Here is a 53,219-nt window from a genome sequence, read left to right as displayed (position 1 = left end):
CTGCAGCTACGTAGGCGGTGGTTTCGCTGCCGTTGGTGCCGCCGAGGAGGGTGTCTCCGAGATTTACGTCGGCTGCTGCGGCGAGGTCAGTGGTGGTGCTGTCGGTGCCTAGGCCGTTGGTGCCGCCGAGGTTGGCGTCGACCACTGCAGCTACGTAGGCGGTGGTTTCGCTGCCGTTGGTGCCGCCGAGGAGGGTGTCCCCGAGATTAACGTCGGCTGCCGCGGCGACGTCAGCGGTAGTCGTGTCGGTTCCGCTGCCGTCAGTGCTGCCAAGAAGGCCGTCGCTGAGTCCAAGATTGGCGTCGACTGCAGCAGCGACATCCGCTGTACCCGACTGCGTTGGGCCACCCAGCAGACCCAACGACGTCGTGTCAACGGAGGCCGCCGCTGAGACCAGGGCGGATGCGGAAAGGTCCGGTCCGTTCGTTGTGTCCGCGGCGCTGGCTGCGGTGGCGCCGAAGGCCAGTAGCCCGCCGGCAAAGAGGGTGCTGAGCAGCCCCCTGCGAAGGTTGCAATTCATGATGTTCTCTCCTGAGAAGTTGATGTGGGGCGCTGGTCAGCGCCTTGAGGCCGTGTTCTGCCCATGAAGAAGGGCAGGAGGGCTCAACTAGTCAGGAGAGGAACCGGGGTCGAATGACACCGGTGACGGGGCATGGTCTGGTGATCCGCTGATGGGGAAGACCCCTAAGAGCGGCACGTTGAAACTGGCTTCGTCCAGCGAGGCGGCAGAGCCTGAGGCGCCGGAGGGCGAAGCGCCGCTCCCTGCGCCCGAAACAGGTCCTGCCGGGGCCGGAGCCGCAGGCGTGGAAGGATCCGTGGTCCAAGGGCTTTCCGCCGGGACTGAGTGCATGTCTGCGCTGGCGGGAACCGGCAGCGACGACGTTCCCGTGACGGCAAGCAAGTTGGCGGCAGAGCCGGGGGAGTTCGTGGCATCAGGTGTGACGTGCCCTGCTGCTGCTGCGGCGGCGTCCGTGACCGCCGAGATCTCGCCGGCAACGGCAATCTCTTCAAGCGGCAGCACCCCGGGCAGCGCTACCGGTGTGGACGGAACGGTCGCATCTACCAGGTCCACTACGGGCTTCAGAACAGGCTCAAGAACCGTTGCAGCGTCGGTGTGGGGCGGGGCGACTGTCTCAACCAGGTCATCTGCAGCGGCATCCACCAGTGCAGCAATCGGGACAGCCACGGCCGTGGCGGTGCCCGCCGGAACCACGCCATTGACCACAGGGACCGCGGCAATAAGCTGATCCGCTGTGCCAGCTACAGGCTGCAGGAGTCCGGTGGGTGAAGGAGACGGCGAGGGGGCCTCGAGAATGGGAGAGACGGCACCGGTCAACGGCGCGGTCAGGGTCGAAACCGCTGAGTTGAGGCCGCCCAGAACGGACCCGGAATCCTCCGAAGAGTCTGCCGTTGCGGCAGAGACGGAGAGTGTCAGCCAGGCAGCGGTTACCGCACCGGCGAGGAGCAGCGGCCGGAGCGCACGCCACGGCGAGAGGACATTAGCCATGCGTACCACCCCCAGTGCCGATAAGACCTACGCCTTGATAAGCGTAAGACTCCTGCGTGGAGCAAGTCTAGGAAAATGGCAAAATAAAACCAGCACACTTACTAATTTGTCACTCGCCCATCGATAACAGACTGGCGAGCGTCAAACATGTTTACAAAAGAAGTCACAGCCCTGAAGCGGGAAGAATCCGGTACTTCAGTGGGCATCGTTCGGGTAGCTGACGCCCAGTTGCCCGCGCACTCCGTCAAAGAGCCGCATCGTTTTGATGGAATCCTCCAACGGCATAACGGGACTCTCCGTGAGCCCCTGCTGGATGCAACGGGTCACCTCGCGCAGTTCGTAGGTATAGCCGATGCCAACCACGTCGAACGTTTCCGTGCGCAGCCCTTCCCGGCCGATGCCGATCACCAGCTCCCGCGGATTGTTGATTGAACCCACACTCTGGAGGTAGCCCAGGCTGCCCGCCACGGTGGCCGTCCGCGGACCGTAGGCCAGGAGCGAGGACGTCAGCTGGGCCTGGGCCCCATGGTTGTAGCCGAGCGTCAGAGCATTCTGGGCGTCCACGCCGTCGTCATTAATGAAGCCGGTGGCACTGACCGTCTGCGGGAAGCCCAGCGTACCCACCGCCCACAGCAGCGGGTAGACCGAGATGTCCAGGAGGGCGCCGCCACCGTCCTGCCTGGCCCACAGCCTGGACGTCGGGGAATACGGCGCTGGAAAGCCCAGGTCAGCGGTCACCCAGTGCACGTCCCCGAGGTCCCCGGACGCGGCAATCTCGAACGCCCGCTGCATGCCCGGGAGGAAGCGGGACCACACCGCCTCCATGAGGAAGAGCTTCCGTTCCCGGGCAAGCGCGACGAGCTCACTCGCTTCCCTGGCATTGATGGTGAACGCCTTTTCGCACAGGACGTGCTTGCCCGCGTTGAGCGCAGCGAGCACAATCTCGTGGTGCTGGGCGTGCGGTGTGGCGACGTAGACGACGTCCACCGACTCATCGGCGAGCAGCCGCTGGTAGCCGGGTACGCCGTCGTCGTCCCCGTACGCTTTGGCGAAACCGTAGTCCATGGCGAATTTCTCCGCCGTGCCCTGTGAGCGGGAACTGACGGCGCAGAGCTCGGCGTCAGAAAGCAGTGCCAGGTCCTGCGCGACTGAGCGCGCGATCCCGCCGGTGGCTATGACGCCCCACCGTAGGCGTTTTCCGGTGGCAGACCGGGGATCCGGATCGGACTGGCTGGACAGCCACGGTGTGGCAATGGGCGCGCTCATGGTGCCCATCCTCTCATTCAGACCAGTCCGGGCGTCAGACCAAGGCGCGCCCCGGTTCTTCCGTCAGCCTGCCCTGCTGGAGCCTGAAGCGGCGGTCCGTCTTGTTGGCCAACGCCTTGTCGTGCGTGACCACAAGGATGGTGGTGTTGTGCTCACGCCTGAGCGAGCTGAGCAGTTCGATGATGTGGTCACCGGTCTGCTCGTCCAGGTTGCCGGTGGGCTCGTCAGCGAGGATCAGCTTGGGTTCGTCCGGCATCCCGGCCAGGCTCACGCCGTTGACGACGACGTCTCCGCTGGTCGGTTTGTCCAACGCACCCAGGAGGGACAACAGGGTGCTCTTGCCGCTGCCGCTCTTGCCGACAATGGACGCCAGCGTGCCCTGCTCCAGAACAAAACTGACGTCGTTGACCGGCTTGATGGTGCGGTCACCGGCGTTAAAGTGCGGACCAGGTTCTTGACTTCAATCATGGCTATTCTCCTCGCAGGACTTCGATGGGACGGATGCGTGCCGTGAGCAGTGCAGGGACCAGCGTGCCGATGATGGCAACGCCGACCACCGCTACGATCCCGGCGGCGCTCGCGGACCAGCATGACCAGGATCAGCAGGATGATCAGTCCAGCGGTGCCCAGGGCTGCGACGAAGGCGATGAAGGAGGTGTTCTTGACGCTGCCGAGCGAGCTGACGGCCGACTCCAGGTTCTGGCCCTGGGTGACGTCGGCCTTGTCGGTGCCAAGGGCAGACTCAAGCGCGGTCTTGGCGGTTTGGAGGTTTTCCATGCTGTCCACCGTGACGATCATCGATGACAGCTCGCCCGGCAGTTCCGTTACAGTCTGGGCCGTGGGGAGGGTCAGGTACAGGGTGTTGTTGCCGAACGTGGTGCCGGAATCGAGCAGGCCGGCCACGGTGAACGTCTGGTCGTTGATGGTGAACGTGGAACCGACGGCCAGGTTGTTCTTCTCGGCCAGAGTGGTTCCCAGGAGGGCGTTGGCGGATTCAGCCGTGTAGTCGCCGAGCCCGGTGCCTTCGGTGATGGTCAGGGCCTTGCCCGTGCTGTCCACTTCGGCGCCGATACCGGTTGCGGTGATGGGAAGCGAGCGTACAGGTAGGACCTGGGCCGGGGGAAGGCCGGCATCTGCTCATACCATCGCGGCCGGGCCTGTGCAGGAAGACGGCCGAAGCTGTGTTTGGGCTGTGAAAGGCGCCGGGCAGTGAGAGAGCGTTAGTGAAAAGCGTGCATTAAGTGAGAGAGCGTTGGGACGCGGAATGCCCCGGCTCCCTGTGGGGGAGCCGGGGCATTCCATGTATTCCTGTGGTGACCGGTGGACCGCTTTACTTACCGCGTTACTTGGTCAGCGGGCCAAGTACCGGATCGTCCACGTAGGCCGTCTTCACGTTGGCGGCGGTCACGATGACCGGCGGCAGCAGGAAGGCAGGGACGGTCTTCACCGTGTTGTTGTAGGACTTGGTGTCGTTGACCTCAGGCGTCTTGCCTGCCTGCAGGTCCTTAACCATGGTGATCGCGTGCTCAACGAGCTTGCGGGTGTCCTTGTTGATGGTGGAGTACTGCTCGCCGGCAAGGATGGACTTGACGGATTCAACTTCCGAGTCCTGGCCGGTGATGATCGGCAACGGCTTGCCGGCGGCCTTGACGGAGGTCAGGACTGCGCGGGCCAGGGTGTCGTTCGGGGACAGGACGCCGTCCAGGCTTGCGGTGGTGTAGCTGCCCGTCAGCAGGGTGTCAGCGCGGCGCTGGGCGTTCTCTGCCTTCCAGCCCTGGGTGACGGCCTGTTCAAAGGTTGTCTGGCCCGAAACCACTTTGAGGGTGCCGTCGTCGATCTTGGGCTTGAGGATGCTCATGGCACCGTCGAAGAAGACCTTCGCGTTGGCATCATCCGGGGAACCGGCGAAGAGCTCGATGTTGTACGGGCCCGTGGGCTTTTTAGCCTTCATTCCGTCCAGCAGCGCCTGGCCCTGCAGCACACCCACCTTGAAGTTGTCGTAGGCCACGTAGTAGTCCACGTTCGCGGTGTTGAGCAAGAGCCGGTCATAGGCAATGATCGTGGCGCCGGAGTCCTTGGCCTGCTGCAGCTGGGTACCCAGCTGGGCGCCGTCGATGGCACCGACAATGATGACCTTGGCGCCCTTGGTGATCATGGCACTGATCTGGTTCTGCTGTTCAGATACGCCACCGTTGGCGAACTGCACGTCCGCCTTGAAGCCGGCACTGGAGAGTCCGTCATTGAACAGTTTTTCCGCCAGGACCCAGTTTTCGCTGGTTTTCTGCGGGAGCGCCACGCCGATCGAGGAGTCCTGCGGGAATCCTGCTGCGCCTGAGGCGCCGCCGGGGGTGGTGGGTTCGGTGCGGCCGCAGGCCGTCAGCGCCAGTGCTGCGATGGCGGCGATCGCCGCTACCTTTCCTGCTTTACCAATCATTTGCATTGCTTGGTTCTCTTTCTATAGATGGTGTGGGGGGAAACGTGGGGGAGCCGATCAGGCTTCGCGGTGGATGACGTCTTTGGTCCGTGTCGTCTCGTCGGGCTTGATCTCGTTGTTCCGGCCGAAGTTCTTCATCATCAGGCCGATGATGGACTTCTTGCCCTGGGACTTGTTGTAGACATCGAAGGCCACAGCGATCAGCAGGACGAGGCCCTTGATGATCTGGGTCAGGTCGGCGCCGATGCCGAGCAACTGCAGGCCGTTGTTCAGGACGGCCATCACCAGGCCACCGACTATCGAGCCGATCACGGTGCCGACGCCGCCGGTGACTGCCGCGCCGCCGATGAACACTGCCGCGATGGCGTCCAGTTCCCAGCCGACGCCGTCGAAAGGCCCGGAAGCGGTGGAGCGGCCAACGAAGATCATGCCTGCAAGGCCGGCGAGGACTGACATGTTCATCATGACCAGGAAGTTGATCTTCTTGGACTGCACGCCGGACAATTCGGCCGCATGGCGGTTGCCACCGACTGCATAGACGTGGCGTCCGACGATCGTCTTGGAGGAGACGAAACCGTAAATCAACACTAGGAGCGCCAGGATGAGCCCCGGGATGGGGAACGACGTGCCGGGACGGCCGGTAGCGAACAAGTACGTGGCGAAAAGGATGGCGCCGCACACCAGGACCAGCTTTGTGATTACGACCCAGGCTTCGGGGACGTGGGCGCCGATGGCCTTGGCATGGGAGCGGGAGCGCACGGCACTGAAGATGACGAACGCAACTCCGGCGAGGCCAAGCAACAGAGTGAGATTGTTGAAGCCGGTGTCCGGCCCCACCTCCGGGAGGTAGCCGGAGCCCAGATACTGGAAATCGCGGGGGACCGGGATGGTATTGGACTTGCCGATGAACTGGTTCAAGCCGCGGAACAGCAGCATGCCTGCCAGCGTCACGATGAAGGCGGGGATCCCGACGTAGGCCGTCCAGAAGCCTTGCCACATCCCGATCAGCGCGCCCAGGGCCAGGCCCAGCAGTACACCGGCGTACCAAGGAATTCCCCAGTCCCGCATGGCCATGGCCACGGAAACGCCCACGACGGCGGCGACGGAACCGACGGACAGATCGATGTGTCCGGCGATGATCACCAGCACCATGCCGATGGCCAGGATCAGGATGTAAGAGTTGCCGTTGAAGAGGTTGATGACGTTGCCTGAGGTGAGCGTATTGCCGCCGGTGGCCACCTGGAAGAAGATGATCAGTGCCACGAGGGCAAAGATCATGCCGAATTGGCGGGTGTTGCCGCCAAAGAGCTTCTTTAACGCGTTCATTGTGTCAGTCCTTGTGTCTGGAAGGGTCTGGAATGTTCCAGAAAGTCAGGCGGCCTTGCGGGCGGAGGTCATCAGTTTCATCAGGCTTTCCTGGCTGGCTTCCTCCTTGTTGAGGACACCGGTGATGGCGCCCTCAAAGATGGTGTAAATGCGGTCCGAGAGGCCCAGCAGCTCCGGCAGCTCGGAGGAAATGACAATGATGCCCTTTCCTTGGTTCGCCAGCTGCTGGATGATGCCGTAAATCTCGTACTTTGCGCCGACGTCGATCCCCCGGGTCGGTTCGTCAAGGATCAGCAGGTCCGGATCGGTGAACATCCATTTCGCCAGCACCACCTTCTGCTGGTTGCCGCCCGAGAGCTTCGCGACGCCTTCCTCCACAGACGGAGTCTTGGTGCGCAGAGACTTCCGGTAATCCTCGGCAACGGCAAATTCCTGGTTGTCATCGACGACCGAGCGCTTGCTGATCTTTTCCAGGTTGGCGGACACGGTCGTGGTCTTGATGTCGTCGAGCAGGTTCAGCCCGAGCGACTTCCGGTCTTCGGTGACGTAACCCAGGCCGGCGTCGATGGCCTGCCGGACGCTCTTCAGGGTGATTTCCTTGCCCTCTTTGTAGAGGTGGCCGGAAATGAAACGTCCGTAGGACCGGCCGAAGATTGACCTGGCAAGCTCGGTCCGGCCGGCACCCATCAGGCCGGCAAAACCGACGATCTCACCGCTGCGGACGTGGAAGTTCGAGCCCTTGCAGACCAGGCGGTCCTCGATCTGCGGATGGCCCACGGTCCAGTTTTTGACTTCGAAGAGCACGTCGCCGATTTTCGGTTCATGTTCCGGGAAGCGTGACTCCAGGGTCCGGCCGACCATGCCCTTAATGATCCTGTCCTCGTCGACACCGTCGGCTTTGACATCAAGGGTCTCGATCGTCTTGCCGTCGCGGATGATGGTGATGGAGTCCGCGATCTGTTCGATCTCGTTGAGCTTGTGCGAGATGATGATTGAGGTGATCCCCTTGCCCTTCAGGCCCAGAATCAGGTCCAGCAGGTGCTGGGAGTCGGACTCGTTCAGGGCCGCCGTGGGCTCGTCAAGGATCAGGATCTTCACGGACTTGTTGAGCGCCTTCGCGATTTCCACGAGTTGCTGCTTACCGACGCCGATTTCTTTGATCGGGGTGTCCGGATTCTCGCGGAGCCCGACGCGGGCCAAGAGCTCGATGGAGCGGCTGCGGGCCTCATCCCAATTGATGACGCCACGCTTGGTGGGCTCGTTGCCGAGGAAGATGTTCTCCATGATGGAGAGCTCCGGGATCAGGGCGAGCTCCTGGTGGATGATCGCAATTCCGGCGTGTTCGCTTGCCCTGATGTCCTTGAATTGCTGGACTTCGTTCTGGTAGACGATGTCGCCGTTGTAGGTGCCGTGGGGGTACACGCCGGAGAGGACCTTCATGAGGGTCGACTTGCCTGCGCCGTTTTCGCCGCAGATGGCGTGGACTTCTCCGGCCTTGACCCGGAGGCTGACCCGGTCGAGCGCCTTGACTCCGGGGAATTCCTTGGTGATGGAACGCATCTCGAGAATGATCGGATCGCTGTGTGTGGTGTGGGACGTCATATGCCCTTACGCCTCCCATGGTGACTTCTTTGTCCGCCCAGCAAAGCGCAAGGTGGTCTGATGGAAAAGTAAACTGGATCACACCGGTTATCGTCAAGTCTTTAACGCAACTTCGGGGATAACGAAACGGCTACGTACGCCGGATGCCGGCGTACTGGAACACCAGCGCGGCTGCTCCCAAAGCCTCCGCGCGGTCCCCGAGGGAAGACATCGTCAGTGTGGTAGTCTCGCCGATCACCGGTACCGCATGCCGGATCAGCCCCCGTCGAATGGGGGCGAGCAGCAGCTCACCCAGGCCCGCGAGCGGGCCTCCCACCACGATGACTTCAGGGTTGATCAGGTTCGCCACATTGCCCAGGGCGCGCCCAACTGCCAGGCCTGCATCGTCCACCACGCGCAGTGTTGCGGAGTCGCGCGCCAGGGCCTTCCGGACGATGTCCGCAGGCGTGAGGGGTGGGTCTTCCCCGCGGCCGAGGAGCTCGATCATAGTGGTAGTGGAGGCAATGGTTTCCAGGCAACCGCGGTTGCCGCAGCGGCACACGAGGCCTTGTTCATGAATGGTGGCATGGCCGATTTCCCCGGTGATGCCCACTGTGCCGTAGTAGGGGGCACCGTTGAGGATCAGGCCGGCCCCAATGCCGGAGCCGATCTTGAGGAACATCAGGTTGCTGACCCCCGTATGCGGCCCCCACGTGACCTCCGACCATGCGCCGAGATTGGCGTCATTGTCGACAAAGATGGGGATTTTGAGGGTGTCCTCCAGATGTTGGAGGATGTTAATGCCCACCCATTCCGGGAGGATGGCGCCCTGTGCGACGGTGCCGGTCCGGCGGTCGATGGGTCCCGGGATTCCGACGCCGGCACCTACCACCAGGCTCCGGTCCACGCCGCCTTGCTGGAGCAGTTTATCCAGCAGTGCAACAGCCGCCTGGATGCCTTCCTCGGCCTGGTGGCCCAAAGGGAGCAGGACGGATTCTTCGGCGATCACGTGGTAGCTCAGGGACGCCAGGACGACACGGAGATGCCGCCTGCCGAAGTCGATACCCACTGCCACCGCGCCGTTGCTGTTGAGTCTCACGTTGAGCGCCCGCCGGCCGGAGCTGGTGATCGGTTCGGTTGACGCCAGGCCCGCATCCTGCATGATTTTGACGATGTTGGACACCGTTGCGGTGGACAGCCCGGTCTGGCGCGCCAGCTCGGCCTGCGTGGACGGGCCGCTCATGAGGGTCTCGATGATCCGTTGCTGGTTCAGTTGCCGGAGGGCTGACTGGGATCCCGGATTGTTTGGCTTGCTCCTCGTCGAGCGCGGTGTGGCGGACATGAAAAGAAGACTGCCCTACATTGACCGTTGTAGTCAAGAAGTTAACGCAATATGCCTGCCGGATGAGTCAACAAGATAGGACGATCCGTCCCTGCTGTGGCTTCGGCCGGTGCAATTGGCCCCCGATGTCGTTCACGGCCGGAGGTTAGGCTGGACAAAGCGGACGCATCCTTCCTGCGGCCGTCCCGACTCATGTGAGGTGGTAACGGTGCTGCTGGCCCTGATGCAGGCAAACGCCCGCGTACTCGACGTCGATGCTAACTGCGCTGCCCTGGATGCGGCGGCCCGGACGGCCGCCGCGGCAGGCGCAGCAATCCTCGTCACGCCTGAACTGTTCCCCGTGGGCTACGCCCCGCTGCGGCTCCGCGCGGAACTGGAGCCCTCCCGGCTGCCCGCCATCAGGGAGGCGCTGGCCGGGATCGCGCGCCGCCACGGGATCGGACTGGTCTACAGCCTGCCGTCCGTCACGGACGGGGGCAGCTGGCACATCACCTCCACGCTGGTGGACGGTTCGGGTGCTGAGCTTCTCACCTACGCGAAGGTGCACCTCTTTGGTGATGACGAACGCGCGGCGTTCAGCCCCGCCGAGGCGCGTCCCGCCGTCGTCGATTTCAACGGATTCCGGACGTCGATGGTGATTTGCTACGACGTGGAATTTCCGGAAACGGTCAGGGCGGCGGCACTGGCTGGGGCAGAGCTGCTCCTGGTGCCCACCGCCCTGGCGCACGGCTTCGAGACCGTTCCTCAGGTGTTGCTCCGCGCCCGGGCCCTGGAAAGCCAGGTGACCATCGCCTATGCCAACCACTCCGGAATCGAGGACGGCTGTGAATTCCTGGGCGGTAGCGTCATCGCCGGGCCGGACGGCTCGCTGCTGGCCGCGGCGGGACCGGGAGCCGAACTCCTGTATGCCGAGGTGGATCCGGACTCTGCCCGAAATGCCCGTGACGTGGTGCCCTATCTCCTTGAATGCCGCCCGGAGCTCTACCGGTCCTGGGGTATCTGAGGCCCCCCGCCCTCAAGGCCGTCCACGTACTGCAGCGCTATCCACAGTTCAGCCCGCACTTGGGCGGAGCCCAGGTCCATGGCCAGCAGCTCGGCCAGTGCATTGATCTGGCGCCGCACGCTGTTCCGGTGCATCCCGAGGGCTTTGGCGGTGGCATCCCAGTTGCCGTTTTCGCCCAGCCATGACTTCAGGACGATCAGCTGGGAGTTGCTGCGGTCAGGCTCCTGCGCCAGGACCGGTTCCAGCAGCCGGGCGGCAAGCATGGTGCCGGCGCTGCGGCCCAACAGTCCCGCGACTGACCACGTGACGTCATCCACTCGCACGCTTTCTCCGCTTGCCTGGACGCGGGATCGCAGCGACGCCGCACGCTGATAGGCGGCAGGAAGGCCGGCCATTTCGGTGGGTTCGCCCACCACCAAACGCCAGCCCAGGTCCTCCACCTCGTGCAGCAGCGTGTCGTCCACTTTGAACCGCGTGACGGCGGCAAACCCGTAGTCCGTCAGTTCCACCATCTTCGTGTCGAACAGCCTGCGCCACTGCAGCAGTTCCCGGACCGGACCGTCCGCCGACGCGGTCGGCGCAACATCCGCGCGGACGCCCTGAACCACCCTCAGGGCACCGGACCGGGTTCCGGAAACGCTTTGGGCCAGGAGGTCCCTAAGGACGTTCAGCCGACGGCTTGATCCGGAGGCCAGGCTCTCGGGACGCAGCAGGAGTGCCGTTGCCAGCTGGCTGGGGGCGAGCGAGCCGCTGGTGCGTTGTCGCACCAGCAGTTCCAGCAGCCCCACCACCGAGGACACCACGCTGTTCTGCGCCGGGGTCAGCGGCTTGTCCGTGCCCAGGATGAGAGCCCCGAGGGTGGCGTCCTTGGTGCTCCGGAGGGGATGGCTGAAGACGAAGGCCGAACCGTCCGTCGGAAACGAGTCTGTCTCCACCCGCGGGCCGTTTCCTGCCAGCAGCCGCTTGAGCATCGGTTGCAGGGCAGAAGGCTCGACGGCGGCGGCAGGGCCGGTCCCGCCGGTCCCGGCCGCTGCCGCACGGGCCCGCACGCGTCCGTCCGCCCCGAAAAGCTGGGCCCACACCGGAACCTGCTGTGCCAACGCGGACAGGAGCTCGTGCTCGGGCCTGGCCGACAGCACAGCCCGCATCAGCCGCCGATTGGTCTCCGCCAGCTTGCGGAAGACCCGGGCATTTCCGGATTCCAGGAGCTGGGAGAACTCCAGGCCGACAGCGGCGAAGGGGAGGCTGCTGGGGATCTGCACCAGGGTGAGCTGATGGGTTTGGCAGGCTGACAGCACGTGGTCCGGGACGTCGTCGAAGTAGGGCTCGAGGCCAAATCCCAAGGCGGCGACGCCTGCGCCGACCAGCCGCCGGACGTACGCTTCCGCCCGCTCCTTCGTGCCGCCGTCGTCCAGGAACGGCAGTCCCGCCGTGAGGACGAATTCCCCGTCAAGCAGGTAGGGCGTGGGATCCTCCAGTTCGCTGGGTTCCACCCAGCGCAAGGGAGCGCTGGAGTTACCAGCATCGTGCAGGACCCTGAGGTCCCGGGGGAGTGCTGCCAAAAACTGGCCCAGGGTCACCGCATCCAGATGGTCCGCGGCATCAGGCAGCACGGAAGGAGTCCTGGCCGACGTGTCCGACGCTGGCTACGATTGGTGCATTACGTCTCATGGTTGAAGACTATAGGTCACTTTGCACATCTGAGATGCGGCTCACACCCCTACGCTGGATGAGGGAAACCGACAACTACTCACGAACGGACGTCAACGATGACTGTGCCAACACTCTCCGGACCTGCCACAGGCCGTCCAGCCGGCCGTCCCGGGCTGGGCGCGCAACTGCTTCGCCGGAAGCCCATCGGACAGATGGTCAGCGAAGCGGAAAGCGGCCATGGCGGACCGAAGCTGGTCCGCAGCTTCGGGGTCCTGCAGCTGACCATGATCAGCGTGGGCGCCACCCTGGGGACCGGCATCCTGGTGATCCTCGGCGAATCTGTTCCGCTGGCCGGGCCCGCCATCTGGATCTCGTTCGCCATCGCCGGGTTCGCCGCGCTGCTTTCAGCCGTCTCTTATGCAGAAATGGCTGGCATGGTCCCGGTGTCCGGTTCCAGTTATTCGTACACCTACGCCACGATGGGCGAAGGCATGGCCTGGATCTGCGGCTGGTGCCTGGTCCTCGAGTACGCCGTCTCCGTCGCGGCTGTTGCCGTGGGCGCGGGTCAGTACGTGAACGAGGCCCTGGCAGTGTTCGGGCAGGTCCTGCCTGACGCCGTGTCCCAGCCCCCGGGCGGCGGCGGCCTGGTCAATATCCCTGCCATGGTTATCGTGGTGCTGGCAACCATCCTGCTGGTCCGCGGAGCCAGGGAAAGCGCCTGGATCAACACGTCCATCGTTGTGGTGAAGGTGGGTATCCTCCTCTTCTTCTGCGTCGTGGCCTTCACCGCTTTCAATGCGGGCAACTTCGAACCGCTCCTGCCGATGGGCGCCGCCGGAGTCTCCGCGGCCGCGTCCCGGGTCTTCTTCTCCTACATCGGCTTCGACGCCGCCTCCACCGCCGGCGAGGAAGCCCGCAACCCCAAGCGCGACCTGCCCCGCGCCATCATGCTCTCCATGGTCATCGTCACCACCATCTACGTCCTGGTGGCCGTCGCAGCCATCGGCGCCCGCCCCTGGGGTTGGTTCGACGGCACCGAAGCGGCCCTTGTGAAGATCCTGGAGGAAACCACCGGCCAGCCCTGGATCGCCCTTGTCTTCGCTGTCGGCGCCGTTCTGGCGATCGCGAGCATCGTCCTGACTGTCCTGTACGGCCAGACCCGCATCCTGCTCTCCATGTCCCGCGACGGGCTCATTCCGAAGGTCTTTGGCCGCGTCTCCCGCCGGACCGGCACCCCCGCGGCGGGCACGCTCCTGGTGGGCACCGCCGTCGCCCTCACCGCCGGGCTGGTCCCGCTTGGTGCCCTGGCCGATGCCACGAGCATCGGAACCCTGTTCGCCTTCGCCCTGGTCAACGTGGCCGTGATCTACCTGCGCCGCACCCGGCCCGAGCTGGAGCGTACGTTCCGCGTGCCGTTTTTCCCCCTGACCCCGATCCTCGGCGCCCTGATGTGCGCGTACCTCATGGCCAACCTCGGGGCCGAGACCTGGGTGACCTTCGGAATCTGGATGCTGGTGGGCCTGGCGGCCTACTTCGGCTATGGCCGCCGGAACTCCAGGGTGGCGGCGCTGAGCCTGGAGGAATACCGTGAGCTGAGCAGGCCGGAATCTTCAACGCAGTCCACCCCCGAACGAACGAAGGCAGAGCTTTCATGACCGTCGCCACCGAACTCCCGGCGTCCGACCCGGCCAGCACCCAGGCTGGCCCCATCACTATGCTGAACCCTGATTTTCCGTTCAGCTACGACCACTACCTGGCCCACCCGGCAGGGCTCGGCTCGGTTCCGCCGGAGCTTTACGGCACCGAAGTCGCCGTTGTCGGGGCAGGCCTGTCTGGCCTCGTCACGGCGTACGAACTGATGAAGATGGGCCTGCGTCCTGTTGTCTACGAAGCGGACCAGATCGGCGGCCGCCTGCGGACCGCCAGTTTCACGTCCGCTCCCGGCGTGGTGGCCGATCTTGGCGGGATGCGGTTCCCCGTGTCCGGCAGGGCCTTCTACCACTACGTTGACCTGCTGGAACTGGACACCCAGGATTTCCCCAACCCGCTGGCACCCGTCACCTCCAGTACCGTGATCGAACTGGCCGGCCAGAAGCACTACGCCGAGACCGCCCACGACCTGCCGCCGTTCTTCCGCGAGGTGGCCGATGCCTGGAAGGCCGCGGTGAACGACGGCGCGAAGTTCGTCGAAATGCAGGAGGCCATCCGGGCCCGGGACACGGGCCGGATCAAGAAGCTCTGGAACGAGCTGCTGCCGCTGATGGACGAGCAGACCTTCTACGGGTTCATCGCCGGGAGCGAGTCCTTCAAGGAAGCCGGCTTTGCGCACCGTGAGGCCTTTGGCCAGGTGGGCTTCGGCACCGGCGGCTGGGACACCGACTTCCCCAATTCCATCCTTGAAATTCTCCGCGTGGTCTACACCGACGCCGATGACCAGCACCGGCTCATCAGCGGGGGAGCCCAACGGCTCCCCGAGGCACTGTGGCAGCACGCGCCGTCGGGCATGGCCAACTGGCCGGACGGAACGTCCCTGGCGTCGCTCCACTCCGGCTCGCCCCGCGGGGCTGTGGGCAAGATCAGCCGCGATGCCGACGGCGACCTCCGGATCCGGGAGCGCTGGGGCCGCGAGGCAAGCTACCCTGCCGTGGTGACCACGTGCCAGTCGTGGCTGCTGTCCACGCGAATCCACACCGAGGAGGCACTGTTCCCGGCCGAACTGTGGACCGCGATCGAGCGCTCTCACTACATGCAGTCGTCCAAGACGTTTGTGATGGTGGACCGGCCGTTCTGGAAGGACACCGATCCGGACACCGGCCGTGAAGTCCTGTCCATGACATTGACGGACCGGCTGAACAGGGCCACCTACCTCCTGGATGACGGCCCGGACAAGCCCGCCGTGATCCTGCTGTCCTACACGTGGAACGATGACGCGCTCAAATGGCTGTCGCTGGACGCCGACGAACGCGTTGAGCTGATGCTGCACTCGCTGGAGCAGATCTACCCGGGCGTGGATATTGCCAGCCACATCGTGGGCCAGCCAATTACCGTTTCCTGGGAAGCGGACCCCAACTTCATGGGGGCCTTCAAAGCGAACCTGCCGGGTCATTACCGCTACCAGCAGCGGCTCTTCACGCACTTCAAGCAGGACAAACTGCCCGAATCCCAGCGTGGGATCTTCCTCGCCGGTGACGACGTGTCCTTCACCGCGGGCTGGGCCGAGGGCGCCGTAACCACCGGCCTGAACGCCGTGTGGGGTGTGGTGAACCATTTGGGCGGGTCCTCGGCGCCGGGCAATCCGGGCCCCGGCGAACATCTGGACGCCATCGGGCCTATCCCACTGGATTAAGGGTGGGGACTAGCCGTGCAGCTCCCGGTGCGCCCGCGCCAGTTCGACGTACCGGACGGCGTTCTGCCGCACGCCGTCGAACTCCTCGTCGGTGAGTTCCCGGCGTACCTTGGCGGGGACCCCGGCCACGAGTGACCGGGGCGGCACAACCGTCCCTTCCAGGACCACCGCGCCCGCTGCTACGAGGGAGCCGGTGCCAATCACCGCTCCGTTGAGGACCGTGGCCCCCATGCCGATCAGGCAGTTGTCCTCCACCGTGCAGCCATGGACCACAGCGGCGTGCCCCACGCTGACCCCGGCCCCGACTGTGCAGGGGAAGCCCGGATCTGCGTGGAGGACCACGTTGTCCTGCAGGTTACTGCCGGCGCCGACGCTGATGGCGGCCGTGTCCGCCCGGACCGAAACACCGTAAAAGGCGCTCGAATCCAAAGCGAGCGTGGCCTTGCCGATGATCGACGCCGTCGGGGCGATGAAGGCGGATGCATGAACGGCCGGTGATTCGCCGGCGAAATCGTAAAGGGGAGCCATGGGCCAAGCCTAGGACATCAGCGCAGGGGTGCGGAGTATCAGGAACTGGTAGTGCTGTGTCCAGTTCCCGGCGCCCGGGCCGGATTCTTCGCCCGTTCCCTCCGGCCAGGTGACAAAATCCTCGATCGTGCCGTGCCGTCCGAAAACCCGCCGCACCGTTTCGTCGCGGCGCCGGCTGAAGAAGCGCCGGGGTTCGAGGTCGTCCTCCGGGTTCAGACCTTCTTCGTCGTCACCGGACCAGAGGCCGACGGCGATGGGCGCGTTGGGTGCCGCGACGCGCACAAGTTCACGCAGGACGCCGTCGATATCGGCGGCGGGGATGTGCAGCAGCGTGCTCATTGACCAAACCGCGGGAAACGCGCCATCGGCGAACGGCAGGCTCCGGGCGCTTGCCACCGAGACGTCGAGGCCTTTGGACCGGGCCTGCCGGACGTGTCCCTCGGCGAGGTCAACGCCGGTGTAATGGATCCCGGCCTGGACAAACGTCAGCCCGTCCAGCCCGGTGCCCGTGCCTATTTCCAGGACGCCGTGGCGGGCTTCGGATTTCAGCAGGCTGATGAACAGTCCGCGCTGTTCCACCCGCCGGGGCGACAGGGGATGATCCCAGCCGGACGCGGCGCGGCGGTTGTAGAACTCGGCGAGACGCTGTTCGCTGCCGTGTTCCTTCATCGCCGCATCAGCTGGCTCCATGGCCCAGTCCTTTGGTGAGAGTCCCCTTAATTAAAGACGACTGTCCGGTTGCCGTCCAGCAGCACACGGTGTTCGGCATGCCATTGGACGGCCTGAGTCAGAGTGCGGCCCTCAACGGCCCGGCCCATCTGCACGAACTGCTCCGGGGTGCGGGCGTGGTCCACGCGGATAACTTCCTGCTCGATGATTGGTCCCTCGTCCAGGGCGGCGGTGACGTAGTGGGCGGTGGCGCCGATCAGCTTGACGCCGCGGGCATGGGCCTGGTGGTAGGGTTTGGCGCCCTTAAAGGACGGCAGGAATGAGTGGTGGATGTTGATGGCCTTGCCGGTAAGGTCCGCGCACAGTTCATCCGAAATGATCTGCATGTAGCGGGCCAGGACGGTCAGCTCGATATCGTGCTCGGCCATGAGGGCGCGGAGCTTGTCCTCGGCCTGGGCCTTGGTGTGCGGAGTGACCGGGATGTGGTGGAACGGGATGCCGTAGAACTCGGCCAGCCCGGCCAGGTCACGGTGGTTGGAGACAATGGCGGGGATCTCGATGGGCAGGGTACCGGAACGCTGCTGGAACAGGATGTCGTTGAGGCAGTGCGCGGACGTGCTGGCCATCAGCAGCGTGCGCACCTTCTGGCCCACGGGGTTGAGGCTCCACTGCATGCCGAAGGAGTGGGCCACCGGCCCAAGGGCTGCCTGGACTTCGGCCCGGGAAGCCGTCGTGGTTGCTTCCACCCGCATAAAGAAGTTGCCGGTTGCGGGGCTGCCGTACTGCTGCGAGTCCAAAATATTACAGCCCGCCACCAGCAGCGCTCCGGCCACAGCGTGGACAATTCCGGGGCGGTCCGGGCAGGACAATGTCAATACGTAAGCTCGGTTCAGCTGCTCTTCAGTCACGACTACAAGCCTACCCGCGCGGCGCGTCCGCGTTTGGTAGTCTGGTGGGGTCGCAACTGGCGTTGGGTGGCTAACCACCAGGGAGTGGCAATCACGAAGACCACGGATCGTACGCCTGGGCCGAGGGTCATGTCTTACCGGAGCTGCACCCTTTAAGGATGCAGCTCACTTTCACGCCCTGTCATCAAGGGGCGGTGGGGTGCGCCAGCCGGTAGCCTGACCTTAGCAGTGCCCGTATCCCTAGCCAGGAGTTTTTCGTGACTACTACCGCCACCACAACAGCCGCCGTCAGCAACCAGTCGCTGGCCGAGCTCGATCCCGAAATCGCCGCCGTCAGCAACCAGTCGCTGGCCGAGCTCGATCCCGAAATCGCCGCAGTCCTCAACCAGGAACTTGGCCGACAGCGCGGCACCCTGGAAATGATCGCCTCCGAAAACTTCGCCCCGCGCGCCGTGATGGAAGCCCAGGGCTCGGTCCTGACCAACAAGTACGCCGAGGGTTACCCGGGCCGCCGCTACTACGGCGGCTGCGAATACGTGGACATCGCCGAGCAGCTGGCCATCGACCGCGTCAAGGCACTGTTCGGTGCCGAGTACGCCAACGTCCAGCCGCACTCCGGTGCCCAGGCCAACGCCGCAGCACTGTCCGCCATGATCACCCCCGGTGACAAAATCCTGGGCCTCTCCCTGGCTCACGGCGGCCACCTGACCCACGGCATGAAGCTCAATTTCTCCGGCAAGCTCTACAACGTCGCTGCCTACCAGGTCGAGGAAGACAACTTCCGGATCGACATGGACAAGCTGCGCGAGCAGGCCATCGCCGAGAAGCCCCAGGTCATCATTGCCGGCTGGTCCGCGTACCCGCGCCACCTGGACTTCGCAGCCTTCCGCTCCATCGCCGATGAAGTGGGCGCGCTGCTCTGGACCGACATGGCCCACTTCGCCGGACTGGTGGCAGCCGGCCTGCACCCGAGCCCGGTGCCGTACTCCGACGTCGTCACCTCCACCGTGCACAAGACCCTCGCCGGCCCCCGCTCCGGTGTGATCCTGGCCAAGCAGGAGTGGGCAAAGAAGATCAACTCCAACGTCTTCCCGGGCCAGCAGGGCGGCCCGCTCATGCACGTCATCGCGGCCAAGGCCGTGGCCTTCAAGATCGCCGGCACCGAGGAATTCAAGGAGCGCCAGGATCGTGTCCTCGAAGGCGCCAAGATCATTGCCGAGCGCCTCAACCAAGCCGACGTCGCCGAAGCAGGCGTCTCCGTCCTGACCGGCGGCACGGACGTGCACCTGGTCCTGGTGGACCTGCGCAACTCCCAGCTGGACGGCCAGCAGGCCGAGGACCTCCTGCACTCCGTGGGCATCACCGTGAACCGCAACGCGGTCCCGTTCGACCCGCGCCCGCCGATGGTCACCTCCGGCCTGCGCATCGGCACCCCGGCACTGGCCACCCGCGGCTTCGGCGCCGAGGAGTTCACCGAGGTGGCCGAGATCATCGCAACCGCACTGAAGGCTGGCTCCGCCACGGACGTGGAGGTCCTGCAGTCCCGCGTGGACAAGCTCGCCGCCGATTTCCCGCTGTACCCGCAGCACGAGCAGTGGTAATCCATGACCACTGCGACTGGAACTGCACAGATTCTTGACGGCAAGGCTGCCGCCGCTGCCATCAAGGCCGAACTGACCGAACGAGTGGCCGCGCTCAAGGCCAAGGGCGTTACCCCCGGACTGGGCACCATTTTGGTGGGCTCCGACCCCGGGAGCACTTGGTATGTGGGCGGCAAGCACAAGGACTGCGCCGAGGTGGGCATCACGTCCATCCGTCGCGACCTGCCCGAGGAAACCACGCAGGACGAACTCCTGGCCGTGGTCCATGAGCTGAACGGGAACCCGGAGTGCACCGGCTACATCGTGCAGCTTCCTTTGCCCAAACACATCAACCAGGACGTCATCCTGGAGGCAATGGATCCGGACAAGGACGCCGACGGCCTGCACCCGATGAACCTTGGCCGCCTGGTGGCCAACGTCGGTGGACCCATGACGTCGCCGCTGCCGTGCACGCCCAAGGGCTGCGTGGAGCTGCTCACCCGGCACGGCATCAGCCTCAAGGGCAAGCGCGTCCTGGTGGTGGGCCGCGGTGTGACCATCGGCCGGCCCGTCGGGCTGCTGCTGACCCGCAAGGATGTCAACGCCACGGTCACCCTGGCGCACACGGGGACCGTGGACCTGGCTGCCGAACTCCGCCAGGCCGACGTCGTGATCGCTGCTGCGGGCGTCCCGCACATAATCAAGGCGGCGGACCTGAAACCGGGCGCCATAGTGCTCGACGTCGGCGTGAGCCGAGTGGACGACGGCAACGGCAAGGCGGTGGTTACCGGAGACGTGGACCCCGCGGCTGCTGACGTCGCCGCATGGATCTCCCCGAACCCGGGCGGCGTGGGGCCGATGACCCGCGCCATGCTGCTGGCCAACGTGGTGGAAACTGCGGAACGCCAGGCAGGGCTCGTCTAACAGCAAGAAGAGTACGACGGCGGTCCCGCACCTTCTCGCGAAGGGCGCGGGCCGCCGTCGGGCTTTAACCGCAGGGAGGTGGTGTTCGCCGGGGGAAGAAGGTGCCTTCGTGCGCCACGGCGTTTGAGACAATGGACCCATGCGATCTCTGGGTAACCCTCAAACTCCGTCCGGCCGGTCCAAGGGCGGCTTCTCTATGCTCAGGATCAGTGGCCCGGGAATGATGGTTTTTGTCATCGCTTTCCTCGTTGCCGTGATCTTTGCGGCCAACCAGAACGATGTCGTGGGCTGGGTTGTCGCCGTCATCGCCGCGTTCTGGCTGGCCCTGGCAGCCTTTGTCGTGTTCAGCATCCAGAAGGCCGCCAAAAAAGCCGGCGCCAAGCTGACCGAGGCCCAGAACGCCTTCAACACTGCAGCCGGCCGCGCGCCGTCGTCGTCCTCGGCCGACCATGGCGGCACCCGGGTGGTGTACGAACGCACCGAAGCGGACGAGGTCCGCGACCTCAAGCTGGACCACTCGTTCAAGATCGTGCAGGTGCAGGTCCAGGTGGTGGAGAAGGAGCGCGCCAAAGGTGAAGCCGCGGACCAGGACACGATCCGCCGCGCGCTGGAGACCATCGAGATCACCGCCACCAACGCCCGCGACATGATCCGCGCCGGCGGCGGCACCGGCGACCCGGTCAGCGGAACCATCATCGACTAGAGTGGTGCGGGTGATATCGGCATTGAAGAAGGACCACCTTCGCATCGCATCAGTCAACGTCAACGGCCTCCGGGCTGCCTACAAGAACGGTATGGCGGCATGGCTGGAGCCCCGCGAGGTGGACATTCTCTGCCTCCAGGAGGTCCGGGCGCCTGACGCGATCGTGCGCCAGCTGCTCGGTGATGGATGGCACATCCTGCATGCCGAAGCCGAGGCCAAAGGCCGCGCCGGCGTCGCTATTGCGTCCCGTGAAGAGCCGCTGGAAACCCGCAATGGCATCGGCGACGACTACTTCGCCACCGCCGGCCGCTGGGTTGAGGCTGATTTCAGGGTGGCTGACGCCGCGGGGAACCCCGCGCAGCTGACCGTCGCCAGCGCCTACGTGCACTCCGGCGACGTGGGAACCCCGAAGCAGGTGGATAAGTACCGCTTCCTGGACGTCATGACCACCAGATTGCCGGAACTGACCAAGCACAGCGACCACGCCCTCGTGGTTGGCGACCTGAACGTGGGCCACACCGAACGGGACATCAGGAACTGGAAGGGCAACGTCAAGAAGGCCGGCTTCCTGCCTGACGAGCGCGCTTACTTTGACCGCTTCTTCGGCGAGGACATCGGCTGGAAGGATGTCCACCGGGGCCTTGCTGGAGACGTCGACGGCCCCTACACCTGGTGGTCGCAGCGTGGCCAGGCGTTCGACAACGACACCGGATGGCGCATCGACTACCACATGGCAACCCCGGCACTTGCCGCCGCCGCGTTTTCGGCAGTGGTTGACCGGGCGCCCTCGTGGGACACCCGCTTCTCTGACCATGCTCCGCTGGTAGTGGACTACCGGCTCTAAGCCCCGAAGGTTCTTCCCCATGACTAGCCCGACTTCACCGGTGACCAAAAAACGCATCCTCTCAGGTGCCAAGCCCACGGCCGACTCCCTGCACCTGGGCAACTACATTGGCGCTGTCCGCAACTGGGTGGACATGCAAGCCGAATATGATGCCGTCTTCTTCATCCCGGACCTTCACGCCATCACAGTGGACTTCGATCCCGCCGAACTGGCCAAGCGCACCCGTGTGGTTGCCGCGCAGTACATCGCCGCCGGCATCGACCCGGACAAGAGCATCTTCTTTGTGCAGTCCCATGTCCCCGAGCACGCCCAGCTGGCCTGGGCCTTGAACTGCATCACCGGTTTCGGCGAGGCGTCCCGGATGACCCAGTTCAAGGACAAAACGCAGAAGTCGGGCGCGGACGCCGCGACGCTTGGCCTTTTCGCATACCCCACGCTCATGGCAGCCGACATCCTGCTGTACCAGACGGACCTCGTGCCGGTGGGCGAGGACCAGCGGCAGCATCTGGAGCTTACCCGGAACCTGGCCCAGCGCTTCAACACACGCTACGGCCCCACGTTCACTGTGCCGGAAGCCACCATCCTCAAGGCCAGCGCCAAGATCTACGACCTGCAGAACCCCAGCGCCAAGATGTCCAAGACGGGGGAGTCACCCAACGGTTCCATCCAACTGCTGGAGGATCCCAAGCTCGCGGCCAAGCGCATCAAGTCCGCGGTCACCGACACCGGATCCGAGGTCCGGTTCGATGCCGAAGCCAAGCCCGGGATCTCCAACCTCCTCACCATCTACTCCACCCTCACCGGGAAGTCCGTGGCCGAGCTGGAGGCTGTGTACGAGGGCAAGATGTACGGCCACCTGAAAGTGGACCTCGCGGAGGTCATGGTGGACTTCATCACGCCGCTGCGGAACCGCACCAATGAACTGATGGCCGACCCCGCCGAGCTGGACCGGCTCCTGGCCCAGGGTGCTGAGCGGGCCAGGGAGATCGCCGCGGTGACCCTTGGTCAGGTCTATGAGCGTATGGGCTTCCTTCCGTCCCTGAGCCTTGCAGGAGTCCGCTAGCTCGATGTCCGCCGCCAGCAATGTCAGTGAAGGAATGAGCGTAGGCGTCATTCTGGGCTTTCCCCCTGCCATCGCCGAGGAACTTCAACGGTGGCGCGCCTCGTTTGGCGATCCCATGGCCGGGGTGATCCCAGCCCACATCACCCTGGTCACCACCACCCCCGCCAAGGACTGGGAGGCAACGCGGGAGCACGTCCGTGAGGTCGCCAGGGCCCAGGCCCCGTTTATGGTCACGATCGCAGGAACGGGAACCTTCCGGCCGGTGTCCCCGGTGGTCTACATCAACGTTGAGGAGGGTTTCGACTCCTGCGTGGACCTGCACGAAAAGCTCCAGACAGGCCCGCTCCAGCGGGATCTGCCGTTCTCCTATCACCCGCACGTGACGATCGCCCACGATGTTGCGCCCGAAAGCCTCGACGAAGCCGAAACGGTGCTGAAGGACTATAGGGCGACGTTCCCTGTGGTTAGCATGGGACTTTACGAGCACGATGCTGACGGCATCTGGCAGCTACGGGAAGAGTTGGACTTTGGGACCGAAACTGACAACGACGCCGGGACCTGGGCCGCGGACGCGGCCGCCAACTCCGGGGGATCCGCCTCTTCCCACTGAACGTGCGCGGCTGAGGCTGGCCGTCATCCAAAAGCGGATGGAGTGGGGCAAAACCAAGAGGTCCGACGGCGGCCCGGTGGCCGGCATGATGGCAATGTTCCAGTGGCTCCTCGCGCGGCTGAATGCCTTCCGGCCGATGCGGGCCTGGCAGCACTACAACCTCCAGCACGGTCCGCTGATGAGCGCCGGTATCGGTTTCCGGATGTTCTTCTCCATCACCGGCCTGCTGGCCACTGGCTTTTCCATCGCCGGGTTGGTGCTGCGGGGCCAGCCCGCCCTGCTGGACACTATCATCGGCAGCGTGGCGCAGAGTGCTCCCGGGCTGTTGAAGCTTAATGGCGGCGAGGGCCTGGTGGATCCGCAGGACCTGCTGAACCCTGAGGGTCTAGGCTGGACGGCGGTGATCGCGGCAGTGGTCACGATCGTGACGTCGCTGGGCTGGATCGCAGCGTTGCGGGACGGCGTTCGTGGCGTGATGGAGCACCCGCCCCTGAAGATTAACCCGGTTGTCCTGAAACTGCGCGACGCCGGCACGCTGCTCCTCCTGGGCATGGCCCTGGTAGTTAGCGCCGGAGCTTCCCTCGTATTTGGAACCGCCGCAGGCTGGGTCACGGATTTCCTGCAACTAGACGACGCCGTGGCGGGGCCGCTGACCACGCTGATCAAGATAGGCGTCCCGCTGACGCTTAACTGGGTCACCGCGGTGATCATGTTCCGCCTTGCCGGCGGCCTGGAGCTTTCCAGGCGGGCGCTGCTGGAAGGTACCATCCTGGCCGGCGTCGGGACGGCTGCGCTGCAGGTCTTCAGTGCCGAACTTCTCGCCGGCGCCGGGCGGAATCCCATCCTGGCGCCGTTCGCCATTATCATCGGCCTGCTGATCTGGTTCAACCTGGTCAGCCAGGTCTACCTCGTGTGCGCCAGCTGGTCCGCCATCCGGGAAGTGGACCTGCGCAGCGTTTCCGCGGAGCACGAGAAGGCCGGGTGGGGCTCACGGCAGGTCCAGCCGGGCAAGGTGCCGGTGGAGGGGCGCAGGGACGGACAGCGGCCCGGTGCGGGGCACCCAGGCAGCCCGGCGGCTACTTCCCGGCGTCGAGGTACTGGTCGGCCCAGGCAGCGATGATCCTGGCCGCCCGCGCTGCCTGGCCCTTGCCGGTCAGGAGGTGGTCGCTTCCCTCGAGGGACACGAAGTTCCGGGGGTGGCGGGCGGTCTGGAAGATGGAGCTGGCGTTCTCGATGCCCACGGTGTTGTCCGTGGGGGAGTGGAGCACCATCAGCGGCTTGTGCAGCTGCCGGATGCAGTCCGTGAGGTCCGCGTTCTCAAGGTCTTCCACAAAGTGCTTGCGGATCTCCACGCGTTTCCCGCCGAGGTCCACCTCGGCGCTGCCTTCGCTGAGGATCTTGTCCAGGGCGGCGTCGAAGACGTGCGCAACGTGCTTGGGTGAGAAGGGGGCACCGACTGTCGCGACGGCGTCGAGCTCCGGGATCTGGCGGGCGGCGGAAAGCACGGCGGCACCGCCGAACGAGTGCCCACCAGCAGGGAGATGGCCTTGCCCTGGGCGCGCATGAACTCGGCGGCCTTCACCGTGTCGGCCACTTTGTGGCTGAAGGAGCCCTCCGACCAATAGCCTGCGGACTCGCCCAACCCCAGGTTGTCGAACCGGAGCATCCCAATGCCGGTGTCAGCCAGGGTTTTGCACATGCGGGACGCCGCCGGGCTGTCCTTGCCAAGGGTGAAACCGTGGGAGAACACACCCCAGCCCCGCACCGGCCCCTCCGGGATATCGATGATGCCGGACAGGAGCTCGCCGGTGGATCCTTCGAAGCTGACTTTTTCGGAGCGGGACATCGCGAGCTGCTTTCGTTGGTGGCGTCAGGTGTTAAACAACGACGGCGCCCATCCCACCTAAGGTGGGTGACGCCGTCGTAAGCAAGAACCTGAATTAGATCTTACGGGAGAGAATTGCCTGCTTGACCTCGGCAATTGCCTGGGTCACCTGGATGCCACGTGGGCATGCTTCGGAGCAGTTGAAGGTGGTGCGGCAACGCCACACGCCTTCTTTGTCGTTCAGGATTTCCAGACGCATGTCGCCGGCATCATCACGGGAATCGAAGATGAAGCGGTGGGCGTTGACGATCGCGGCCGGGCCGAAGTACTGGCCATCGGTCCAGAACACCGGGCAGGAGGACGTGCACGCAGCGCAGAGGATGCACTTGGTGGTGTCGTCGAAGCGTTCACGGTCCTCGGCGGACTGCAGGCGTTCCTTGGTGGGCTCGTGGCCCTTGTTGATCAGGAACGGCATGACTTCGCGGAACGACTGGAAGAACGGCTCCATGTCCACGATCAGGTCCTTCTCCACCGGCAGGCCCTTGATGGGCTCAACGGTGATGGGCTTGGTGGTGTCCAGGTCCTTCAGGAGCGTCTTGCAGGCAAGGCGGTTACGGCCGTTGATGCGCATGGCATCGGAACCGCAGACACCGTGGGCACAGGAACGGCGGAATGAAACGCTGCCGTCAATTTCCCACTTGACCTTGTGCAGGGCGTCCAGCACGCGGTCGGTGCCGTACATGGTCACCTTAAAGTCGTCCCAGGTGGCGTCCTCGGACACCTCAGGGTTGTAACGGCGGACGCGCAGGGTGACGTCGAACGTGGGGATCTCTCCGCCGCCTCCGATGTGTGCGGGCAGTTCGATCTTGGAGGCTGGCTCAGCAAGTTCAGCGGTCATCTTAGTACTTCCTCACCATCGGCTCGTAGCGGGTAAAGACGACCGGTTTGGTGCCCAGACGGATGCCGGCTGTTGTTTCCGCGGTCCCCGCGGTGCCGTCGGCCGGGGCGTGGTCATCCTTGTACGCCATGGAGTGCTTCATGAATTTTTCGTCGTCGCGTTCCGGGAAGTCCTCGCGGAAGTGTCCGCCGCGGGATTCCTCCCGGTGCAGGGCCGCCACGGTCATGACCTTGGCCAGTTCCAGCAGGAAGCCCAGCTCAACGGCTTCGAGCAGGTCCAGGTTGAAGCGCTTGCCCTTGTCCTGGACGCTGATCTTCTTGTACCGCGCCTCGAAGGACTCGATGTCCCTCAGGACCTGGTTCAGCGTGTCAGCCGTACGGAACACCTGCATGTTGGCGTCCATGGTGTCCTGGAGTTCCTTACGGATCACCGCCACCTTCTCGTCGCCGGTGCCGTTGCGGGCAATATCCAGCAGCTCGATGGTGTAAGCCTCCGGGTCCTCCGGGAGGTCTACGAAGTCAGCAGTCTTGGCGTACTCCGCGGCGGCGATGCCGGCGCGCTTGCCGAACACGTTGATGTCCAGCAGTGAGTTGGTGCCCAGGCGGTTGGAACCGTGGACCGAAACGCAGGCAACCTCGCCGGCGGCGTACAGGCCCGGGATGACGGTGTCGTTGTCCTGCAGGACTTCGGTGGTGATGTTGGTGGGGATGCCGCCCATGGCGTAGTGCGCCGTGGGGAACACCGGAACCGGTTCCGTGTACGGTTCCACACCCAGGTAGGTGCGGGCGAACTCGGTGATGTCCGGGAGCTTGGCATCGATGTGTGCCGGCTCCAGGTGGGTCAGGTCAAGGAGGACGTAGTCCTTGTTCGGGCCGCAGCCGCGGCCTTCACGGACTTCGTTGGCCATGGAGCGGGCCACGATGTCACGCGGTGCGAGGTCCTTGATGGTGGGGGCGTAGCGCTCCATAAATCGCTCACCCTCGGAGTTACGCAGGATGGCGCCCTCGCCGCGTGCGGCTTCGGAAAGCAGGATGCCCAGGCCGGCGAGGCCTGTCGGGTGGAACTGGAAGAACTCCATGTCCTCCAGCGGAATGCCCTTGCGGAATGCGATGCCCATGCCGTCGCCGGTCAGGGTGTGGGCGTTCGAGGTGGTCTTGAAGACCTTGCCCGCGCCGCCGGTAGCGAAGATGACGGATTTGGCCTGGAACACGTGCAGCTCACCGGAGGCGAGGTCATAGGACACGACGCCGGCAACGCGCTTCTGCTTGTACGGCGTGCCGTCCTCACGGACAGCGTCCTCTTCGACCGTCAGGAGGTCCAGGACGTAGTACTCGTTGTAGAACTCCACGTTGTGCTTGACGCAGTTTTGGTACAGCGTCTGCAGGATCATGTGGCCGGTGCGGTCTGCTGCGTAGCAGGCGCGGCGGACGGGGGCCTTGCCGTGGTCGCGGGTGTGGCCGCCGAAGCGGCGCTGGTCGATCCGGCCTTCGGGCGTGCGGTTGAACGGCAGGCCCATCTTTTCCAGGTCCAGCACGGCGTCGATGGCTTCCTTCGCCATGACCTCGGCGGCGTCCTGGTCAACCAGGTAGTCGCCGCCCTTGATGGTGTCAAAGGTGTGCCATTCCCAGTTGTCTTCTTCGACATTGGCAAGGGCCGCACACATGCCACCCTGCGCAGCACCGGTGTGCGAGCGGGTGGGGTAGAGCTTGGTCAGTACTGCTGTTCGCGCGCGCTGACCGGACTCGATCGCGGCGCGCATGCCAGCGCCACCGGCACCGACGATGACTACGTCGTACTTATGGACCTGCATACTTGGGCGCTCTTTCTCTCAAAATTCGCTATAAAACAACGGGCGGGCGTTGCCTGCACCGCAAAAAACAGCCTGCGGCTCACCGCGGGCAGCAGCTGAACTGGCTACGAGGGGCAGAAGCCGCCGGGCAGCGGAACACCGTCAACCACGGGGCACGGGTTGAAAGTGAAGATCACCAGCGTGCCAAGGACGATGATCACGGTGGTGGCCGCGTAGAGGACGATCTTGAGCCAGAGACGGGTGGAATCCTTCTCGGCGTAGTCGTTGATGATGGTGCGTACGCCGTTGGTGCCGTGCAGCATGGCCAGCCACAGCATGGCGAGGTCCCAGACCTGCCAGAACGGGTCAGCCCACTTGCCGGCGACAAAGCCGAAGTCGATGGCTTTGATGCCTTCGCCCACCAGGAGGTTCACGAAGAGGTGGCCGAAAATGAGCACCACCAGCACCACGCCGGACAGGCGCATGAACAGCCAGGCCAACATTTCGAAGTTGCCCCGGCTTGCGCCCGTGCGGCGGTACTGGGGGGAGATCTTGCCGCTGCTGTTTTTCCCGCTGCGTGGGCTGTCGATAGTTGCAGTCATGGCTTAGTGACCTCCGAGCGCGAGGGAAAGGTGGCGGATGGAGAAGCCGACCATAACAACAACCCACAGGGCCAGGACGGTCCACAGCATCTGGCGCTGGTACTTGGCGCCCTTCTTCCAGAAATCGACGGCGATGATCCGCAGGCCGTTAAAGGCGTGGAAGACGATCGCGGCAACCAGGCCCGTTTCACCCAGGGCCATAAGGGGGTTCTTGTAGGCACCGATGACAGCCGTGTAGGCCTCCGGGGACACACGCACCAATGAGGTATCCAGCACATGGACCAACAAGAAGAAAAAGATCACTACACCGGTAATCCGGTGTCCTACCCAGGACCACATGCCTTCACGGCCGCGGTACAAGGTGCCAGCTGGTTTTGTCGGCACTGATAAACCTCCCTGCAACACAGCGGCGCTGGCATGAGATCCACGCGGGGGGAACGCCTGCTGCGAGAGCAACTCGTAGCTCAGGCCTAAATCTAGGCTTCGCTCACAGCTTATTCAATTTAGGAACTCCTTGGTGACCCGCAATGCCTGCGTTTTGCCTGCATATGAGACGAACGCCACACCACGGTGGGCCCGCGGGAGCGGGCGGAGGGTTCTGAAGGGGCAGTTCACGGCTCGTCAGCTAAAGTAGGCCGTGATGAGTACAGACACAGTGACAAGCCCGGATTCACCCTTGAACCGCTTTATTGCGGTGATTCCGGCAGGCGGAGTGGGGACCCGCCTCTGGCCCCTGTCACGAGCAGCCGCTCCCAAATTCCTGCACGACCTCACGGGGTCCGGCAGTACTTTGCTGCGCGCTACCTACGACCGGCTGGAGCCGCTCGCAGGCAGGCGCGTCCTGGTGGTGACCGGCACTGCGCACCGGGCCGCCGTTTGCCGGCAGCTGCCCGAGGTCCAGGAGTCGGACCTGGTCCTGGAGAGTGAGCCCAAGGATTCCGGCGCCGCCATCGGCCTGGCTGCCGCCATCCTGTATCAGCGCGACCCGGACACCATCATGGGTTCCTTCGCCGCGGACCAGGTCATCAGTCCTGACTACCTCTTCCAGGAAGCCGTCCGCGAGGCCATCCACACGGCCGCCGCCGGCAAGATTGTGACCATCGGCATCAAGCCGACGCACCCGTCCACGGGCTTCGGCTACATCCGTGCCGGCGAGGCGCTCCACATCAATGGTGCGCCCAGCGCCCAGGCCGTAGTGGAGTTCGTGGAAAAGCCGGACGAGGAAGTTGCCCAGCAGTATGTGGACAGCGGTGAGTATGTCTGGAACGCAGGAATGTTCGTGGCTCCCGTTGCCTTGATGTTGAGGCACCTTGAGGCCAACCAGCCGGAGCTGTTCAAGGGCCTTCAGGAGATCGCCCAGGCCTGGGACACTCCCGAACGGGATGCCGTCACCGCCCGTGTTTGGCCCACACTGCCCAAGATCGCCATCGACTATGCGGTGGCCGAGCCTGCCGCCGCCGCCGGCGATGTGGCCGTTGTGCCCGGCACTTTCGGATGGGACGACGTCGGGGACTTCGCTTCGGTGGGTCGGCTCAACAGTGCGCGGGAAGTCGATGACGTCACCGTTATCGGTGAAGGCGCCCGGGTTTTCACCGAAAACGCCAGCGGTGTGGTGGTGTCGGACACGAAGCGCGTGATCGCCCTGATCGGCATCAAGGACGTGGTCATCGTTGACACCGGAGATGCACTCCTGGTGACCACCAAGCAGCACGCGCAGCGGGTCAAGGGAGCCGTTGACGCGCTCAAGGCCAGTGGCGACACCGACGTTCTGTAACCCGGTGGGCAGTGTTCAGCCGCGGCACAATCTGTAACGCGCCCGCCCTGATGACGCTATTCCGTGGACGCTCGCTAGAGTAAATGAGTGCGTAATTACACTACTGAAGCCGAGCCCACCGCATTAGTGCGGCCATGGTTGGAACCCCTCCTGCCGGAGCTGATCGACTTCCGCCGGGATCTGCACGCGCACCCCGAGCTTTCCTTCAAGGAATTCCGCACCACCGACAAGCTGGTGGAGCGGCTCGAAGCAGCCGGACTGTCCCCGCGGCGGCTTGAAGGTACCGGCCTCACCGTCGACATCGGCGAGGGCCCGATCGCCGCTGCGCTCCGCGGCGATATTGACGCCCTGCCAATCATCGAGGAAACGGGCCTCCCGTTTGCCTCCAAGAACCATGGCGTCACGCATGCGTGCGGCCACGATGTCCACACTGCCACCATGCTCGGCGTTGCCCTGGTCCTCCAGCGCATGCACCAGGAGTCGCCGCTGGGCGGCACCGTCCGGATCATCTTCCAGCCGGCTGAGGAAACCATGCCGGGCGGCGCGCTTTCCTGCATCGAGCAGGGCGTCCTGGAGGGTGTGCCGCGCATCTTTGCGCTGCACTGCGACCCGAGGATCGACGTCGGACGCATCGGTACGCGCATCGGCGCGATCACGTCCGCTTCGGACACCATCAAGATCGAACTGAGAGGCCGCGGCGGCCACACGTCCCGCCCGCACCTCACCGAGGACCTGGTTTTTGCTCTGGCGCAGATCGCCGTCAATGTCCCTGCCGTACTGTCCCGCCGGGTGGATGTCCGCAGTGGAGTGTCCGTGGTGTGGGGCCAGATCAACGCCGGATCGGCACCCAACGCCATTCCGGGCACGGGTTACATGGCGGGCACCATGCGCTGCCTGGACCGCGACGCCTGGCATGACGCCGGCGAGCTCCTGGACGAGGTAGTGCAGCAGGTGGCCGCTCCTTATGGTGTGGATGTCCATCTGGAACACACCAGGGGAGTGCCACCGGTAGTCAACTCGGAGCACGAGACCGCGCTCATTGAGGCCGCAGCCCGCGCCGAAATTGGTGAGGGCGCCGTTGTGTTGACACCGCAGTCCATGGGTGGCGAGGACTTCGCCTGGTTCCTGGCCGAGCGTCCCGGAGCGATGATGCGCCTGGGCACCAAAACCCCGGGCGGCGAAGAGTATGACCTGCACCGCGGTGATTACATCCTGGACGAACGTGCCCTGGGCCTGGGTATCCAGGTCCTCACCGCGGCAGCCCTCCGGACCATCCGCGACCTTTAGCCCCCGCACCGCCCCTCACCCCTCCCGCGCGAACGAACACTTAAGCCCCCACACAAGCGCGAACGAACACGTGGGGCCCCACTCGGAGGGCCCCAGGTGTACGTTCGCGCTTCTTTCAACTAGGCAAGTTGTGCACAATTGAATTGTAGACTACCGTCTTAGGTATGACTGAAGCCCCCCGCCTCGACCGCCAGGTGTGTTTTGCCCTGTACTCCGCGTCCCGCGCGGCCACAGCGGTCTATCGCCCCGTCCTGGAAGACCTGGGCCTGACGTACCCGCAGTATCTGGTGATGCTGGTCCTATGGGAATCGGAGCCGAAGGGCGTTAAGGAGCTCGGCGAGGAGCTGGGTCTTGACTCCGGCACGCTGTCACCGCTGCTCAAGCGACTCGAGGCCATGGGGCTCGTGGAGCGCCGCCGGTCCGGGGAGGATGAGCGCCGCGTGGCAGTACACCTGACCCCCGCCGGACGCTCGCTCAGCAGCAAAGCCAACGCGATTCCAGGGCACCTGGCGGAAGCCGCCGGTTTGTCGGCCGATGAGCTGGAACAACTTCGCACCACTCTGGAAAGGCTCACCGAAGCCCTTCACCGCGCGCACTGAGCCCGCAAGATTTCCGTGATCCACATCCAACAGGACGGACCGTACATGAAGACTCTCTACACTGCCGAGGCCCTGGCTTCAGGCGAAGGCCGCGAGGGCAGCGCACGCACCAACGATGGAAAGCTGGAGGTCAGTCTTGCCAGTCCCGTGGAGCTAGGCGGTGATGGCCAAGGCACCAACCCGGAGCAGCTGTTTGCCGCCGGTTACGCGGCCTGCTTCCACTCAGCACTCCGCCTCGTGGGGCGCAAGGAGCGCGCAGACCTGACCGACTCGGCCGTGGCGGCCAAGATCCACTTCGGCGCGCTCACCGACGGCGTGGGCTACGGCCTCGCCGCTGAACTGGAGATCGCGGTTCCGGCCCTGGACCTCGCCACGGCCGAGTCCCTGGTGGCCCAAGCGCATCAGATCTGCCCCTATTCCAACGCCACCCGCGGAAACATCACCGTGGACATCAAGATCCTGGAGTTCGCAGCATGAACCTGACAATGGCACTTCCAACATCCACCAGGGAAATCCGCCTGGCCTCACGTCCGGTAGGGCGTCCCGTCAGTGAGAACTTCCGGCTGGCAGGGTCACCGCTGCCGGAGCTTCAGGACGGCCAGATCCTGGTCCGCAACCTCTACATCTCTGTGGACCCCTACATGCGCGGCCGCATGAACGACGTCAAGTCGTACTCCGCGCCGTTCGCGCTGGATACAGCGCTCGACGGCGGCGCCATCGGTGAGGTCATCGCGTCCAGGGCCGAGGGGCGAAAGGTGGGGGACGCCGTCGTACATCAACTGGGCTGGCGGGAATTCGCGGTCCTGGAAGCAGGCGCAACCTCGGTTGCCCGCACGGACCTTGCTCCCGCGTCGGCGTACCTTGGCGCGCTGGGCATGACCGGGCTGACGGCCTATACGGGGCTGCTCAAAGTGGCCGAGTTCAAACCCGGCGATGCCGTATTTGTATCCGGTGCTGCAGGCGCCGTGGGCTCGCTTGTTGGCCAGATTGCCAAGGCGATGGGCGCTTCCAGGGTCATCGGCAGCGCGGGAACCGCGGAGAAGGTGGCCCGGCTCCTGGAACTCGGCTTCGACGCCGCGTTCAACTACAACGACAGGCCGGTGCGCGAACAGCTCGCGGAGGCCGCAGGACCCGCAGGGATTGACGTGTATTTCGATAACGTGGGCGGCGATCATCTGGAGGCTGCCCTGGCGGTCCTGAATGTGGGCGGCCGCGTGGCCATGTGTGGTGCGATAGCCCAGTACAACTCCACCGAACCCACTCCCGCGCCGCGGAACCTCGCGCTTGCCATTGGCAAGCAGCTCACCCTGCGGGGTTTTCTGGTCAGTGGACAGCGCCAGCACAGTGCTGAATTCTTCGGGAGGATGTCAGCCTGGCTTGCGGACGGTTCAGTCCAGTATGACGAGACCGTGGTGGATGGACTGGAGAATGCGCCCCAGGCCTTCATGGATCTGCTCGACGGCGCGAACACCGGCAAGATGCTGGTGCGCCTCTAAGCTCCCCACCAGCGCGAACGGACATTTGGGGCCCCTCCCGGCGGGCCCCAAATGTCCGTTCGCGCTTAAAGTGAGGGGAACGCCAGGACGACTTCTACTGGTTGGTAACAAATTCTCAACAATCTTCAGGATCCGGCTCCAATGTGGTACTGGATGTGTTGCAGCCCACTAGTGTGGCTCGTATCAGTGCGCTTCTGCGCAGTGCTGCGAAGCCGTCAGTGAAAACAGAATTTCAGTGTAGAAACGGACACTCATTGAATTCGAGTCGTAGCGCCACTCTCTCCCTGGAGGAAAATTGAAGAACACCCTGCGCGCTAAGTTCAAGCGCGGTTCAATGGCAGGCATGGCCTCAGTAGGTGCCACAGCGCTCCTGCTGACCGGCTGCGGCGCGGCACCTGACGCCGGAGGCACCGCCACCCAAACAGCGAGCGACTACACCGGCTGTATCGTCTCGGACTCCGGCGGATTCGATGACCAGTCGTTCAACCAGTCCTCTTACGAGGGACTGAAAAAGACTGAGAAGGACCTGGGCATCAAGGTCAACCAGGTCGAGTCCAAGACCAACAACGACTTCGAGCCGAACCTCCGGGCCATGGTTGCCGCCAACTGCGACCTGACCCTGACTGTCGGCTTCCTGCTGGGTGACGCCACCAAGACCCAGGCCGCGGCGAACCCGAACAGCCACTTTGCCATCATCGACTTCGCCTACGACCCACCCATCAGCAACGTTAAGCCCATCATCTACGACACCGCCCAGGCTGCTTTCCTCGCCGGTTACCTCGCCGCAGGCACCACCAAGACCGGAACTGTTGCCACCTTCGGCGGCATCAAGATCCCCACGGTAACCATCTTCATGGACGGCTACGTCGATGGCGTGAAGTACTACAACGAGAAGAAGGGCACCAGCGTTAAGGTCCTTGGCTGGGACAAAGCCGCACAGGACGGCAGCTTCACCGGTGACTTCGAAAAGCAGGACGTCGGCAAGCAGCTCACCCAGAACTTCCTGGACCAGGGCGCGGACATCGTGATGCCCGTAGCCGGTCCCGTGGGCAAGGGCGCCGGCGCAGCCCTGAACGAAGCTAAGGCGGCCGGCAAGGACGTCAGGATGATCTGGGTTGACTCCGATGGCTTCCTCACTGCACCGGAATATAAGGACATCATGCTGTCCTCCGTCATGAAACAGATGGGCGAGGCCGTTGAGACCGTGGTGAAGGAAGACAAGGACGGCAAGTTCACCAACACCCCCTACGTTGGCACACTGGCGAACGACGGCGTCCAGCTGGCACCGTTCCACAGCTACGACTCCCAGGTTTCTGCCGATTTGAAGTCCGAGCTGGACCAGCTCAAGAAGGACATTGTCGGCGGCAAGCTCAAGGTCGAGTCAGCGGCAAGTCCCAAGGTGTAGTCATCCTCGCCAAGCGCCGCCCCCGGATAGTGATTGACTGCCCGGGAGGTGGCGCTTTGCGTTGCATGCACGCCTCCGCGCTACCGCCCACCCCGGGGCTGCAGGCACTAGGCTGGTGCTGCAGCCTCATATCCCGTCCGGTTCATGAACGGACGCTTCGAGATTGGTCAGAGTTTTGAAACTTGAACTCAGAGGGATCACCAAACGCTTCGGCTCCCTGCTCGCCAACGACCATATTGACGTGGTGGTTGAACCCGGACAGATCCACTGTCTGCTGGGCGAGAACGGCGCTGGCAAGTCCACCCTGATGAATGTGCTGTACGGGCTCTACGAGCCCTCCGAGGGCGAGATCCTCATCGACGACAAACCGGTTTCTTTCCGCGGGCCCGGCGACGCCATGGCGGCCGGGATCGGCATGGTGCACCAGCACTTCATGCTCGTCCCCGTCTTCACCGTCGCGGAGAACGTGGCCCTTGGCGCCGAGACCACCAAGGCAGGCGGCTTCCTCAACCTGGAAGACACCCGACAAAAGATCAGGCAGATTTCGGACCGTTACGGGTTCGACGTTGATCCGGACGCGCTCGTGGAGGACCTCCCCGTGGGAGTCCAGCAGCGCGTGGAGATCATCAAGGCGCTGGTCCGTGACGCCAGGGTGCTGATCCTGGATGAGCCCACGGCAGTGCTGACGCCCCAGGAAACGGATGAACTGCTGGATATCATGCGCCAGCTCAAGTCCAGCGGAACCTCGATTGTGTTTATCTCACACAAGCTGCGCGAAGTGAAAGCTGTCTCGGACACCATCACTGTGATCCGGCGCGGCAAGGTTGTGGGTTCCGCCGATCCCGGCGACTCCACCACTGCGCTGGCGTCCATGATGGTGGGACGTGCCGTCAGCCTCACGCTCGACAAAGCCCCCGCCAACCCCAAAGAGAAGACCTTCCAGGTCAAAGACCTCACAGTCATAGCTCCGAATGGCCAGCACACGGTGGACGGCATCAGCTTCGAGATTGCGCGCGGAGAGATTCTGGCCGTCGCGGGCGTCCAGGGCAACGGCCAGACGGAACTGACCGAAGCCATCCTTGGCCTGCAGGAGCGCGTGCAGGGCTCCATTCAGCTGGACAACGTGGAACTCGTTGGCCGCAGCGTGAAGGACGTACTGAACGCCGGCGTCGGCTTCGTCCCGGAAGACCGGTCTGTTGATGGCCTCATCGGCACGTTCTCGATCGCCGAAAACCTGGTCCTTGACCGTTACGATCAGCCGCCCTTTGCCAAGGGCATCAGCATGAGCCCGGCGAAGGTCCAGGAGAACGCTAAATCGCGGATCGATGAGTTCGACGTGCGGACGACGTCGGGCCTCCTGGCCGCCGGCACGCTGTCCGGCGGAAACCAGCAGAAAGTGGTCATGGCTCGGGAGCTGTCCCGGCCGCTGCGCCTCTTCATCGCGTCGCAGCCCACCCGGGGTGTGGACGTGGGGTCCATCGAGTTCCTGCACAAACGGATCGTGGCGGAACGCGACCAAGGCACGCCTGTCATGATCATCTCCACGGAACTGGATGAGGTCATGGAACTGGCTGACCGCATCGCTGTGCTCTACAAGGGCAAACTCGTGGGAATCGTTCCCGCAGGAACCGGACGCGATGTCCTGGGCCTGATGATGGCGGGCATCTCACCGGACGATGCCGCCAGCGCAGACAGGACCGGCTCCGCCGCCGCAGATAGCCGCGGAACCTCCAGCGCCGAAGGAGGCGATCATGCCTGAAGAGCGTCACCCTAAGCATGCGGACCAGCATGCGAAACCGCACCGGACCACCCCGGCGGCGGACGAAACGGCCGCAGAGGTGGCCGTGGACACGGCCGGCGGCGCCATGAGCCCTTCAGCCGTTCCCGCCAGCGCCCAAAGCGGGCAGCTGCCCGGGGGACCGGACACACTGGTCCGGAAGATATTCACCGGCAGCGGTGTGGTCTCAGTCCTGGCGGTGCTGCTGGCCCTCGTCCTCGGCGGCCTGCTGATTGCCGCCACGGACCAACGCGTCAGCGCCACCGCGGGGTACCTTTTCGCCCGGCCCACCGATTTCCTCTCTGCGGTCTGGGATGCTGCCACCCGGTCCTACGTGGCGTTGTTCCAGGGGTCCGTCTTCAACCCCAGAGGTGCAAGCCTGGCCGTTCGCTTCGCGCCGCTGATGGACACCCTCACCATCGCCACACCGCTCATCACGGCTGGGCTGGGCGTTGCGCTCGCATTCCGGGCAGGCCTGTTCAACATCGGTGCCCAAGGGCAGATCATCATTGCCGGCATCCTGGCGGCCTGGGTTGGTTTTGCCCTGCACCTTCCACTGGTCCTGCACCTGTTGCTGGTGCTGGTTGCGGGCATCGTGGGCGGTGCCCTGTGGGGTGGCCTGGTTGGTCTTCTTAAGGCCCGGACAGGTGCCCACGAAGTCATCCTGACCATCATGTTCAACTACATCGCGCTCTACTTCCTGCGGTATCTGCTGAACACGCCGGCATTCCAGCGCCCGGGGGAGTCCAACCCGATTTCGCCCATCCTGGATCCCACCGCGATCTACCCGCAGATTTTCGGCTCCCAGTACCGCCTGCACCTAGGCTTCGTGCTGGCCATCGCGGCCACCATCCTGGTGTGGTGGCTGCTGAACCGCTCCACCGTCGGCTTTGAATTCCGGGCCGTTGGGGCCAACCCGAAGGCCGCGCTGACCGCCGGAATCAACGTCTCGCGGTCCACCATCCTGGTGATGGCAATAGCCGGTGCGCTCGCGGGCATGTCCGGAGTGGCCCAGGTGGCGGGCACGGAAAAGGTCCTGACGGACGGCGTCGCGGCAACCTACGGTTTTGACGCCATCACGGTGGCGCTGCTGGGACGTTCGACGCCGTGGGGCACCTTCGCTGCCGGCCTGCTGTTTGGTGCCTTCCGCGCCGGTGCCGTGCAGATGCAAATCCAGACCGGAACACCCATCGACATTGTCCTGGTGGTCCAGTCGCTGATTGTCCTCTTTATCGCGGCACCGCCGCTGGTCCGGGCAGTCTTCGGGCTGAACCCCCGCCGCAAGAAGCCGGCCAAGGCCGGAAAAACCCCGCAGGCAGCAACCACCGGAGGCGCAGCATGAGCGCAACAGCAACATCGCCCCTGCCGGGTGGCGGCATGCCCGGAACAGTGCCCGAGGCCGAGGCGGCCCAGGCAACATCCGGCAAACCGGTGCTCTGGAAAACCCCGGTCCTGCTCTCGGTACTGGGAATCGTCGCCTTCATTTTCTTTGGCCTGATGGGATCAGCGCAGACCGCACGGTTCGGGATTTCCACCAGCGAGGATTTCTTCCAGCTGCCTGCCCTGGAAATTCCCGCGATGGCTGGCGGCATCGCCCTTTCGATCCTGATGCTCGGGCTGGCGGCCTATGCCGTTTACCTGAAGACTAAGAGCCGGCCGGTCGCGGCCTGGCTGACCATCACCTTTACGGTGCTGTTTGTGGCAGCCTTCCTCCTCTGGGTGGTAGGCGGCGCCCGAACACCCAGCATCTCGCTGGCCGGACTCATCGCCGGATCGGTCACCCTGGCTGTCCCGCTGGTGTTCGGCTCCCTGTCCGGCGTGCTGTGCGAGCGCGTCGGCGTAGTCAATATCGCAATCGAAGGCCAACTCCTGGGCGGCGCCTTCACTGCCGCTATCGTGGCCAGCATCACGCAGAATCCCTTTGTGGGGCTGCTCGCGGCCGCCGTGGCCGGTGCCGCGGTGTCTATGGTGCTCGCGGTGTTCAGCATCAGGTACCTGGTCAACCAGATCATCGTCGGTGTGGTGCTCAACGTCTTGGTTTCGGGTGTCACCGGCTTCCTGTTCAGCACCGTTATGCAGGCGGACAAAGCAACGTTCAACTCACCGCCGGGCCTGGACATCGTCGAGATTCCGATCCTCTCCGGAATCCCTATCCTCGGCCCCATCCTGTTCAAGCAGTCAGTGGTGGGCTACCTGATGTACGTCGCCGTCATCGTTGTGTGGGTTGGCCTGTTCAAGACCAAGTGGGGCCTTCGGGTCCGCGCGGTGGGTGAACACCCGCAGGCCGCCGACACGATGGGCATCAAGGTCAACGCCACTCGATTCTGGAACGTCACGTTGGGTGGCGCCATCGCCGGCATCGGAGGTTCGTTCTTCACGCTCGTGGCCATCGACAGCTTCACGAAGGAGATCTCCGGCGGACGAGGCTTCATCGCGCTCGCCGCGCTGATCTTCGGACGCTGGAACCCCATCGGAGCGTTCTTTGCCGCCCTGCTGTTCGGCTTCGCAGACAACCTGCAGAGCATCGTGACCATCATCGGGACCCCGGTGCCCAGCCAGTTTATGGCCATGCTGCCCTACCTGGTGACCGTGCTGGCCGTGGCCGGGCTGGTGGGCCGGTCCAGGCCGCCGGCGGCCAGCGGCATCCCGTACGTCAAGGGATGATGGTGATGGAACAGGATCGGGCTTCGCCCAGCGTCGATTGGCGGGCACTTGAGGCTGCAGCCGTCGACGCCATGAAAAACGCCTATGCCCCGTATTCAAAGTTCCCGGTGGGGGCTGCGGCCTTCACCGAGGACGGGCGGCTGGTCAGCGGCTGCAACGTGGAGAACGCCAGCTACGGGCTAACCCTGTGTGCTGAATGCGCCCTGGTGGGAAACCTGCAGATGACCGGCGGCGGGTTGCTGCGCGCGTTCTACTGCGTGGACTCCGCCGGCAACGTGCTGATGCCGTGCGGCCGCTGCCGGCAGCTCCTCTATGAATTCCGCGCGCCTGGCATGGAACTCATGACCACCCAAGGAATCCAAACCATGGACCAGGTGCTGCCCGACGCATTCGGTCCCCAAAACCTGGAGGATCCAAGGTGACACAGGCAACTGAGGCGTTCGACGCCGTCGACATCATCTGCACCAAGCGGGACCGGGGCGTCCTGAGCCCGGAGCAGATCGACTGGACCATTGAGGCCTACACCCGCGGGGTCATCGCGGACGAACAGATGGCCGCGTTGAACATGGCCATCCTGCTCAACGGCATGGACCGTGCCGAAATTTCGCGCTGGACGGCCGCCATGATCGCCTCGGGTGAACGGATGGACTTCGGCGGCCTTCGGCGGCCCGACGGCGGCGTGAAGGCTACCAGCGACAAGCACTCCACCGGGGGAGTGGGGGACAAAATCACACTGCCGCTGGCACCCCTGGTGGCAGTGTTCGGCGTGGCCGTGCCCCAGTTGTCCGGCCGGGGACTTGGCCACACCGGCGGCACTCTGGACAAGCTGGAATCGATCCCCGGCTGGCGGGCGGCCCTGAGCAACGACGAAATGATGGCGCAGCTTCAGGACGTCGGCGCCGTGATCTGCGCTGCCGGGGCGGGGCTGGCGCCGGCGGACAAGAAGCTGTACGCACTGCGTGATGTTACCGGCACGGTGGAGGCAATTCCGCTGATCGCCTCCTCGATCATGAGCAAGAAGATCGCCGAAGGCACAGGGTCCCTGGTCCTGGACGTCAAGGTGGGCAGCGGCGCGTTTATGAAGGACGAGGCCCGGGCACGCGAACTGGCCGAAACCATGGTGGCCCTCGGCAAGGATGCGGGGGTCAACACTGTGGCGCTGCTGACTAACATGAGCACCCCGCTCGGCCTTACTGCGGGCAACGCGATCGAAGTGGCGGAATCCGTGGAGGTCCTGGCAGGCGGTGGCCCGGAGGACGTCGTCGAACTCACCGTCCGACTGGCCGAAGAGATGCTGGCCTGCGCGGGCGTCCACGACGCAGATGTGCGCGCCGCCTTGAAGGACGGCCGGGCCATGGACGTCTGGAACCGGATGATCAAAGCCCAAGGCGGAGATCCGCGCGCCAAGCTGCCGGTCGCCAAGGAATCGGAGGTCATTTACGCCCCGGCCGACGGTGTCCTGGTAGGGCTCGATGCCTTGGCAGTGGGTGTTGCGGCGTGGCGCCTTGGGGCAGGTCGTGCCCGCAAGGAGGACGCCGTCCAGGCTGGCGCCGGGATCCGCATGCACGCTAAGCCCGGTGCCATGGTCCGCGCCGGTGAGCCGCTGATGACGCTGCTCACAGACACACCGGAAAAGTTCGCGCGCGCCAAGGAAGCCCTTGAACACGCCGTCACGGTTGCCCCCGAAGGGTCGCGCCCGGCCCAGCGGCTCATCATCGACCGAATAGCATAGGGACAATGCAGGCCATCAATGAATTCATCCTCGCTGCCGCCGCGCAGCCATGGGTGCTCCTCCTTGTGCTGGCCTGCTGCCTGATCGACGGCTTTTTCCCGCCGATCCCCAGCGAATCCGTGGTGGTGGGACTGGCCGCAGTGGCCGCCACCGCGGACGTCCCCAATCCCTGGCTGCTGATGGCGGTCGCGGGCCTGGGCGCTTTCTTAGGCGACAACATCGCCTACTTCATTGGACGACGGGTGGGCACCCGGCGCTGGCACTGGATGCGCGGACCGCGGATGCAAAGCGCCTTCCGCTGGGCAGGGGACGAGCTGAGGAAGCGGCCGGCGTCGCTCATCCTGGTGGCGCGGTTCATTCCCATCGGCAGGGTCGCCGTCAACCTCACCGCGGGCGTGACCCACTATTCGCACGTGCGGTTCGTCGGCCTGACGGTGCTCTCCGCCACGCTATGGGCCTCCTACTCCGTGGGTATCGGGCTGTTCTTCGGCCAGTGGTTCGAAAACAACCATCTGCTCGGCGCGGCCATCGCAATCGTCTGCGCCGTGGGCCTTGGAATCGTGGTGGATCTGATCATTAACCGCATCCGGGGAAAGGTTCCTGTGGTGGAGCGGCTAAAGGATCCGGAAGCCTAGGGTTTACGCCGTCCGTGCGTAGCGGGCGGGGTCCCGGGCATGGGACACTGAAGAGCGATTTACGTCACTTCCGGCTGCATCATTTTGTCTAGGAGCAAGACCCGCGTGGAGTTTATTAATGAGGCCGTGCTCCATGCAGCGGGCCAATGGTGGATCTACCCGGTCCTTCTTGTGTTCTTCTTCATCGACGGCTTCGCCATGGTGGTCCCCAGCGAGACATTGATTGTGGCGCTGGCCGCGTTTTCCCGGCACAGCGGTGAACCGAATCTCTGGATCCTGGGCGCGACTGCGCTGATCGGTGCCATGGCCGGTGACAACATGGCCTTTATGCTTGGCCGCAGGATCGGCCTTGACCGCTGGAAGTGGATGCGCCGACCCAAGGTGCAGAAGGCCTTTGGCTGGGCACGGTATGAACTCGAAAAGCGCGGCGCTGTCCTGATTTTCACGGCGCGCTATATTCCCTGGGGCCGGGTGGCGGTGAATTATGTGGCGGGCAGTACCGGTTTTGCGCACCGCCGGTTCTTCCTGTTGGACGCTTTCGCCTGTTTCACCTGGGTGGGGTATTCCATCGGCATCGGGCTGCTGGCCAGTTCCTTCCCGTGGCTTCACGACAACCCGCTGCTCAGCGCAGGCATTGCCGTGGTATTCGCTATCGTCTTCGGCGTCCTGATCGACCACCTCCTGCGTTGGTGGCACAAGCACCTGGCCCGCAACGACGCCGAAACCGTAGATGAATGGCTCGACGGCGGCCCGGAAGGTTCCGTGCCCGCGCACACCGCGGTTTCGCAACTGCATGCGCCCGCCCCCGCCGAGGCGGAGCAGCCCGGAAAGAACCGGCTGGCATAAGCCGCCTGCCGACCCTAAGGTTGGAAGGTGACTGAGCCTATTGTTGACGCCGCCCCTGCTATCGATTTCGACCTGACGAGCCTGCCTAAGGTTTCGCTCCACGACCACCTGGATGGGGGTCTCCGTCCAGCCACCATCATCGAACTGGCCGAGGCCGTTGGCCACACGTTGCCCTCCACCGACCCGGTGGCCCTGGGCGAGTGGTTCCGTGAGTCCGCGGACTCCGGCTCGCTGGTCCGCTACCTGGAGACGTTCGACCACACAGTCGCCGTGATGCAGACCAAGGAAGGCCTCATCCGCGTCGCCAAGGAATTCGTCGAGGACCTCGCGGACGACGGCGTGGTGTACGGCGAAGTGCGCTGGGCACCGGAGCAGCACCTCCAGAAGGGCCTGTCCCTGGACGACGTTGTTGAAGCGGTGCAGGAAGGCCTCGAAGCCGGCGTGGACGCCGTGACCGAGAGCGGCCGCGAAATCCAGGTGGGTCAGCTGATCACCGCCATGCGCCACGCAGACCGCGGCCAGGAGATCGCCGAACTCGCTGTCCGCCACCGTAACAAGGGCGCTGTGGGCTTTGACATCGCCGGAGCCGAGGACGGCTTCCTCCCGTCCAGGTTCAAGGACGCCTTCACCTACCTCGCCGAGCACAACTTCCCCGCGACGGTGCACGCCGGCGAAGCCGCCGGGCTCGAGAGCATCCAGTCCGCCCTCGTTGACGGCAGGGCACTGCGCCTGGGCCACGGCGTCCGCATCGCCGAGGACATCATGGTGGAGTTCGACGATGAAGACGACGACGCCGCAAGCGACGAGGACAACATCGGCCTGGTCACCCTGGGTGACCTGTCCAGCTGGATCCGCGACCGCGGCATCGCCCTGGAAATCTGCCCGTCGTCGAACCTCCAGACCGGAGCGATCGCCGGCTTCGGCGAGGGCATCGAGAGCCACCCGCTGGACATGCTGTACCAGCTGGGCTTCAACGTCACCATCAACACCGACAACCGGCTGATGAGCGGCGTCACCCTCACGGACGAGTTCGAACTCCTCGTGGAAACCTTCGACTACGACCTCGACGATCTGCTGGAGCTCACGCTTAACGCTGCCGAAGCGTCCTTCCTGCCGCTTGAAGAGAAGGAAGCGTTGGTGGAATACATCAACGACGCCTACGACAACCTTGGCTGAGCAGGCTCCCATCGAACGGCTGCTGGATGGGCCCACGGCGGCAGGGGTCCCCGGGCGAGCTTGCGAGCTGGGGGAGCTGCTGGGGATCGTAGCCCAGCTGCGCGAGCACTGCCCGTGGATGGCCGCCCTCACGCATGCCTCGCTGGTGGAGTACCTCCTCGAGGAGGCCTTCGAGGTTGCCGAGACCATCGAGACCGGCGCGGATGACGCAGAGCTCCGCGGCGAACTGGGCGATGTGCTGCTTCAGGTGGTGCTGCACGCCCGGCTAGCCGAGGAGCGCGGCTCGTTCACGTTCGACGACGTCGCACGCGGGCTGAGTGCCAAAATGGTCCGCCGCAATCCGCATGTCTTCCGGCCCGACGGCACGCTCCGGGACAGCTTCCCGGCCTCGGTGGCGGAGATCGTCCGGAAATGGGACGCCGTGAAGACCGCGGAACGTCCGGAGCGTACGGGGCCCTTTGAGGGGATCCCGGACGCACTGCCGGCCCTGGCGAAGGCGCAGAAGTTCCTTGACCGGGCCGAGCGGGCCGGATTTCGACGGGCTCAATCACCGGTGGTTGAGCCTGTCGAAACCCCGGAGCCATTCGAAACAGAGGAGGAACTCGGCGACCTGCTGCTTGCCGTCGTCGGCTCCGCACGTGCCAAGGGATTCGACGCCGAACGTGCCCTTCGTGGCGCCATCCGGCGGCAGTTCGTGGCTCCATCATGACGTCCGGGTGATGGATAGAGTTCCGTAACCTGCACCACTCTCGACTAGGCTTGGTCCTGACGAGGACGTCCCAGATTTAACGCTTTTTCCAGCTGTTCGTTCCCCCAAAATCGCCCATAAGGAGCACATCCATGGCGCTTATCGATGCCATCCACGCCCGCGAAATCCTCGATTCCCGCGGAAACCCGACCGTAGAAGTTGAAGTACTGCTTTCCGACGGCCAGATCGGCCGCGCGGCAGTACCCTCCGGCGCCTCCACCGGTGAGCACGAGGCTGTTGAGCTCCGTGACGGAGATAAGGGACGTTACCTCGGCAAGGGTGTCCAGAAGGCCGTTGACGCTGTCATTGACCAGATCGCTCCGGCGCTGACCGGCTTCGACGCCACGGACCAGCGCAGCATTGACCAGGCCATGATTGACCTGGACGGCACGCCCAACAAGGCCAAGCTCGGTGCCAACGCCATCCTGGGCGTTTCGCTGGCCGTTGCCAATGCGGCTGCCGCCTCCGCAGACCTGCCGCTGTACAAGTACCTGGGCGGCCCCAACGCGCACGTCCTGCCGGTTCCGCTGATGAACATCCTCAACGGTGGCTCCCACGCCGACTCCGACGTAGACATCCAGGAATTCATGATTGTCCCGATCGGCGCGGAGACCTTCTCCGAGGGCCTTCGCTGGGGCGTTGAGGTCTACCACAACCTCAAGTCCGTCCTGCAGGCAAAGGGCCTGTCCACCGGCCTCGGTGACGAAGGCGGCTTCGCACCGAACCTGCCGTCCAACCGTGCAGCCCTGGACCTGATCCAGGAAGCCATCACCAACGCCGGCTACACCCCGGGCAAGGATATCGCCCTGGCCCTGGACGTAGCCTCCTCCGAGTTCTTCAAGGACGGCGCCTACCAGTTCGAAGGCAAGGCTCTGTCCGCCACCGAGATGAGCGCCTACTACGCCGAGCTCGTGGCAGATTACCCGCTGGTTTCCATCGAGGATCCCCTGGATGAGAACGACTGGGACGGCTGGAAGACCCTCACCGACAGCATCGGTGACAAGGTCCAGCTCGTGGGCGATGACCTCTTCGTCACCAACCCGGCCATCCTGCAGCGCGGCATCGACACCAAGACCGCCAACTCGCTGCTGGTCAAGGTCAACCAGATCGGTTCACTGACCGAAACGCTGGACGCCGTCAGCCTGGCCCAGCGCGCCGGTTACACCACCATCACCTCGCACCGCTCCGGCGAGACCGAGGACACCACCATCGCCGACATCTCGGTGGCCACCAACGCCGGCCAGATCAAGACCGGCGCACCGGCACGCTCCGAGCGCGTTGCCAAGTACAACCAGCTGCTGCGCATCGAAGAGGAACTCGACGACGCCGCACGCTACGCCGGCCGCAGCGCCTTCCCGCGTTTCAAGGGCTAGTAGCCGCGTAAACCTCTGACCGGTGGCTATGGTTGACAGACCATAGCCACCGGTTTTTGTTTTAGCAGGCATTGATTGAGCCGGCATCAAGCGCAGAGATGCGGCCAGAGGCAGGCCGCACGTTTCAGGAGTGTCATGGTTACCCGCCGTCCCAAAGTTCCCAAGGCCGCTTCGAGGCATCAGGCCACCACGGACCCGGCCGCGGAAGCCGCCGGCGTCATCCGCGCCGATTTTGGCGTTGCAGCCGGCAGCGCAAAGGGCGGGACCAAGGGAAAAACCGGCAGGGCATTGAACGTCGGAACGTCCACAACGAACACCCTGCGCCCGGCCGGCAAAGGCAAGGGGAACGGCCACGGCGGTAACACCGCGGGCAGGATGCCGAAGCCCGACACCAAGCACGATGACACCCAGCCCGTCCCTGCCAAGGCGTTCTCCGGGCGCATGCTGGCACTGGCCGTGGTCATGATTGCCATCACGATCATGCTGGCACCCACCGTGAAGATCTTCTTCGACAAACGCGCCGAACTCGCCGCCCTCAGCGCGGATATCGCCGCCCGCCAGGCCGAGCAGGACGGCCTTCGCCAGCAGATCTCACGTTGGCAGGATCCGAACTACGTGAAACAGCAGGCCCGCGACCGCATTAACATGGTTATGCCGGGTGAATCCGGCTACTGGGTCTTCGGCAGCGATCTGCCGGCCGGATCAAGCAGTAGCCTGACCGCCACAGCAGCACAAGACCCCGCCGATCTGCCGTGGGTGGATTCCCTGTGGGAGTCCATCAGGCGTGCGGCCACAGACTGAACAGCTAGAGGAAGGATGGCCCGCGCCAGTGGAAGAAAACACGGCGACTGCGCCGGAGAAGTCCCGCCAGCCATCAGCACACGATCTTGAAGTACTCAGCAGGCAGTTGGGACGGCCGGTGCGCGATGTGGTGGAAATCCCGGCGCGCTGCGTCTGTGGCAACCCCCTCGTCGCCGCCACGGCGCCGCGGCTGAGCAACGGGACACCGTTTCCCACCACGTTCTATCTGACGCACCCCGTCATCACTTCCGCGGTTTCCAGGCTGGAAGCTGCCGGGCTGATGAACGACATGAATGAGCGTCTGAGCGCCGATGAGCCGCTAGCGGCCGCCTACCGTGCAGCGCACGAGGACTATCTCGGAGCCCGCGCGGCCATCGGCGAGCGTTCCGGCATCGGCGCCGTCCCGGAGATTGACGGCATCTCCGCCGGCGGCATGCCCACCCGGGTCAAATGCCTCCACGTCCTGGTGGGCCACTCCCTCGCGGCGGGTCCCGGCGTAAACCCGCTGGGGGATGAGGCCATTGCCGGAATCAGCGAATGGTGGACAACGGACCGCTGCTACTGCGACGGCGCCTGGGACACCGCAGGGGAGGCCCCGTCAAAGGATCTCAGCCGCCATGGACCCCAGGGCCGGCCGGAGATCGTGGGCCGGCCCGCTCCGGTCCGCAAGCCCGCAGTCACTGAGGGGGCTGGGGCATGACCCGCGTCGCCGCCATCGACTGCGGCACGAACTCGCTCCGCCTGCTCATCGCCGACATCGACCGCAGCAACGGCACAACGACGCTCACCGACGTTGTCCGGGAAATGCGGGTTGTCCGGCTGGGCCAGGGCGTAGACGCCACCGGCGAACTCGCCCCTGAAGCGCTGGAGCGGACCTTCGCGGCCACCGCGGATTACGCCGAAATGATCCGCGAACACAGTGCGGAGTCCATCCGTTTTGTTGCAACGTCGGCCAGCCGGGACGCGCGCAACCGCCAGGTTTTTGTCGACGGGATCCGGGACCTGCTGGGCGTTGAGCCTGAGGTTATCTCGGGTGATGAGGAAGCTGCCCTGTCCTTCGCCGGGGCCAGCAGCGTCCTGCCCATCCTCGACGGCGAGCACGTGCTGGTAGTTGACCTCGGCGGCGGAAGTACCGAGTTTGTCCTCGGTACCGCCGGCGGTGTCACGGCCGCGAAGTCCGTGGATGTCGGCTGCGTCCGGCTGACCGAACGGCACCTGCAGGACGATCCGCCCACGGCAGAACAGATCGCCGCCGCGGAAGCCGACGTCGACGCCGCCATCACCCTTGCTGGGCTGGACGTTCCGCTGGAACGCGCCACCGCCGTCGTCGGGGTGGCCGGCTCGATCACCACCATCACCGCCCACGCCCTGCGGCTTCCGGCGTATTCGCCGGCGGCCATCCACGGGACGGAACTGTCCATTGGCACTATTATCGAAGCCGCCACCGACCTCCTGCACATGACCAGGGGAGATCGTGCCGACCTGGCGTACATGCACCCCGGCCGGGTCGACGTGATGGGCGCCGGCGGGCTGGTGTGGCGGCGCATCCTTGAGCGGCTGAATGAACTCACCGCCGGCCGGATCGTGACGGCCACCGCCAGCGAACACGATATTCTTGACGGAATTGCCCTGAGCCTCCACTGACCAGGCAATCAGCCAACCAAGCATGGGAAACCCATATGACCAGAGCAACTGCACGGTTCCGCCGGGCCGCGTCAGCTCTCCTGGCGATAACCCTTGCCGGCGCCAGCCTGGCCGCCGGACTGACTTTTGCGCCTGCGGCCAGGGCCGACGCTGAACGGGACAAGGAGTACTGGCTTGGCGAATCAGGAATTACGAAGGCCTGGGAGGTTTCCAAGGGTGCCGGTGTGAAAATCGCGGTGATCGACAGCGGCGTGGATGCCCAGCACCCGGACCTGAAGGGCGCCGTCACCGGAGGCTTCGACGTGTCCGGGGCAGGCAGCCCTAACGGCCAGAAAAGCCTGGGCGTAAAGCCGGAACACGGGACGCTGGTCGCCACCATACTGGCCGGCCGCGGACACCAGCCGCCAGGCGCCACCTCCTCGCCCAGTCCCGGCCCGGCTGCCACCACCGGGCCGGACGGCATGATTGGGGTGGCTCCTGAAGCTGAGATCCTTTCCGTCTCAACGTGGCTCGGATCGGCCAACCCCGCGGGCAAGAGCGATCAGGACCAGATCCCGGAAGCGGTCCGTTGGGCCGTGGACAACGGGGCCAAAGTCATCAACATTTCGCTGGGCAGCACCACGCCGCAGTGGCCCCAGAGCTGGGATGCTGCCTTCCTCTATGCCGAACAGAAGGATGTGGTCATCGTGGCCGCCGCCGGAAACCGGATAGGCGGCAACCTTCAGGTGGGGGCGCCCGCCACCATCCCCGGCGTCCTCACAGTTGCCGGCCTGGACCGCAAGGGAATGGCGAGCGTCGACTCGTCTTCCCAGGGGATCAGCATCGGCGTGGCGGCCCCGGCCGAGAACCTGCTGGGCGGGCTGCCCGGCGGTGGTTATGCGGAATGGGCGGGAACGTCCGGTGCTGCCCCGATCGTTGCCGGCGTGGCCGCACTCATCCGTTCCAAGTGGCCCGAGATGAGCGCCAAACAGGTCATCAATCGGATCGTCAGCACGGCCAAGGATGCCGGTCCTGCCGGAAAAGACCCGCTGTACGGGTTTGGCGTGTTGAACGCCGAGGCCGCCCTAAAAGACTCCGTACCGGAAGCCGCCACCAACCCGCTCGGCTCCATCTCGGACTGGATCAGGGTACACCGGCGCGGCAACCTGGGTGCGCCCGCGCCGGTGCCCACCGGCGAAGTGGCCAGTGCCGTTCCCACCCTGCCCGAGCCCACTGTGCCCGCGGCGGAGGCGCCCTCACAGCGTGACAGTGCCGTTGGCGCCGCCGTCGTGATCGGTTCAGTGGCACTATTTCTGGCGATCATCGCTGCGGCCCTCATCCAGCTGCGCCGGGCGGCCCGAAACCCAGGAACGGCGCGCGACGAACCGGACACCGGAGCCTTTCAAGCCGTTGATTCAGGCGGCAAACGTAGTTAGTGAAGATTTTCACAAACTGCGGTATCCTTAAATCATGGCAACCACCCCAGAGCTCCAGGACCGTCCCAGGGTACTCGTCGTCGGCGGCGGATACGTCGGCCTGTACGTAGCACTCAAACTGCAGAAGAAGATCGCGAATGCCGGTGGCATCGTCACCCTCGTGGATCCACTGCCCTACATGACTTACCAGCCTTTCCTGCCCGAAGTGGCCGGCGGCAACATCGAGGCCCGCCACGCAGTGGTCTCGCACCGCCAGCACCTGAAGCAGACCGAACTCATCCAGGGCAGCGTCACCTCGATCGACCACGCCAACCGCACCGCCGTCGTGGCGCCCGCGGACGGCGGAGAGCACATTGAGATCCCCTACTTCGACATCGTGGTGGCCGCAGGCGCCATCACCCGCACCTTCCCCATCAAGGGCCTGGCGGATAAGGGCATTGGCCTGAAGACCATCGAAGAAGCTGTGGCCCTTCGTAACAAGGTGTTGGAACGCATCGAGGCCGCGTCCACCATCGCGGATCCGGCTGCCCGCGCCAAGGCATTGACCTTCGTGGTTGTTGGTGGCGGCTTCGCCGGCATCGAGTGCATCACCGAAATGGAAGACCTGGCCCGCGCCGCGGTCAAGAACAACCCCCGTATCCGTCAGGAAGAAGTGCGCTTCGTCCTGGTTGAAGCCATGGGCCGGATCATGCCCGAGGTCACTGCACCGCAGGCCGAATGGGTTGTGGAGCACCTCCGTAGCCGCGGCATCGAGGTCCTGCTGAACACCTCCCTGGACAGCGCTGAGGGCTCCCTGAAGCTCATCAACCTCCCGGACAAGTCCCTGGCCCAGGAATTCGAAGCCGACACACTCGTCTGGACTGCGGGCGTGCAGGCCAACCCGATGATCCGCTCCTCCGATTTCCCGCTGGAACCGCGCGGCCGGGTCCGTGTCCTGCCGGACCTCCGCATCGCTGGCGATGAAGGCATCATCGACAACGCCTGGGCCGCCGGAGACATCGCCGCAGTGCCGGACCTCACGGGTAGCGGCCTGCCGGACGGCACCTGCGTCCCGAACGCCCAGCACGCACTTCGCCAGGCCAAGCGCCTCGCCAAGAACTTGTGGGCTTCGCGCTGGGACAAGCCCCTGAAGGACTACAAGCACAAGAACCTGGGTGCTGTGGCTGGTTTCGGCGAGTGGAAGGGTGTTGCCAACATCAACATCCTGGGCCGTATCGGCCTCAAGGGCCCGCTCGCCTGGCTGGCGCACCGCGGCTACCACGGTATGGCCATGCCCACCATGGAGCGCAAGGTCCGAGTCATCATGGGTTGGATCCTCGCGTTCTTCATGGGCCGCGACACCACCCAGCTGATCGACCTCGACAACCCGCGCGGTGCCTTCGTGGCCGCCGCCACACCGGCTCCCAAGCCGGCTGCCGCTGCTCCCGCCCCGGCGGCCAGCACACTGGAGGCATCCGCGCCGGAGGCATCCGCGCCGGAGGCATCCGCCGGCGCGGCCCAGTCGGGCTCAGCGGCCGTCACCAGCGTGGACGCCAAGCAGTCGGTCACCGCGGACGCCAAGTAGCACTGGCTTCCTGAGGAAGCATTAGCAGTATCGCCCGACGGCGGCTGTCCCCTTAAGGGGGATGGCCGCCGTTTTGTGCATCCCGCCGGGCCTCCCTTCTAGACTGGCACCATGACTGGCGAAAAGAACCTCCAGACCCTGCTGGCAACACTGAAACCGGTACTGCGGGAGGGGGAGTACGTCTATGTCCTGTGGCCGCATGGCAGGCCACTCGAGCCCGGCATCGAAGCTGCCGTACGTGAGGCTGAGGGCCTCACGGTCGTCCTGCCGCGGGAAAGGGCGGACAGCCTGGGGCTGCACTACGACTTTGTGGCCGCGTGGATCACCCTCGAAGTGCACTCTGCGCTGGAGGCTGTTGGCCTGACCGCCGCCGTCGGGAAGGCCCTGGCCGACGCTAGGATCAGCTGCAACGTGCTGGCCGGCTTCCACCACGACCACCTGCTGGTGCAGGTGGCCGACGCACCACGCGCCGTCGAAGCCCTGGCTGAGCTGTCAGCGGTGAGCCGGGACGTGCCGCGGCCCGAGCTGCTGCTCAGGAACGAGACGGCTGCGGACAGGGATAAGATCCTCGCGTTGACGGGCGAGGCGTTCGCGGTCTCCCCGGTCTCGGGCCTGCCGGTGGACGGGGAGCCCGAGGAGGTGGACGTGCTCCGCCGGCTCTTCGAGTGCGAGGACTACCTGCCCGGGTTCAGCGTGGTGGCGGTGCTCGACGACGAGATAGTCGGCCATGTGATCAGCACACGGGGCTGGGTGGGCGACTACGGGTTGCTGGGGCTCGGGCCCATCGGGGTGACTCCCAGGCTGCAGCGCCATGGGATCGGCAGCGCCCTCATGAATGACACCATCGCCCGGGCCAACGCAGCGGGGGAGGGCGGGATTGCGTTGCTGGGCAGCACCGAATACTACCCGCGGTTCGGCTTTGTTGCCGCCGCCTCCTTCGGCGTGCTGCCGCCCGACGAGGCCTGGGGTGACCACTTCCAGCTGCTCCCGCTGGCAGTCTGGCCTGGCGGGGTCCACGGGACGTTCCGGTATGCCGCGCCGCTTGCGGGCGAATGACGGGATAGCATGGACCGGGCGCCCCAGTAGCCCAATTGGCAGAGGCAGCGGACTTAAAATCCGCGTGTTGCGAGTTCGAGTCTCGCCTGGGGCACAAGTTTTCTTCCGCGGCCTCCCTCCGGCGCCGACCCCTGCATCCCACACGACGTCGAGACGGAGCATCGCCTCCGTTGATTTCGCATATGCAACGACTGTTATAAGGATGTGACCTCAGTCACTTATATCCGCCGAAGATATGCATTAGCTTGAAGTTAAATCAGGAACACCTGATCATCCGCGTCAAAGGCCGTTCGCACCTTTCGATCCAGGAGATTGTCAATGATTTCACTTTCCCCGGCGGCACCCCGTCTTGCCAAGCTCACAGCGCTTAGCGTCGGCGTCGCCTTTCTGGTTACAGCCTGTGGTGGTACCTCCACCCCGAGCTCGACAGAAACCACCACGTCAGCATCCGGGATATCCTGCCCCGCTCCCGGCGCGGCTCCCGGAAGCACAGCGCAGGCCGGCGCTGGAGGCGCTGTTCCGCCTGCAACCACCATCACGGAAACGCCGCTCAAGCTGGGTTCCCTGCTCCCCACCACCGGTTCACTCGCCTTCCTCGGGCCGCCTGAAATCGCTGGTGTGAACCTGGGCGTCAAGGAAGTAAATGATGCCGGAGGTGTCCTGGGTAAGCCTGTGGAAGTGATCCACCGTGACTCCGGCGACACCAAGACAGATATCGCCACGCAGTCCACCAGTGCGCTCCTTGGCCAGGGCGTGAGCGCCATCATAGGTGCCGCGTCTTCGGGTGTCTCCAAGACGGTCATCAACCAGATCACCGGTGCGGGGG

Annotated in this window: 47 protein-coding genes, 1 tRNA gene and 4 pseudogenes (1 of these 52 running past the window's edge); 34 read left to right on the top strand and 18 right to left on the bottom strand. The window is 64.7% G+C overall.

Annotation, left to right across the window (positions count from 1 at the left end):
* The 9 genes and pseudogenes from QK290_RS03530 to QK290_RS03490 form a co-directional block, all read right to left on the bottom strand.
* Positions 1 to 520 (bottom strand): annotated as a pseudogene (locus tag QK290_RS03530) (hypothetical protein); the annotation flags it as partial.
* Positions 521 to 607: 87 nt separating this feature from the next.
* Complete coding sequence (locus tag QK290_RS03525) at positions 608 to 1,507, bottom strand: hypothetical protein (RefSeq protein WP_282329325.1); 900 nt, start codon at positions 1,505 to 1,507, stop codon at positions 608 to 610.
* Between the two features lie 195 nt (positions 1,508 to 1,702).
* Entirely contained in the window at positions 1,703 to 2,773 is a 1,071-nt protein-coding gene (locus tag QK290_RS03520) for a Gfo/Idh/MocA family oxidoreductase (RefSeq protein WP_282329324.1), read from the bottom strand.
* A gap of 34 nt (positions 2,774 to 2,807) precedes the next feature.
* Positions 2,808 to 3,241, bottom strand: a pseudogene (locus QK290_RS03515) (ATP-binding cassette domain-containing protein).
* 2 nt (positions 3,242 to 3,243) lie between these two features.
* Positions 3,244 to 3,877 (bottom strand): annotated as a pseudogene (locus QK290_RS03510) (ABC transporter permease); the annotation flags it as partial.
* A gap of 238 nt (positions 3,878 to 4,115) precedes the next feature.
* Entirely contained in the window at positions 4,116 to 5,213 is a 1,098-nt protein-coding gene (locus tag QK290_RS03505; RefSeq protein ID WP_282329323.1) for a sugar-binding protein, read from the bottom strand.
* A 51-nt stretch (positions 5,214 to 5,264) separates the two neighbouring features.
* Positions 5,265 to 6,533: a multiple monosaccharide ABC transporter permease gene (gene mmsB / locus QK290_RS03500; RefSeq protein ID WP_282329322.1), complete on the bottom strand. Its 1,269-nt coding sequence runs from the start codon at positions 6,531 to 6,533 to the stop codon at positions 5,265 to 5,267.
* A gap of 45 nt (positions 6,534 to 6,578) precedes the next feature.
* Positions 6,579 to 8,135 carry a multiple monosaccharide ABC transporter ATP-binding protein gene (gene mmsA, locus QK290_RS03495; protein ID WP_282329321.1) on the bottom strand — a complete coding sequence of 519 codons (1,557 nt, stop codon included), beginning with the start codon at positions 8,133 to 8,135 and terminating at the stop codon, positions 6,579 to 6,581.
* Between the two features lie 130 nt (positions 8,136 to 8,265).
* Positions 8,266 to 9,456, bottom strand: a complete 1,191-nt coding sequence (locus tag QK290_RS03490) for an ROK family transcriptional regulator (protein ID WP_282329320.1) — start codon at positions 9,454 to 9,456, stop codon at positions 8,266 to 8,268.
* A gap of 208 nt (positions 9,457 to 9,664) precedes the next feature.
* On the opposite strand from QK290_RS03490, the gene QK290_RS03485 reads away from it, so the two are divergent.
* Positions 9,665 to 10,459, top strand: a complete 795-nt coding sequence (locus tag QK290_RS03485) for a nitrilase-related carbon-nitrogen hydrolase (RefSeq protein ID WP_282329319.1) — start codon at positions 9,665 to 9,667, stop codon at positions 10,457 to 10,459.
* Here the strand turns inward: QK290_RS03485 and QK290_RS03480 are convergent.
* A complete protein-coding gene (locus tag QK290_RS03480) occupies positions 10,438 to 12,072 on the bottom strand; it encodes a PucR family transcriptional regulator (protein WP_282329318.1) in 1,635 nt (544 codons plus the stop codon). The two genes, QK290_RS03485 and QK290_RS03480, sit on opposite strands and share 22 nt — an antisense overlap.
* A 156-nt stretch (positions 12,073 to 12,228) precedes the next feature.
* Between QK290_RS03480 and QK290_RS03475 the strand changes: the two genes are divergently transcribed.
* Positions 12,229 to 13,767 (top strand): amino acid permease, encoded by a 1,539-nt coding sequence (locus QK290_RS03475; protein ID WP_282329317.1) that lies wholly within the window; start codon positions 12,229 to 12,231, stop codon positions 13,765 to 13,767.
* Positions 13,764 to 15,458: an NAD(P)/FAD-dependent oxidoreductase gene (locus QK290_RS03470; RefSeq protein WP_282329316.1), complete on the top strand. Its 1,695-nt coding sequence runs from the start codon at positions 13,764 to 13,766 to the stop codon at positions 15,456 to 15,458. The genes QK290_RS03475 and QK290_RS03470 overlap by 4 nt, the downstream gene beginning before the upstream one ends.
* A 9-nt stretch (positions 15,459 to 15,467) precedes the next feature.
* Here the strand turns inward: QK290_RS03470 and QK290_RS03465 are convergent, their stop codons facing one another.
* Genes QK290_RS03465 through purU form a run of 3 tightly spaced genes read right to left on the bottom strand, consistent with a single transcriptional unit; the run spans position 15,468 to position 17,563 of the window.
* Positions 15,468 to 15,986, bottom strand: coding sequence for a gamma carbonic anhydrase family protein (locus QK290_RS03465; RefSeq protein WP_282329315.1), 519 nt, complete (start codon positions 15,984 to 15,986; stop codon positions 15,468 to 15,470).
* 9 nt (positions 15,987 to 15,995) lie between these two features.
* Positions 15,996 to 16,676 (bottom strand): class I SAM-dependent methyltransferase, encoded by a 681-nt coding sequence (locus QK290_RS03460; RefSeq protein WP_282329314.1) that lies wholly within the window; start codon positions 16,674 to 16,676, stop codon positions 15,996 to 15,998.
* A 26-nt stretch (positions 16,677 to 16,702) separates the two neighbouring features.
* Positions 16,703 to 17,563: a formyltetrahydrofolate deformylase gene (purU, locus tag QK290_RS03455; RefSeq protein WP_282329313.1), complete on the bottom strand. Its 861-nt coding sequence runs from the start codon at positions 17,561 to 17,563 to the stop codon at positions 16,703 to 16,705.
* A 302-nt stretch (positions 17,564 to 17,865) separates the two neighbouring features.
* On the opposite strand from purU, the gene glyA reads away from it, so the two are divergent.
* The 7 genes from glyA (at position 17,866) to QK290_RS03420 (ending at position 24,407) form a co-directional block, all read left to right on the top strand.
* Positions 17,866 to 19,164, top strand: a complete 1,299-nt coding sequence (gene glyA / locus QK290_RS03450) for a serine hydroxymethyltransferase (protein ID WP_282329367.1) — start codon at positions 17,866 to 17,868, stop codon at positions 19,162 to 19,164.
* A gap of 3 nt (positions 19,165 to 19,167) precedes the next feature.
* Positions 19,168 to 20,067 (top strand): bifunctional methylenetetrahydrofolate dehydrogenase/methenyltetrahydrofolate cyclohydrolase, encoded by a 900-nt coding sequence (locus QK290_RS03445; RefSeq protein WP_282329312.1) that lies wholly within the window; start codon positions 19,168 to 19,170, stop codon positions 20,065 to 20,067.
* Between the two features lie 139 nt (positions 20,068 to 20,206).
* Positions 20,207 to 20,770: a hypothetical protein gene (locus tag QK290_RS03440; RefSeq protein ID WP_282329311.1), complete on the top strand. Its 564-nt coding sequence runs from the start codon at positions 20,207 to 20,209 to the stop codon at positions 20,768 to 20,770.
* A 10-nt stretch (positions 20,771 to 20,780) separates the two neighbouring features.
* A complete protein-coding gene (locus QK290_RS03435) occupies positions 20,781 to 21,614 on the top strand; it encodes an exodeoxyribonuclease III (RefSeq protein ID WP_282329310.1) in 834 nt (277 codons plus the stop codon).
* Positions 21,615 to 21,633: 19 nt separating this feature from the next.
* On the top strand, positions 21,634 to 22,677 hold the full coding sequence (gene trpS, locus QK290_RS03430) for a tryptophan--tRNA ligase (protein WP_282329309.1): 1,044 nt from the start codon (positions 21,634 to 21,636) through the stop codon (positions 22,675 to 22,677).
* Positions 22,678 to 22,681: 4 nt separating this feature from the next.
* On the top strand, positions 22,682 to 23,287 hold the full coding sequence (locus QK290_RS03425; protein WP_282329308.1) for a 2'-5' RNA ligase family protein: 606 nt from the start codon (positions 22,682 to 22,684) through the stop codon (positions 23,285 to 23,287).
* Positions 23,288 to 23,324: 37 nt separating this feature from the next.
* On the top strand, positions 23,325 to 24,407 hold the full coding sequence (locus QK290_RS03420; protein ID WP_282329307.1) for a YihY/virulence factor BrkB family protein: 1,083 nt from the start codon (positions 23,325 to 23,327) through the stop codon (positions 24,405 to 24,407).
* On the opposite strand, the pseudogene QK290_RS03415 reads toward QK290_RS03420, so the two are convergent.
* From QK290_RS03415 to sdhC, 5 genes and pseudogenes are all read right to left on the bottom strand, one after another.
* A pseudogene (locus QK290_RS03415) lies at positions 24,364 to 25,133 on the bottom strand (alpha/beta fold hydrolase). The gene QK290_RS03420 and the pseudogene QK290_RS03415 sit on opposite strands and share 44 nt — an antisense overlap.
* Positions 25,134 to 25,227: 94 nt before the next feature.
* Entirely contained in the window at positions 25,228 to 26,010 is a 783-nt protein-coding gene (locus QK290_RS03410) for a succinate dehydrogenase iron-sulfur subunit (RefSeq protein ID WP_058929685.1), read from the bottom strand.
* A gap of 1 nt (position 26,011) precedes the next feature.
* Positions 26,012 to 27,820 carry a succinate dehydrogenase flavoprotein subunit gene (sdhA, locus tag QK290_RS03405; protein ID WP_282329305.1) on the bottom strand — a complete coding sequence of 603 codons (1,809 nt, stop codon included), beginning with the start codon at positions 27,818 to 27,820 and terminating at the stop codon, positions 26,012 to 26,014.
* Between the two features lie 104 nt (positions 27,821 to 27,924).
* Positions 27,925 to 28,401: a succinate dehydrogenase hydrophobic membrane anchor subunit gene (locus tag QK290_RS03400; RefSeq protein ID WP_282329304.1), complete on the bottom strand. Its 477-nt coding sequence runs from the start codon at positions 28,399 to 28,401 to the stop codon at positions 27,925 to 27,927.
* Positions 28,402 to 28,404: 3 nt separating this feature from the next.
* Positions 28,405 to 28,785: a succinate dehydrogenase, cytochrome b556 subunit gene (gene sdhC / locus QK290_RS03395; RefSeq protein ID WP_082576094.1), complete on the bottom strand. Its 381-nt coding sequence runs from the start codon at positions 28,783 to 28,785 to the stop codon at positions 28,405 to 28,407.
* Between the two features lie 256 nt (positions 28,786 to 29,041).
* Between sdhC and QK290_RS03390 the strand changes: the two genes are divergently transcribed.
* The 24 genes from QK290_RS03390 to QK290_RS03275 form a co-directional block, all read left to right on the top strand.
* Positions 29,042 to 30,175 carry a mannose-1-phosphate guanylyltransferase gene (locus tag QK290_RS03390; RefSeq protein ID WP_282329302.1) on the top strand — a complete coding sequence of 378 codons (1,134 nt, stop codon included), beginning with the start codon at positions 29,042 to 29,044 and terminating at the stop codon, positions 30,173 to 30,175.
* An 87-nt stretch (positions 30,176 to 30,262) separates the two neighbouring features.
* A complete protein-coding gene (locus tag QK290_RS03385; protein ID WP_282329301.1) occupies positions 30,263 to 31,462 on the top strand; it encodes an amidohydrolase in 1,200 nt (399 codons plus the stop codon).
* A 164-nt stretch (positions 31,463 to 31,626) separates the two neighbouring features.
* Positions 31,627 to 32,061 (top strand): MarR family transcriptional regulator, encoded by a 435-nt coding sequence (locus QK290_RS03380; protein WP_282329300.1) that lies wholly within the window; start codon positions 31,627 to 31,629, stop codon positions 32,059 to 32,061.
* Positions 32,062 to 32,106: 45 nt separating this feature from the next.
* A complete protein-coding gene (locus tag QK290_RS03375) occupies positions 32,107 to 32,538 on the top strand; it encodes an organic hydroperoxide resistance protein (protein WP_282329299.1) in 432 nt (143 codons plus the stop codon).
* Positions 32,539 to 32,546: 8 nt separating this feature from the next.
* Complete coding sequence (locus tag QK290_RS03370; RefSeq protein WP_282329298.1) at positions 32,547 to 33,557, top strand: NADP-dependent oxidoreductase; 1,011 nt, start codon at positions 32,547 to 32,549, stop codon at positions 33,555 to 33,557.
* A 334-nt stretch (positions 33,558 to 33,891) separates the two neighbouring features.
* Positions 33,892 to 34,962, top strand: coding sequence for a BMP family ABC transporter substrate-binding protein (locus QK290_RS03365; protein WP_282329366.1), 1,071 nt, complete (start codon positions 33,892 to 33,894; stop codon positions 34,960 to 34,962).
* 175 nt (positions 34,963 to 35,137) lie between these two features.
* On the top strand, positions 35,138 to 36,721 hold the full coding sequence (locus QK290_RS03360; protein WP_282329297.1) for an ABC transporter ATP-binding protein: 1,584 nt from the start codon (positions 35,138 to 35,140) through the stop codon (positions 36,719 to 36,721).
* Complete coding sequence (locus QK290_RS03355) at positions 36,714 to 38,081, top strand: ABC transporter permease (RefSeq protein WP_282329296.1); 1,368 nt, start codon at positions 36,714 to 36,716, stop codon at positions 38,079 to 38,081. Before QK290_RS03360 ends, QK290_RS03355 begins: the two co-directional genes overlap by 8 nt.
* The gene (locus tag QK290_RS03350; RefSeq protein ID WP_282329295.1) at positions 38,078 to 39,403 is read left to right on the top strand and encodes an ABC transporter permease; all 1,326 of its coding nucleotides are present in this window, start codon (positions 38,078 to 38,080) and stop codon (positions 39,401 to 39,403) included. The genes QK290_RS03355 and QK290_RS03350 overlap by 4 nt, the downstream gene beginning before the upstream one ends.
* A gap of 5 nt (positions 39,404 to 39,408) precedes the next feature.
* A complete protein-coding gene (locus QK290_RS03345; protein WP_282329365.1) occupies positions 39,409 to 39,825 on the top strand; it encodes a cytidine deaminase in 417 nt (138 codons plus the stop codon).
* Complete coding sequence (locus tag QK290_RS03340) at positions 39,822 to 41,135, top strand: thymidine phosphorylase (RefSeq protein WP_282329294.1); 1,314 nt, start codon at positions 39,822 to 39,824, stop codon at positions 41,133 to 41,135. The genes QK290_RS03345 and QK290_RS03340 overlap by 4 nt, the downstream gene beginning before the upstream one ends.
* Positions 41,136 to 41,140: 5 nt before the next feature.
* A complete protein-coding gene (locus tag QK290_RS03335) occupies positions 41,141 to 41,770 on the top strand; it encodes a DedA family protein (protein WP_282329293.1) in 630 nt (209 codons plus the stop codon).
* A gap of 105 nt (positions 41,771 to 41,875) precedes the next feature.
* Positions 41,876 to 42,616, top strand: coding sequence for a DedA family protein (locus QK290_RS03330; protein WP_282329292.1), 741 nt, complete (start codon positions 41,876 to 41,878; stop codon positions 42,614 to 42,616).
* A gap of 27 nt (positions 42,617 to 42,643) precedes the next feature.
* Positions 42,644 to 43,792, top strand: a complete 1,149-nt coding sequence (locus tag QK290_RS03325) for an adenosine deaminase (protein ID WP_282329291.1) — start codon at positions 42,644 to 42,646, stop codon at positions 43,790 to 43,792.
* Positions 43,793 to 43,910: 118 nt separating this feature from the next.
* Positions 43,911 to 44,501: a MazG nucleotide pyrophosphohydrolase domain-containing protein gene (locus QK290_RS03320; RefSeq protein WP_282329364.1), complete on the top strand. Its 591-nt coding sequence runs from the start codon at positions 43,911 to 43,913 to the stop codon at positions 44,499 to 44,501.
* A gap of 131 nt (positions 44,502 to 44,632) precedes the next feature.
* Positions 44,633 to 45,913 carry a phosphopyruvate hydratase gene (eno, locus tag QK290_RS03315; protein WP_056343550.1) on the top strand — a complete coding sequence of 427 codons (1,281 nt, stop codon included), beginning with the start codon at positions 44,633 to 44,635 and terminating at the stop codon, positions 45,911 to 45,913.
* Between the two features lie 135 nt (positions 45,914 to 46,048).
* Positions 46,049 to 46,714 carry a septum formation initiator family protein gene (locus QK290_RS03310; RefSeq protein ID WP_282329290.1) on the top strand — a complete coding sequence of 222 codons (666 nt, stop codon included), beginning with the start codon at positions 46,049 to 46,051 and terminating at the stop codon, positions 46,712 to 46,714.
* A 28-nt stretch (positions 46,715 to 46,742) separates the two neighbouring features.
* Positions 46,743 to 47,414 carry a DUF501 domain-containing protein gene (locus QK290_RS03305; RefSeq protein WP_282329289.1) on the top strand — a complete coding sequence of 224 codons (672 nt, stop codon included), beginning with the start codon at positions 46,743 to 46,745 and terminating at the stop codon, positions 47,412 to 47,414.
* A complete protein-coding gene (locus QK290_RS03300; protein ID WP_282329288.1) occupies positions 47,411 to 48,358 on the top strand; it encodes a Ppx/GppA phosphatase family protein in 948 nt (315 codons plus the stop codon). The genes QK290_RS03305 and QK290_RS03300 overlap by 4 nt, the downstream gene beginning before the upstream one ends.
* Positions 48,359 to 48,393: 35 nt before the next feature.
* A complete protein-coding gene (locus QK290_RS03295; RefSeq protein WP_282329287.1) occupies positions 48,394 to 49,773 on the top strand; it encodes a S8 family serine peptidase in 1,380 nt (459 codons plus the stop codon).
* Positions 49,774 to 49,807: 34 nt separating this feature from the next.
* Positions 49,808 to 51,337, top strand: a complete 1,530-nt coding sequence (locus tag QK290_RS03290) for an FAD-dependent oxidoreductase (protein ID WP_282329286.1) — start codon at positions 49,808 to 49,810, stop codon at positions 51,335 to 51,337.
* Between the two features lie 111 nt (positions 51,338 to 51,448).
* Positions 51,449 to 52,393 carry an N-acetyltransferase gene (locus tag QK290_RS03285; protein ID WP_282329285.1) on the top strand — a complete coding sequence of 315 codons (945 nt, stop codon included), beginning with the start codon at positions 51,449 to 51,451 and terminating at the stop codon, positions 52,391 to 52,393.
* Between the two features lie 20 nt (positions 52,394 to 52,413).
* Positions 52,414 to 52,487 (top strand) — tRNA-Leu (locus QK290_RS03280).
* A gap of 224 nt (positions 52,488 to 52,711) precedes the next feature.
* Positions 52,712 to 53,219: the start of an ABC transporter substrate-binding protein gene (locus QK290_RS03275; RefSeq protein ID WP_282329284.1), read on the top strand. It continues 839 nt past the right edge of the window; the window shows 508 of its 1,347 coding nt (coding positions 1-508); its start codon is at positions 52,712 to 52,714; the stop codon falls past the right edge of the window.

Origin of the sequence: Pseudarthrobacter sp. AL07, assembly GCF_029960665.1 — a bacterium.
Lineage (GTDB): Bacteria > Actinomycetota > Actinomycetes > Actinomycetales > Micrococcaceae > Arthrobacter.
The sequence above is the reverse complement of the archived record's forward strand: the minus strand, read 5'-3'. Positions and strand labels throughout refer to the sequence as shown.

Excerpts from the sequence above, each read along its gene's own strand:
- QK290_RS03320 (WP_282329364.1), top strand. The coding sequence starts at position 43,911 with ATGGCCGCCCTCACGCATGCCTCGCTGGTGGAGTACCTCCTCGAGGAG.
- sdhA (WP_282329305.1), bottom strand. The coding sequence starts at position 27,820 with ATGCAGGTCCATAAGTACGACGTAGTCATCGTCGGTGCCGGTGGCGCT.
- QK290_RS03400 (WP_282329304.1), bottom strand. The coding sequence starts at position 28,401 with ATGACTGCAACTATCGACAGCCCACGCAGCGGGAAAAACAGCAGCGGC.
- QK290_RS03295 (WP_282329287.1), top strand. The coding sequence starts at position 48,394 with ATGACCAGAGCAACTGCACGGTTCCGCCGGGCCGCGTCAGCTCTCCTG.
- QK290_RS03390 (WP_282329302.1), top strand. The coding sequence starts at position 29,042 with ATGAGTACAGACACAGTGACAAGCCCGGATTCACCCTTGAACCGCTTT.
- QK290_RS03290 (WP_282329286.1), top strand. The coding sequence starts at position 49,808 with ATGGCAACCACCCCAGAGCTCCAGGACCGTCCCAGGGTACTCGTCGTC.
- QK290_RS03465 (WP_282329315.1), bottom strand. The coding sequence starts at position 15,986 with ATGGCTCCCCTTTACGATTTCGCCGGCGAATCACCGGCCGTTCATGCA.
- mmsB (WP_282329322.1), bottom strand. The coding sequence starts at position 6,533 with ATGAACGCGTTAAAGAAGCTCTTTGGCGGCAACACCCGCCAATTCGGC.
- QK290_RS03300 (WP_282329288.1), top strand. The coding sequence starts at position 47,411 with ATGACCCGCGTCGCCGCCATCGACTGCGGCACGAACTCGCTCCGCCTG.
- trpS (WP_282329309.1), top strand. The coding sequence starts at position 21,634 with ATGACTAGCCCGACTTCACCGGTGACCAAAAAACGCATCCTCTCAGGT.
- mmsA (WP_282329321.1), bottom strand. The coding sequence starts at position 8,135 with ATGACGTCCCACACCACACACAGCGATCCGATCATTCTCGAGATGCGT.
- QK290_RS03445 (WP_282329312.1), top strand. The coding sequence starts at position 19,168 with ATGACCACTGCGACTGGAACTGCACAGATTCTTGACGGCAAGGCTGCC.
- QK290_RS03505 (WP_282329323.1), bottom strand. The coding sequence starts at position 5,213 with ATGCAAATGATTGGTAAAGCAGGAAAGGTAGCGGCGATCGCCGCCATC.
- QK290_RS03380 (WP_282329300.1), top strand. The coding sequence starts at position 31,627 with ATGACTGAAGCCCCCCGCCTCGACCGCCAGGTGTGTTTTGCCCTGTAC.
- QK290_RS03425 (WP_282329308.1), top strand. The coding sequence starts at position 22,682 with ATGTCCGCCGCCAGCAATGTCAGTGAAGGAATGAGCGTAGGCGTCATT.
- QK290_RS03285 (WP_282329285.1), top strand. The coding sequence starts at position 51,449 with ATGACTGGCGAAAAGAACCTCCAGACCCTGCTGGCAACACTGAAACCG.
- QK290_RS03440 (WP_282329311.1), top strand. The coding sequence starts at position 20,207 with ATGCGATCTCTGGGTAACCCTCAAACTCCGTCCGGCCGGTCCAAGGGC.
- QK290_RS03335 (WP_282329293.1), top strand. The coding sequence starts at position 41,141 with ATGCAGGCCATCAATGAATTCATCCTCGCTGCCGCCGCGCAGCCATGG.
- eno (WP_056343550.1), top strand. The coding sequence starts at position 44,633 with ATGGCGCTTATCGATGCCATCCACGCCCGCGAAATCCTCGATTCCCGC.
- QK290_RS03470 (WP_282329316.1), top strand. The coding sequence starts at position 13,764 with ATGACCGTCGCCACCGAACTCCCGGCGTCCGACCCGGCCAGCACCCAG.
- QK290_RS03525 (WP_282329325.1), bottom strand. The coding sequence starts at position 1,507 with ATGGCTAATGTCCTCTCGCCGTGGCGTGCGCTCCGGCCGCTGCTCCTC.
- QK290_RS03460 (WP_282329314.1), bottom strand. The coding sequence starts at position 16,676 with ATGGAGCCAGCTGATGCGGCGATGAAGGAACACGGCAGCGAACAGCGT.
- QK290_RS03475 (WP_282329317.1), top strand. The coding sequence starts at position 12,229 with ATGACTGTGCCAACACTCTCCGGACCTGCCACAGGCCGTCCAGCCGGC.
- QK290_RS03375 (WP_282329299.1), top strand. The coding sequence starts at position 32,107 with ATGAAGACTCTCTACACTGCCGAGGCCCTGGCTTCAGGCGAAGGCCGC.
- QK290_RS03410 (WP_058929685.1), bottom strand. The coding sequence starts at position 26,010 with ATGACCGCTGAACTTGCTGAGCCAGCCTCCAAGATCGAACTGCCCGCA.
- QK290_RS03350 (WP_282329295.1), top strand. The coding sequence starts at position 38,078 with ATGAGCGCAACAGCAACATCGCCCCTGCCGGGTGGCGGCATGCCCGGA.
- QK290_RS03420 (WP_282329307.1), top strand. The coding sequence starts at position 23,325 with ATGGAGTGGGGCAAAACCAAGAGGTCCGACGGCGGCCCGGTGGCCGGC.
- QK290_RS03490 (WP_282329320.1), bottom strand. The coding sequence starts at position 9,456 with ATGTCCGCCACACCGCGCTCGACGAGGAGCAAGCCAAACAATCCGGGA.
- QK290_RS03520 (WP_282329324.1), bottom strand. The coding sequence starts at position 2,773 with ATGAGCGCGCCCATTGCCACACCGTGGCTGTCCAGCCAGTCCGATCCG.
- QK290_RS03370 (WP_282329298.1), top strand. The coding sequence starts at position 32,547 with ATGGCACTTCCAACATCCACCAGGGAAATCCGCCTGGCCTCACGTCCG.
- QK290_RS03345 (WP_282329365.1), top strand. The coding sequence starts at position 39,409 with ATGGAACAGGATCGGGCTTCGCCCAGCGTCGATTGGCGGGCACTTGAG.
- QK290_RS03355 (WP_282329296.1), top strand. The coding sequence starts at position 36,714 with ATGCCTGAAGAGCGTCACCCTAAGCATGCGGACCAGCATGCGAAACCG.
- QK290_RS03365 (WP_282329366.1), top strand. The coding sequence starts at position 33,892 with ATGGCAGGCATGGCCTCAGTAGGTGCCACAGCGCTCCTGCTGACCGGC.
- QK290_RS03310 (WP_282329290.1), top strand. The coding sequence starts at position 46,049 with ATGGTTACCCGCCGTCCCAAAGTTCCCAAGGCCGCTTCGAGGCATCAG.